Annotated in this window: 48 protein-coding genes (2 of these 48 cut by a window edge); 14 read left to right on the forward strand and 34 right to left on the reverse strand. The window is 35.3% G+C overall.

Annotation, left to right across the window (positions count from 1 at the left end):
• The 5 genes from YWA_RS0111440 to YWA_RS15410 all read left to right on the forward strand — a co-directional run.
• Window positions 1-370, forward strand: the 3' portion of a protein-coding gene (locus YWA_RS0111440; RefSeq protein ID WP_022828647.1) for a protein-tyrosine phosphatase family protein. The gene continues 95 nt to the left of window position 1, outside the view; only the last 370 of its 465 coding nucleotides appear in the window; the start codon falls outside the window, past its left edge; the stop codon is at window positions 368-370.
• A 92-nt stretch (window positions 371-462) separates the two neighbouring features.
• Window positions 463-1,260, forward strand: coding sequence for a hypothetical protein (locus tag YWA_RS0111445; protein ID WP_022828648.1), 798 nt, complete (start codon window positions 463-465; stop codon window positions 1,258-1,260).
• 46 nt (window positions 1,261-1,306) lie between these two features.
• Window positions 1,307-2,218: a helix-turn-helix transcriptional regulator gene (locus tag YWA_RS0111450; RefSeq protein ID WP_022828649.1), complete on the forward strand. Its 912-nt coding sequence runs from the start codon at window positions 1,307-1,309 to the stop codon at window positions 2,216-2,218.
• A gap of 635 nt (window positions 2,219-2,853) precedes the next feature.
• Window positions 2,854-3,510, forward strand: a complete 657-nt coding sequence (locus tag YWA_RS15025) for a VWA domain-containing protein (protein WP_022828650.1) — start codon at window positions 2,854-2,856, stop codon at window positions 3,508-3,510.
• Window positions 3,511-3,533: 23 nt separating this feature from the next.
• Window positions 3,534-4,673, forward strand: a complete 1,140-nt coding sequence (locus YWA_RS15410) for a hypothetical protein (protein ID WP_022828651.1) — start codon at window positions 3,534-3,536, stop codon at window positions 4,671-4,673.
• 120 nt (window positions 4,674-4,793) lie between these two features.
• Here the strand turns inward: YWA_RS15410 and YWA_RS0111465 are convergent, their stop codons facing one another.
• From YWA_RS0111465 to YWA_RS0111480, 4 genes are all read right to left on the reverse strand, one after another.
• Window positions 4,794-5,117 carry a hypothetical protein gene (locus YWA_RS0111465; protein WP_022828652.1) on the reverse strand — a complete coding sequence of 108 codons (324 nt, stop codon included), beginning with the start codon at window positions 5,115-5,117 and terminating at the stop codon, window positions 4,794-4,796.
• Between the two features lie 157 nt (window positions 5,118-5,274).
• Complete coding sequence (locus YWA_RS15035) at window positions 5,275-5,562, reverse strand: helix-turn-helix domain-containing protein (protein ID WP_022828653.1); 288 nt, start codon at window positions 5,560-5,562, stop codon at window positions 5,275-5,277.
• Between the two features lie 366 nt (window positions 5,563-5,928).
• Window positions 5,929-7,191, reverse strand: a complete 1,263-nt coding sequence (locus tag YWA_RS0111475) for a tyrosine-type recombinase/integrase (RefSeq protein ID WP_022828654.1) — start codon at window positions 7,189-7,191, stop codon at window positions 5,929-5,931.
• A gap of 302 nt (window positions 7,192-7,493) precedes the next feature.
• A complete protein-coding gene (locus YWA_RS0111480) occupies window positions 7,494-7,952 on the reverse strand; it encodes an RNA methyltransferase (RefSeq protein WP_022828655.1) in 459 nt (152 codons plus the stop codon).
• 320 nt (window positions 7,953-8,272) lie between these two features.
• On the opposite strand from YWA_RS0111480, the gene YWA_RS0111485 reads away from it, so the two are divergent.
• The gene (locus YWA_RS0111485) at window positions 8,273-8,497 is read left to right on the forward strand and encodes a hypothetical protein (protein WP_022828656.1); all 225 of its coding nucleotides are present in this window, start codon (window positions 8,273-8,275) and stop codon (window positions 8,495-8,497) included.
• A gap of 100 nt (window positions 8,498-8,597) precedes the next feature.
• Here the strand turns inward: YWA_RS0111485 and YWA_RS0111490 are convergent, their stop codons facing one another.
• From YWA_RS0111490 to YWA_RS0111540, 11 genes are all read right to left on the reverse strand, one after another.
• Complete coding sequence (locus tag YWA_RS0111490; protein ID WP_022828657.1) at window positions 8,598-9,050, reverse strand: ferritin-like domain-containing protein; 453 nt, start codon at window positions 9,048-9,050, stop codon at window positions 8,598-8,600.
• A 378-nt stretch (window positions 9,051-9,428) separates the two neighbouring features.
• Entirely contained in the window at window positions 9,429-11,021 is a 1,593-nt protein-coding gene (locus YWA_RS0111495) for an amidohydrolase (protein ID WP_051126944.1), read from the reverse strand.
• A gap of 232 nt (window positions 11,022-11,253) precedes the next feature.
• Window positions 11,254-11,670, reverse strand: a complete 417-nt coding sequence (locus YWA_RS0111500) for a DUF2141 domain-containing protein (RefSeq protein WP_022828659.1) — start codon at window positions 11,668-11,670, stop codon at window positions 11,254-11,256.
• A 12-nt stretch (window positions 11,671-11,682) separates the two neighbouring features.
• The gene (locus YWA_RS0111505) at window positions 11,683-12,690 is read right to left on the reverse strand and encodes an NAD-dependent epimerase/dehydratase family protein (protein ID WP_022828660.1); all 1,008 of its coding nucleotides are present in this window, start codon (window positions 12,688-12,690) and stop codon (window positions 11,683-11,685) included.
• Window positions 12,691-12,818: 128 nt separating this feature from the next.
• Window positions 12,819-13,250 carry an META domain-containing protein gene (locus tag YWA_RS15040; RefSeq protein ID WP_022828661.1) on the reverse strand — a complete coding sequence of 144 codons (432 nt, stop codon included), beginning with the start codon at window positions 13,248-13,250 and terminating at the stop codon, window positions 12,819-12,821.
• A gap of 300 nt (window positions 13,251-13,550) precedes the next feature.
• On the reverse strand, window positions 13,551-15,092 hold the full coding sequence (locus tag YWA_RS0111515; protein ID WP_022828662.1) for an acyl-CoA carboxylase subunit beta: 1,542 nt from the start codon (window positions 15,090-15,092) through the stop codon (window positions 13,551-13,553).
• Window positions 15,093-15,206: 114 nt separating this feature from the next.
• Window positions 15,207-16,646, reverse strand: a complete 1,440-nt coding sequence (accC, locus tag YWA_RS0111520) for an acetyl-CoA carboxylase biotin carboxylase subunit (RefSeq protein WP_026718770.1) — start codon at window positions 16,644-16,646, stop codon at window positions 15,207-15,209.
• An 88-nt stretch (window positions 16,647-16,734) separates the two neighbouring features.
• Window positions 16,735-17,220 (reverse strand): acetyl-CoA carboxylase biotin carboxyl carrier protein subunit, encoded by a 486-nt coding sequence (locus YWA_RS0111525; RefSeq protein WP_022828664.1) that lies wholly within the window; start codon window positions 17,218-17,220, stop codon window positions 16,735-16,737.
• A 251-nt stretch (window positions 17,221-17,471) separates the two neighbouring features.
• Window positions 17,472-18,113: a YciE/YciF ferroxidase family protein gene (locus tag YWA_RS15045; RefSeq protein ID WP_022828665.1), complete on the reverse strand. Its 642-nt coding sequence runs from the start codon at window positions 18,111-18,113 to the stop codon at window positions 17,472-17,474.
• Window positions 18,114-18,213: 100 nt separating this feature from the next.
• Entirely contained in the window at window positions 18,214-18,429 is a 216-nt protein-coding gene (locus YWA_RS0111535; protein WP_022828666.1) for a heavy-metal-associated domain-containing protein, read from the reverse strand.
• Between the two features lie 63 nt (window positions 18,430-18,492).
• On the reverse strand, window positions 18,493-20,910 hold the full coding sequence (locus YWA_RS0111540; RefSeq protein ID WP_022828667.1) for a heavy metal translocating P-type ATPase: 2,418 nt from the start codon (window positions 20,908-20,910) through the stop codon (window positions 18,493-18,495).
• Between the two features lie 329 nt (window positions 20,911-21,239).
• On the opposite strand from YWA_RS0111540, the gene YWA_RS0111545 reads away from it, so the two are divergent.
• Window positions 21,240-22,538, forward strand: coding sequence for a DEAD/DEAH box helicase (locus YWA_RS0111545; protein ID WP_022828668.1), 1,299 nt, complete (start codon window positions 21,240-21,242; stop codon window positions 22,536-22,538).
• Window positions 22,539-22,598: 60 nt separating this feature from the next.
• Here YWA_RS0111545 and YWA_RS0111550 read toward each other — a convergent pair whose 3' ends face one another.
• A complete protein-coding gene (locus tag YWA_RS0111550) occupies window positions 22,599-25,082 on the reverse strand; it encodes a DUF7619 domain-containing protein (RefSeq protein WP_157505341.1) in 2,484 nt (827 codons plus the stop codon).
• Window positions 25,083-25,378: 296 nt separating this feature from the next.
• Here YWA_RS0111550 and YWA_RS0111555 point away from each other — a divergent pair, with 296 nt between their 5' ends.
• A complete protein-coding gene (locus tag YWA_RS0111555) occupies window positions 25,379-25,819 on the forward strand; it encodes a hypothetical protein (RefSeq protein WP_022828670.1) in 441 nt (146 codons plus the stop codon).
• Between the two features lie 213 nt (window positions 25,820-26,032).
• Here the strand turns inward: YWA_RS0111555 and YWA_RS0111560 are convergent, their stop codons facing one another.
• The 3 genes from YWA_RS0111560 to YWA_RS0111570 all read right to left on the reverse strand — a co-directional run bounded on the left by YWA_RS0111560 (window position 26,033) and on the right by YWA_RS0111570 (window position 34,708).
• A complete protein-coding gene (locus YWA_RS0111560) occupies window positions 26,033-26,542 on the reverse strand; it encodes a GreA/GreB family elongation factor (protein ID WP_022828671.1) in 510 nt (169 codons plus the stop codon).
• A gap of 197 nt (window positions 26,543-26,739) precedes the next feature.
• Entirely contained in the window at window positions 26,740-29,769 is a 3,030-nt protein-coding gene (locus tag YWA_RS0111565; RefSeq protein WP_022828672.1) for a T9SS type A sorting domain-containing protein, read from the reverse strand.
• Window positions 29,770-29,995: 226 nt separating this feature from the next.
• Complete coding sequence (locus YWA_RS0111570) at window positions 29,996-34,708, reverse strand: GEVED domain-containing protein (RefSeq protein WP_022828673.1); 4,713 nt, start codon at window positions 34,706-34,708, stop codon at window positions 29,996-29,998.
• A gap of 592 nt (window positions 34,709-35,300) precedes the next feature.
• On the opposite strand from YWA_RS0111570, the gene YWA_RS0111580 reads away from it, so the two are divergent.
• The gene (locus YWA_RS0111580; RefSeq protein WP_022828675.1) at window positions 35,301-36,782 is read left to right on the forward strand and encodes a glycosyltransferase; all 1,482 of its coding nucleotides are present in this window, start codon (window positions 35,301-35,303) and stop codon (window positions 36,780-36,782) included.
• 249 nt (window positions 36,783-37,031) lie between these two features.
• On the opposite strand, the gene YWA_RS0111585 is transcribed toward YWA_RS0111580, so the two are convergent.
• Window positions 37,032-37,589, reverse strand: a complete 558-nt coding sequence (locus YWA_RS0111585) for a DUF6642 family protein (protein WP_022828676.1) — start codon at window positions 37,587-37,589, stop codon at window positions 37,032-37,034.
• A gap of 91 nt (window positions 37,590-37,680) precedes the next feature.
• Here YWA_RS0111585 and YWA_RS0111590 point away from each other — a divergent pair, with 91 nt between their 5' ends.
• Window positions 37,681-39,417 carry a DUF885 domain-containing protein gene (locus YWA_RS0111590; protein ID WP_022828677.1) on the forward strand — a complete coding sequence of 579 codons (1,737 nt, stop codon included), beginning with the start codon at window positions 37,681-37,683 and terminating at the stop codon, window positions 39,415-39,417.
• Between the two features lie 237 nt (window positions 39,418-39,654).
• Here the strand turns inward: YWA_RS0111590 and YWA_RS15695 are convergent, their stop codons facing one another.
• The 11 genes from YWA_RS15695 to YWA_RS0111650 form a co-directional block, all read right to left on the reverse strand.
• Window positions 39,655-39,828, reverse strand: coding sequence for a hypothetical protein (locus YWA_RS15695; RefSeq protein WP_022828678.1), 174 nt, complete (start codon window positions 39,826-39,828; stop codon window positions 39,655-39,657).
• A gap of 106 nt (window positions 39,829-39,934) precedes the next feature.
• A complete protein-coding gene (gene ypfJ / locus YWA_RS0111600; RefSeq protein WP_022828679.1) occupies window positions 39,935-40,792 on the reverse strand; it encodes a KPN_02809 family neutral zinc metallopeptidase in 858 nt (285 codons plus the stop codon).
• Window positions 40,793-40,850: 58 nt separating this feature from the next.
• Window positions 40,851-43,973: a PAS domain S-box protein gene (locus YWA_RS15415; protein ID WP_084683062.1), complete on the reverse strand. Its 3,123-nt coding sequence runs from the start codon at window positions 43,971-43,973 to the stop codon at window positions 40,851-40,853.
• Between the two features lie 156 nt (window positions 43,974-44,129).
• Window positions 44,130-44,948, reverse strand: a complete 819-nt coding sequence (locus YWA_RS0111615) for a hypothetical protein (protein WP_022828682.1) — start codon at window positions 44,946-44,948, stop codon at window positions 44,130-44,132.
• A gap of 76 nt (window positions 44,949-45,024) precedes the next feature.
• Complete coding sequence (locus tag YWA_RS0111620) at window positions 45,025-46,353, reverse strand: aldehyde dehydrogenase (RefSeq protein ID WP_022828683.1); 1,329 nt, start codon at window positions 46,351-46,353, stop codon at window positions 45,025-45,027.
• A gap of 60 nt (window positions 46,354-46,413) precedes the next feature.
• Window positions 46,414-47,760: a hypothetical protein gene (locus tag YWA_RS0111625; protein WP_022828684.1), complete on the reverse strand. Its 1,347-nt coding sequence runs from the start codon at window positions 47,758-47,760 to the stop codon at window positions 46,414-46,416.
• Between the two features lie 83 nt (window positions 47,761-47,843).
• Window positions 47,844-48,539: an RluA family pseudouridine synthase gene (locus YWA_RS0111630; RefSeq protein ID WP_022828685.1), complete on the reverse strand. Its 696-nt coding sequence runs from the start codon at window positions 48,537-48,539 to the stop codon at window positions 47,844-47,846.
• Between the two features lie 29 nt (window positions 48,540-48,568).
• Window positions 48,569-49,387 (reverse strand): 3-methyl-2-oxobutanoate hydroxymethyltransferase, encoded by an 819-nt coding sequence (gene panB, locus YWA_RS0111635; RefSeq protein WP_022828686.1) that lies wholly within the window; start codon window positions 49,385-49,387, stop codon window positions 48,569-48,571.
• 163 nt (window positions 49,388-49,550) lie between these two features.
• Window positions 49,551-50,183, reverse strand: coding sequence for a hypothetical protein (locus YWA_RS0111640; protein ID WP_022828687.1), 633 nt, complete (start codon window positions 50,181-50,183; stop codon window positions 49,551-49,553).
• A 140-nt stretch (window positions 50,184-50,323) separates the two neighbouring features.
• Complete coding sequence (locus YWA_RS0111645) at window positions 50,324-50,851, reverse strand: hypothetical protein (RefSeq protein WP_022828688.1); 528 nt, start codon at window positions 50,849-50,851, stop codon at window positions 50,324-50,326.
• 360 nt (window positions 50,852-51,211) lie between these two features.
• Window positions 51,212-52,636, reverse strand: coding sequence for an L-serine ammonia-lyase (locus YWA_RS0111650; protein ID WP_022828689.1), 1,425 nt, complete (start codon window positions 52,634-52,636; stop codon window positions 51,212-51,214).
• A 336-nt stretch (window positions 52,637-52,972) separates the two neighbouring features.
• On the opposite strand from YWA_RS0111650, the gene YWA_RS0111655 reads away from it, so the two are divergent.
• From YWA_RS0111655 to YWA_RS0111665, 3 genes are all read left to right on the forward strand, one after another.
• On the forward strand, window positions 52,973-53,536 hold the full coding sequence (locus YWA_RS0111655; protein WP_022828690.1) for a GNAT family N-acetyltransferase: 564 nt from the start codon (window positions 52,973-52,975) through the stop codon (window positions 53,534-53,536).
• 191 nt (window positions 53,537-53,727) lie between these two features.
• Window positions 53,728-53,967, forward strand: a complete 240-nt coding sequence (locus YWA_RS0111660) for a hexameric tyrosine-coordinated heme protein (RefSeq protein ID WP_022828691.1) — start codon at window positions 53,728-53,730, stop codon at window positions 53,965-53,967.
• 118 nt (window positions 53,968-54,085) lie between these two features.
• Window positions 54,086-54,814 carry a YoaK family protein gene (locus YWA_RS0111665; protein WP_022828692.1) on the forward strand — a complete coding sequence of 243 codons (729 nt, stop codon included), beginning with the start codon at window positions 54,086-54,088 and terminating at the stop codon, window positions 54,812-54,814.
• Between the two features lie 119 nt (window positions 54,815-54,933).
• Here YWA_RS0111665 and YWA_RS0111670 read toward each other — a convergent pair whose 3' ends face one another.
• Genes YWA_RS0111670 through YWA_RS0111680 form a run of 3 tightly spaced genes read right to left on the reverse strand, consistent with a single transcriptional unit; the run spans window position 54,934 to window position 56,892 of the window.
• Entirely contained in the window at window positions 54,934-55,656 is a 723-nt protein-coding gene (locus YWA_RS0111670; protein WP_022828693.1) for a tRNA threonylcarbamoyladenosine dehydratase, read from the reverse strand.
• On the reverse strand, window positions 55,640-56,299 hold the full coding sequence (locus tag YWA_RS0111675; RefSeq protein ID WP_022828694.1) for a TatD family hydrolase: 660 nt from the start codon (window positions 56,297-56,299) through the stop codon (window positions 55,640-55,642). The genes YWA_RS0111670 and YWA_RS0111675 overlap by 17 nt, the downstream gene beginning before the upstream one ends.
• Entirely contained in the window at window positions 56,299-56,892 is a 594-nt protein-coding gene (locus YWA_RS0111680) for a DUF1684 domain-containing protein (protein ID WP_022828695.1), read from the reverse strand. The genes YWA_RS0111675 and YWA_RS0111680 overlap by 1 nt, the downstream gene beginning before the upstream one ends.
• Window positions 56,893-57,099: 207 nt before the next feature.
• Here YWA_RS0111680 and YWA_RS0111685 point away from each other — a divergent pair, with 207 nt between their 5' ends.
• Window positions 57,100-57,671: the 5' portion of an MDR family MFS transporter gene (locus YWA_RS0111685; protein ID WP_022828696.1), read on the forward strand. It continues 658 nt past the right edge of the window; only the first 572 of its 1,230 coding nucleotides appear in the window; its start codon is at window positions 57,100-57,102; its stop codon lies beyond the right edge, outside the window.

The raw sequence follows: 57,671 nt of genomic DNA on the forward strand, positions 1-57,671 counted from the left end.
TTTAGACTGCGATAGTACGGAAACAAAATATAACACAGCAATTGAGAATTTCTTGCAAGTGAAAATGTGGGATATCGAGGAAGATATAGTTGAGAAAGGAAAGCTACAATATCTAAAACCGTCTGACTCGGAACTTAAACGAATTGTATATTTCATAAATCAGCATAAAGATAAATCAGCATTTATAATTCATTGTTCAGCCGGAATTTCGCGCAGCGGTGCTGTTGCAACTTTTTTGTATGATAAATTTTTAATGGAAGTAGACAAAGAAGTGTTTAGAAGAGAGAATAAATTTATAAGTCCGAATTTGTACATATTACACAGATTGAAGGTATTAGATAGTAAAGAATGTATAAACAATCCCGCTTAATCAAAAACACACCAATAAATCTACACATTATCTGAAAACGTCATCACACGACGTCATCCAAAATACCTTTGAAGTATTAAAAAGGTATAATTATGAATTCAACGATTAAAGACAAAAAACAATTTATTTGTCATTCAGGTGGCGCGACTGGTGCCGATACATATTTTGAGAAAATTGGAGAAAAATATGGCGTTTTGACCAAAGCTTATTCTTACAAAACAGCTTCTCATAAAAGCAAAAATAAAGTAGAAATTAGCGAATCTGATTTTCAAGAAGGAATTAATAGAATAGAAATTGCTGCAAAAACCTTAAAACGAAAAACGTATAATAAGTTTATGCCTTTACTTTCAAGGAATTGGCAACAAATAAAAAACTCAAATCAGGTCTTTGCCATTAGCGAAATTTGTAAAAGACCCGGTCTAGAATACGTCGCGGGCGGAACGGGTTGGGCGGTTCAAATGGCGATTGACAATAGAAAAGACGTGTATGTCTTTGACCAAGAACAAGATGCTTGGTATAAATGGTCTTATGGAAAATCAAAATTTAATGTTTTGAAAAAGGTTCCTACCATTACTGAAACTAATTTTGCCGGAATTGGTGCTCGAAAAATAAAAGAAAATGGAATTCAAGCCATTAAAGATTTATATGAAGCAAGTATAACAGATTATAAGATGAAGCAACTAATTATAGAGCTTACCGAAAAGCAGCACGGTAAAATGATTACACATCTGAAAAGAGGTACAGCTTTAAGTATAAATTCCGAAAGTTTTTCGGGTTTTGAAATTCGATTGTGTTCTGTAGATGGAAATCTTTCCTCATGGGTAGAAGTTGAAATGCTTGGAATGATTGATTTAGGCGAAGTCAATTGGGATATAAAAGAAAAAAATTAAAGAAATTCAAAATGGTTACTTTTATAGCCAAACAAAAATCAATTGTATGTCTAAACAAAGATTTATAAAACGATATTCACTAATTATTAATCTCGTTCGTCGAAAGCCGTCTTCTTTTGATATAATTAAAAAATACTTGCAAGAACAATCCATAATTGAAGAGGAAAATTTTGAAGTGGAACTGCGAACATTTCAACGCGACTTAAAAGAAATCGAATCCTTATTTGGCATCAAAATTCGTAAAAATCGTGCAAAAGACGTTTACGAAATCGTTGAAAACTCAGATGAAGATTCAGAAAAACATGACAGATTAATGGAAAGCTTTGAAGTGTTTAACGTTCTAAATCTCTCCAATCAATTTGAAAATGAAATCATTGTGGAAAAACGAAAGCCGCTAGGTTTAGAACACATTTATACTCTTTTGTCTGCGATTAAGAAAAAACACGAAGTCCAATTTACACATGAAAAATATTGGACAGAAGAGGAGGAAAAACATCTAAAACAGGTTCAGCCAATTGCGTTAAAGGAAGCGCGCTTCCGCTGGTATTTGATAGCGAAAGACAAGAAAGATAATATAATTAAGACTTTCGGACTTGACCGAATTTCAGATTTAAAAGTTTTAGAGAATACTTTTGTACGTACATCAAATTACGATGCCAAATCCGCCTTTCAACATAGTTTTGGAATCGTAACAAAAGAAAATGAAATTCCCGAAAAAGTAATTTTATCATTTTCGCAAAAGCAAGGAAAGTTTATAAAATCTTTCCCTCTACATCATTCTCAAAAAACAATAATTGATAATGAAACTGAATTGCGAGTTGAATTGCTAATTCACCTAACCTATGATTTCATAATGGAATTATTGTCAATTGGGGCACACGTAAAAATTTTGCAACCTAAGATTCTACAAGAAGAGATTAAAAGGAGGTTAAATGAAACTTTAAGTTTATATAGTTAAAAATAAATTTTAAAATTCGAGAAAAATTCGATCGGAAAAATTTTAAGAATATCTATTTAAAGTTATAGACTATTTCGATTTAGTCGATTATTTAAAGCCTGATCTTAATTTCAATTGCCCCAAACCCTAAAATTCTATAAATATTTTATCTAAACTTCTCATTCCCTATTACGGTAAAACTCATTTTCTAGATTTTTATTAGACTAGCTACATCTGAATTATTATTATTATTATTATTATTAAGTAATCAATGCTGTACCGTTTAATACTAATAATCTTATTGCTGTTCATAAATGCATAAATCCTTCAACTTGTAACACTGCTTTTCAAATTTTCTTCTTTTGGAAATATTTTATTTGTCACAACCTAGGAGGAAATAGAAATGGTTCTATAAGATTCGTCAGCTTTACGTTAGTTTTACGATTAAATTCAATTTTTAAGCGGTTTTACCTCTTGTATCAAAATGATTTCATATCGTTCACGCAATTTTTCACAACTTAATTAAACAAAAATCAAGTTACCTTCAATTCGACCAGTATATAAATTACCTAGAATCATCTTCTGCAAGCTTGCAAGAAATTCTCTTTCGCAAACCGTCGTGATACATTTGTACTATAATTCTAAACAAATATATCATGAAAAACAAAAAAACACTTTACCATTTCGTTTTAGACAAAAGTGGTTCGATGAACGACTGCAGAGAAACAACTTTACATGGATTCAATGCACAGTTAGAAACAATTAAAAGGCTGCAAAATGAATTTTCAGAGCAAAAAATCGAAGTGTCACTTACGATATTTGATCATGAAATAGATCATATTTTAACCCATGTCGGAGTTAGTAACTTTAAACCGCTGTCGTATAATCAATACTTACCATCTGGAACAACGGCATTACTAGATGCTATTGGAACTTCTATAAATCAAATCAGAATCAGTAATGAAAGTGCGATTTTAAACGATGAAATGAGCGTGGTGATGGTAATTCTTACTGACGGAATGGAAAATGCAAGTAGAGAATTTACGTTCCACCAAATTGCTGCAACAATTGCACAATTAGAAGCTACAGAAAAATGGACTTTCACCTTTTTAGGAGCAGATATTGATGCGATGCACACCTCCAAAATGCTCAATATTAAAGCAGAAAATGTAGTGTCTTTCAACAAAAGCGACATGAATAAGATGATGAATGATGTTAGTGAAGGCATGCATTTATATTCAAAAAGCAAGGAATCTGGCACAACGAAAAGGAATTTTTTGGATTTTATAAAAAATAAAGACCGCAGAAATTAAATAATAAATAGTAGTTTAGTCTAATGAAAATCCATCTTTTGCGTTCGCCCGAATTCAGCCAAGAAACCTACAGTAATGTTTTGCAATTATTACAACAATACCGCGGACCTTTACAATTCGTTTCGAGCGGGAATGAAGATGGATTTTCTGAAGATTTTATTGAGGAGAAATTATGGCTTAATAAGGACTCTTTTGAACATAAAAAGTCAGTTTCTTTTTCTCATATTAACATGGTTAAAGAGTCTAAAATTTCATTTCCATTTAAAGAGAAAACAAAAACATGGAAACAACTTTTTACCGAATGCGACAATTATCGAAGGTTAAAAAATATTCCAGATGGAGAAATAGTCGTTCTTCTCACCGACATCGCTAATGATAAAAATTGGTTTGGCTCCGTTTCACCATCTATGAAAAACTATTTTATTCAAACTTCTAATTGGGAGCACTTCTTTGGAAACGGAATAGATATACGATTTCCTATTGCCTATGAAGTTATTATTTGGGTAATGCGCTATTTTATGTTTGCAGATAATGATGCAATTTTAAAGAACATTCATAACACCCCAATTGGTTGTATTATGGATTTTTGCAAAGATAAATCTCAAATTATTTTAAAAATGCGCACAGCAGATGTGTGTCCTACGTGCATGACTCATTTTGTAGCACGAGATGTTTCAATTTTACTTTCGCAACAATTTTTTGATATTTTAGATGGAATAAGAAAGAGTATGACCTTTCGAGGTCGGTCCGTACTTTTGCATAAACCTAGTATATTAGAAATAAAAGGCCGTACTAAAAAAATATTCTTTGCCGATTTAGGAGGTCTTGAATTAAGATTAAATCCGAAAGAAAAAGCATTATTTCTATTGTTTCTAAAATATCCTGAAGGTTTGATTTTAAATGAATTACAAGACTTCCGAAATGAGTTGACAGCATCTTATTCTACGTTCTGCAATCATACCGAAAACGACGCTATTAACCAATCAATTTCAAATTTAATAAATCCATTTGAGCAAGATAGAGATATCGTACTATCACGAATAAACAAGAAAATTAAAGATACTGTTGGAGAGCTATTAATGGATTTTTATACTATTAAAGGCGAAAGAGGTGAACGCAAAAAAATTAAATTAGATCGCGAACTAGTGACATATTTGCCATGACATATAAGAACAACTATTTATTTCTGTAATGGTTCGACAGTGTTATAGTAACTTTTTTTTGTTCATCCGTTCCTATTTATTTTAGTGCTGACGATTTTTTATTTTTTAGAAGTCACGTGATTAACGTCGATTAGAAAGGTAAACGACTTGTTGCGTATCCAAATCGTAAAAGGGTTTTGCACCATTTAAATGTTGCGAAAGATTCAATATTGGATAATAGCGAGTAAGTAGCAGATCTTTAACCTCCTGTAAATCTTTTTTTGTAGCAGGTTTGTTTTCTTCTCTTATAAATAAATTTGTAGCCAAATTGGCCGCTAAAACTCCAGCGGCCGCATTCCCTACTCCCGCCAAACTCATCGTGTCAATTTTCGTTGGTTTGGTTATAGTCGATTCGTTTGTAGTAATGGATGGCAAAGCTACAGTTGCAGCATTCTTTCTTTTCATGAAAGCATTTGTCCTACAACTGTTGCTACAGTACTTTTGAAAATTTCTTCTTTTGGGTGTATATTCTTTGCCACAATAGTGACAGAAATAGAAATAGGTGTCCATTATGCGTCAGTTTTACGTTTGTTTTACGATTAAAGTTAATTTATAGTCGATTTTATCTCTTATATCGAGCTGATTTCACCTCATTCATGGACTTCTCTAAACTCTCATTGGTAATTAGAATTCTATTACCAATCTTAAATGCTTGCAAGATTCCTTTGTCAATATAATTTCTAACAGTTAAAGTACTTACCTTTAATTCTAAGGCTGTTTCCTTGATCGTGTAATGTTTTTTTCTGGTTTTCGCCAATTCCTTTTTAGAGTAATATTCTTGAATAGCGATGTCAACAGAAGATTTAATAATATCTTCCAACATTTCTGGAGTTGTAATAACTAGTTTCATAATTTTAAAATTTAATTATGCAAACTACCTATGTGCACGTAGGCGGTTTTGCTTGATTGATAATAATTTATTTAATCAGTAAATGCGATGACAAGAACGGAATGTTAGTGTCTGCATAACTTTTACAAATATTATATAATCAATATTTCCATCTACAACCTTGTGCGACTTTGTGCGACCTTTTACGACCTTGTGCGACCTTGTGCGACCTTGTGTGACCTTTGCGTGGAATTAACCTAAATAAACTGTTACAGATTACTGTTAAGTGTTTCAAAAAAGGAAGATATTTGGATTAACTTAAACGCCTATAAATATTTTGTTAATTTAAAAAGCAAGTTGTTGACCGCAAACAATTAAAAATTTTAATTACGCTCCAATTATTTTTTTCAATGGAATCTCAATGTCAAAAACCTCATCCATTGCTTCCTTTTTTTCAGGTTCACTCACTTGATAATACTGATTCAATGTTTTCATATCGCTATGACCCGTAATTGAAGCAATAAGTTTGTCACTTTTCCCTTGACGCTTCATCATTGTTATAAACGTCCGTCTTGCAGTGTGTGTACTTATTCGATTATAGAAAAATAGTTCTTCTTTTATGTTTTCTTTCCCCTTGGTAGTGACTTTTTGAACTTTATGGTTATATTCTAATTCTTGAAACACTTCTTTTATATACTCATTATGCTTTTGATTTTTAATCAGCGGAAGTTCATAATCGTATTTTTTGAGGATAAATCTAGCAATACTGGTCAACGGAATTTCTCGAGCTTCCTTAGTTTCGTCCTTATCTTCTTTGAGTATTATATAATCATTAATTACGTTAGATTTTGAAATTAGAGATAGCTCTCCAAAACGCATTCCAGTAACACATGCAAAAACAAAGACGTCGCGGACTTTTTCTAACCTTTCACTTTTAAATTCATGCTTCATCAACTTTCCTAAATCTTCAATTGTGAGTGCGATTTGATTTGTTATTACTCGTTCAACTTTCTTAAATTCAATGAAAGCATCGTTGTACGTAAATTTATTTTTTTTAGCCCAAAACATAAAACTCTTAAATAGGCCAAGATTTCTCGAATACGTATTATTGATGTGTTCCAAATCATCCATACAATAGGTTGTGAATTCTCTGTGAAATGCAGGATTAATATTACTAAAAGTTAGCTTGTAATTTCTTGTAGCTTCAAATTTTTTAAGAATATTTTTAATGTTTGTATATCGTTTTACGGTAGCTTCTGACCACTCTTTACCTTGTTTCTTTTCAGCCATAAATTGATCATAAGCATCGAAGAAAATATTTTTCCCTTTAACGGTCTTTTTAAAATGTTCATCGAAACTCTTTTTTAGAATTTGAGAAGTAAATGGCTCGTTGATCCTTTTATATAAACCTTCCGTTTCTAAAAATAAATCGGAATAACGATTTAATTGTTTTTTTATGCTTTCTGAAAATTTTGATTTATTTTTACTAGCAGTAAATACAAATCGGTTTTCGAAGTCCCAGTTTTTAGGAATGATTTTTTCTCCTGTAGAATAAACGAATTTTTTGTTCTCTTCCTTAAAATAACAGGAAAACAATATTAGTGATTCTGATTCAGATTTGGGCTCTTTCACATTAAATGTATATTTCATCCAGTTGACAATTTAGTTGACAGTTTTGCTTTATTTACCTATAAAAACGCAATAACATCAAATGTAACGAATCCAGCCAAAACAAGTGCTAACAGTTGATTATTAGTTATTAACATACTAAATCAGTATACTTCAAGACATACTCCCCGACTCCACTAAAACTTTATTTAAGTTCAAAAGCCTGTAAATTATAATTTACAGGCTTTTTTAGATTTAGAACTCACGACTTTAAATTTATAATTACTTTGAATAAAATTTAGCAACCTCGAGTTTAAATTTAAAGTTATATTAGTTTGCATTTTTTAAGATCGCGCCTTAGCAATTCCCCGATCATACATTACAATACTTCCGGCAACCGATACATTTAAACTTTTTATGGATTTGAACTTTACTAAAAAGTGACACTTCTCAATCGCCTGGTTCGTTAGTCCATTGTCTTCAGCACCTAACAAATAAACACAACGTCTGGGATGCTCAAAAGTTTCCAAATCTTCTGCCCTTTCGTCTAATTCTACGCCAACAAGTCGAGCACCTTTTGGTAAATTTTTAAAGAAATCATCAAAATTTTCGTAGTGAAAATAAGGCATGGATTTTACCGCATTGTGCGTGTCACAAGCTTGTTTTGCGTAACGGTTTCCAATAGTAAAAATATAACTTGCACCAAGGTTCTGGGCAGAACGCCATAACACGCCCAGATTTTCTGGTGTCTTTCCGTTCAGTATGCCAATGCCAAAAAATTCTGTAGTAAAATTATCATTCATAGCACAAAAGTACGAAGTGTAACTAGCATTCAAAAGTTTAATTTTAAGTAAACAACATAAGAAACTGTACTCAACCGCTCACTTCATAAAATAACTATTTTAATGTCCTATGTACCCAAATCTATTTGAATCCGAATATCTTCAAAATTATAAGAATTTAATGATTTTAAGGAGATCCGTTTGAAGGGTTTGATCTGTTTAATAAGTATGGATCCTAGAATGCTAACGCTACAAGTAATATAGAAAAATGAACAACTTTACAGTTAAATTTGATGTCTACAAATCGGAAGTTGTCGTATATTGCAGCTTAAACTCCACTTATGAAAGTCAATTTATTATCCTGTGACGCACAAAGACCTGATAAAAGATCTATTGCAAAATGTATTGCTTCGGTTGCAGTAGATCTAAGTGATTCACTTTGCATGGAAATTACCGAAATCCTATTAGACGGCGATCCTGTAGAAATTGAATTAGACGATAAAAACGCAGCTTCGTCTTTACGAGATTTGCGAAAATTAAACATTGAATACGAAATTGTTGAATGATTTTTAAAATTCTACAGTTGGTTAAACACTACTAACAAATAAAAAAATCCTGAAAATTTTAACATCTTCAGGATTTTCAGTTATTGACAGAGTAAAATCATTACTCCATTGCTTCATCACGAAGTGCTTTTACTTTATCATGGTCCGCACGAATGGCAGCTTGTTGCGCTAAAATTAACCCGATGTGATCAGGAGCTAATGCTTCCTTATCATCAAGAGCAGTTTCATAGGCCTCTAATGCTTTATCTTCGCCAAATTCACACGAATCTAAAATTGTACCTCTGTTATTTCCGGTAAGTGTTGCTTTGAAGTCCATCCAAAATCGGAAAAATTTGCCTGTAGCACGAGTTCCTTCTTCAACTTCACCACCCAAATGGCGAACTGCACCACTTAATGCAACAATGTTTTTTTCACTCGTTTCCTGAAAGCCTTCTAATAAAATTTTTAGATCTGTTTCTTCTGCCTCAATGTAAGCCGTTTTGTATCCTTCTACACGGTCGTTATTGATAATGATAAGTTCGTTAAGTATCGAAATGCTTTTGTGATTGTCCATTTTAAATTTTTTATTAATTCTATAAAATCAAAGTTAGAAATTTATACTTGAAAACATTTACACCATTTCAAATCAATTTTATACAGTTTAAAAGTACCCCATAAAATAATGAATTCAAAAATAGAGATTTTCCATCTTCTATTTAGCAAATATACACGCGCTCACTGTCTTTCTATCTTTCTATCTTTTAATCTTTTAATCTTTCAATCTTTTCCCATCTTCAATATTGAAATCTCCAATAGCAATATTCGCTCCGTGTTGCGCTAAAATAATCGCATTAGCATTTCCAATTCCGTTTGCACCACTAGTTATAATTGCAGTTTTTCCTTTTAAACTAAATAGTTCTTATGCATTCATAGTGCTTGTATTTTGTACTTATTATTTTCTATAAATGCTTTTTCCTTCTTTGATGGTTTCCACCACTTTAATGCTTCGAATATCCATCGGATCCACTTTCAAAGGATTTTTATCTAAAACCACGAAGTCTGCTAATTTTCCCACCGTCAAAGTTCCTTTTAAATGCTCGTCGAAAAGTTCATAAGCCGCAAAGGAAGTAATCGCTTGCAGAGCTAAATAAGGTGTTGTTCGTTCCTTTTCACCAATTACAATTCCCGAACGAGAAAACCGGTTTACTGCAGTCCAAATCGTAAAAATTGGATCAATAGGTGTAACTGTAGCATCCGAATGATTGGTTGGTTTTAAACCTAATTTTCGCGCTGAAACCATTGGACTCAAAAAGTCAGCACGGGCTTTTCCTAAATTTAAAACGTGTTCATCACCCCAAAAATAAGCGTGATTTGTAAAAAAGGAAGGTTGCATGTTGTATTTCACAAATGATTTCAATTGATCCGGACGAGCAAATTGAGCGTGAATAACAATCGTTCTTCGGTCTTTATCTAAAGGTTGTTCTAATTTTTCGCAAGCCAACTTATGTGCTTTTAAAATCATGTCAACCGTTGCATCGCCATTGCAATGAATGAACAACTGATTGTCATTGGCATAAGCCGTTTCAAACAACTTATTAATCGCTTCTTGACTCAAACTAGGCAAACCTCTACAATCGTGTTGACAACCCGGAACCGAAGTTAAAAAGGGTTTCGTGAAAAAAGCCGTTTTCCCCTGAGGTGAACCATCGGCAACGATCTTGGTTCCTTGTACTTTAAATCCGTTTTTATATTTTTTAAATACAAGCGAAGTATCCGCTAAATTAGAGTCTAATTCCGAGTAACCAGCAAGTGCTATTAAATCAATTTCAAGCGTTCCTGCATCCGCTTGTGATTGAAAAAAAGCAATCGTCTTCCGGTCCGTCATTCCATCTTGAGCCGTGGTAATTCCGTTTGACGCATAGTAATTTTGTGTCGTTTCAAAAAATTCAGCTTGTTTTGATGCTAAAATTTCCAACATATTTCTAACGAAAGGATACATTGCCGTTTCCTGCACTAAACCAGATGGTTCTTGAGAATTTGGTAAACGTTCGATATTTCCTCCTTCAGGATTTACAGTTGTTGCATCAAATTTCAATTTTTGCAAACCTAACGAATTTGCAACACCCATGTGTCCACTCGTATGTTGCAAATAAACCGGATTATTAGGCAGGACTTTATCGATATCTGCTTTTGTAGGGTGTCTTTTTTCTTCTAATTGTCCGTCGTCGTAACCCCAACCGAAAATCCATTCGCCGTCCGGAATTTCATTTTTCTCTTTATACTCTTTTAAACTAGCAAGAATATCAGCTATGTTTTTAATTTTTCCTACCGGTTCCGGATTCAGATCGACTTGTCCCATCGTATTAGAAACCATTCCAAAATGACTGTGAGGATCAATGAAACCGGGCAATAGGGTCGCTCCTTTCAAATCCATTGGACGTGCATTTTTATATTTCGTTTCGGCTTCCGCTTTAGTTCCTACGAATACAATTTTTCCGTTCTGCTCCACAACAGCTTCTACATATTGGACGGAATCGTTTTCCATAGTAATAATTTCACCATTAAAAAACAATTGTGAGGATTCCTCTGAGGGCTCAATCCCCTTTTTACAACTGAACAAGGAAAAAAACAGGATGAAGTAGAAGCTGAATTTCATAAGGTATATTATTTTTTAAAGTAAAATTTTGATTTTAGAAGGAGTGTAGAATGCTAAAATTTCGCAACCCTGAAGCTGCGAAATTTCTAAATTTGCAAAACATAAATTTAATCAATTATAGTTAATTAATCAACGTAATGTTTAATGTTTTGTTTTCTGATAAATCAAATTTGCAATCCTTGTATTTTGGCGCCGACATTTTCGGTTTGATATTATTTGAAAATGCATAAGGTTCTTTGGGAATTCCAATAAAATTTTTGTTGCATTCGTTATCTGAATTTTGATCGTGGTACATGGTAACAGCATATTCGCCTTTTGGCAAATCCGTAATCGTCAGAATTGCTGTGTTATTTTCTACTTTAACAGAATAATTTTTAAGGGCGTATCCTTCCTTTAAAAAATGAGTGTCGGTGTTGAAAATTCCTACTTTAATTTCACCCTTTATTTTTTCAATATTAGAAATTTTTATCGTCAATTTCGGATTATTCGAAGGAGTTAAACCAGCAAGCATTCCAAATAATAAAAGTATCGTTTTCATAATTATAATTTTTTAATTAAAGTAGTGTTGCATCTGCTGCTGATCCTTCTTCTTAAAAGCCGTATAAGGCTCCGATTTTTGCAACAGAAACCACTTGATTGGTTTGTTAAATAGTGTAGTTGCAAATTTTCTGCCAAAAGACACTTTATCCGCCTCCATTTTAAAATAATCTTCTAAACTGTGTTGTTGAAAATGCACAATATGTTCTAAATCTGCTCCATCTTGGTAGTAGCCACAGTGAAAATTTTTATCTGCAAAACTATGATCCGGAAAGTCAAATTGGCCCAAGCCAAAAATTTGAAATGAACGTTTTAGAAAACCTTCGTAACTTATTCGACACGTTTCTCCGCCTCCTAAATTAAAAATCTTTTTTGAAAGTGCAGCTTGTTTTTCAATACCATTAACAAAAGCCCTCGCTGTATCTCGCGGAGTAGCAATTTCTAATGCTGTATTTAATGGCTGATGAAACATCAACTTTGAAATTTTATGATTGCCCATAATCGCGGCCAACCTGAAAATCGTGTAATCTAAAGTACTGTTTTGAATGGAGGCTTCCGCCAAAATTTTAGTTTCTGCATAATAATCACCTTCGCTTGGTTTTAAAGCATCACCCACATTTATCCATGGATTTTCTATTCGGTCGCCATAAACAGATATACTCGAACTGTACATGAAAAATGCGTTTGGAGAATGTAGTTCCAATTGTTTAATTAAATTTTGGGTGCCAATTAAATTTACTTTTTTAGCCAATTCAGGAAAATCATCCGCAACAGGTGGAATTAACGCCGCCAGATGAATTACGAAATCCATGTCTTTTATGGCATTTAAATCACTTTCAACAGAAATATCTCCAAATAAGACATTGACTTGACCTTTAAACGGAAGTAATTTCTTTCGAGAAAGAGCACTTTCCTTATCAAATACAGTTAAGTCGTAAATGCCTTTAGCAAGTAATTGTTTCAAGGCTTCAAAGCCAACAGTTCCTGAAGCACCGGTAAGTAATACGTTTTTATTTTTCATAAGTAGCATTTCATTATTTGCTTTCCAAAACAAATGCCGAATACTAAATTAATTCATGTTTCGTCAGAATTAACTATAATATTCGGCATTTTAAAATTAAACCTCAATACGATAAGGTTCTAATTGCATTATTCTTTTACATCAACAGCTTCAAAAACAGCTAAAGGAGCTCTTCTTCCTACGTTGATTGATAATTCGTTACCAGTAATGGTGTAATTGTCTGCCAATTCAAACACTTCTAAAAAGTCTCTTTCATTGAACGTTGCATCTGGACAAGCCATCATTGTAGATCCCATTTGCGAAAATTTGATACGGTTTCCTTCTTCTAAAGTATACGTTCCCATCATGTTGTTGCAACCTGAAAAACCATTCACACGACTTTCTTCTTTATTCAACATAAAAAACACGTCTTTCTCTAATTTTAGATTGGTCATGTCTTTTCCTTCAAGCGTTTTCAATTTCCAAGTTCTTCCTTCAATTCCGTCAACTGCTGTTTTTGTTGAATTACAACTTACGAACAAAACAGTTACAAGTGCGATTAATGCTAATTTGATTTTCATGGTTTTTTAATTTTTAAAATTTGTAAAAATGGGGTTTGTATTTGGACTTGTCGTAAATCAACAACAGTGCCAAAAATGTTAAATGCAAATGTAGGCAAGGTTTAACGCGGTTTTTGTTAACATATGTTAAATGAAGTTATAACATCTTGTTTGAAATTTACACGACTCCAATACTAAAAAAAGAAGCTGCAAAACAACATTTTTCAACTTGTTGATTTGCAGCTTTTATGAATACTATAGAATTTCAGCTCTATGAATCTATAATCTATTTTCTTTGTTCTTTACTCTATTCTCTCTTTCCTACAACGGAATATTCCCGTGCTTTCTCTTCGGTTGGTCACTTACTTTATTTTCCAACATGCTAAACGCTTTAATCAATTTACGTCTTGTATCTTGTGGCAAAATCACCTCATCAATAAACCCACGTTGAGCCGCTCCATAAGGAGTTGCAAATTGTTCGGCATATTCCGCTTCTTTTTCTAGAAGTTTCTCGGCAGGATTTTCAGCAGCAGCGATTTCTTTTTTGAAGATAATTTCACTCGCTCCTTTGGCACCCATAACGGCGATTTCTGCAGAAGGCCAAGCGAAATTCATATCCGCTCCAATGTGTTTTGAATTCATCACATCATAAGCGCCACCGTATGCTTTTCGAGTAATTACTGTAATTCTTGGCACCGTAGCTTCGCTTAAAGCATAAAGCAATTTCGCACCGTGAACTATAATACCGTTCCATTCTTGGTCGGTTCCAGGTAAGAACCCAGGAACGTCCACAAGCACTAAAAGTGGAATATTAAAACAGTCGCAGAACCTAGTAAAACGTGCCGCTTTAATCGAACTGTTTACATCTAAAACTCCTGCTAGAAAGTTAGGTTGATTGGCAACAATACCAATACTCCTTCCTCCTAAACGAGCAAATCCTACGATGATATTTTCTGCGTAATTTTTATGTACTTCGTAAAATGAATCTGCATCAATAATTCCTTTAATAACCGAATGCATGTCATACGGTTTATTGGCATTTTCAGGAATGATATGCGCTAATTCTTCCCGAATTTCAGTACCCAATTCAATTTGTACTTTTGGAGTAGTTTCGGTATTATTCTGTGGCAAATAGCTCAACAATCGCTTGATGTCTTCCAAACATTCCACATCATTTGCAGAAGTAATATGTGCCACTCCCGACTTGGTGGAATGCGTACTTGCACCACCTAATTCTTCTGAAGTCACAGTTTCGTTAGTAACTGTTTTCACCACGTTTGGCCCTGTAACAAACATGTAACTGCTATTTTCTACCATCATGGTGAAATCCGTCATGGCAGGCGAATAAACCGCTCCACCAGCACACGGTCCCATAATTGCAGAAATCTGCGGAATCACGCCCGAAGAACGTACATTTCTATAAAAAATATCTGCATAACCTCCTAAAGAACGCACACCTTCTTGGATTCGAGCACCACCAGAGTCATTTAAACCAATCATTGGTGTTCCCGTTTTCACGGCTAAATCCATCACTTTGCAAATTTTCTCTGCATGTGTTTCAGACAAAGCGCCACCAAAAACAGTAAAATCTTGGGCAAAAACATACACCATTCTGCCGTTAATGGTTCCGTAACCTGTGATTACACCATCGCCGTAATAGACTTCTTTTTGCATGCCAAACTCCGTCGTACGGTGTGTAACCAGCATTCCGATTTCTTCAAATGAACCTTCGTCCATTAAATATTCCACTCGTTCCCGAGCCGTTAATTTTTTCTTTGAATGCTGTGTTGCAATCCTTTTTTCGCCTCCGCCCAAACGAGCCAAAGCCATTTTATCTTGTAAATTTTGAATTTTATTTTGCATTTATTATTATTTTTTGTTTCAGGTTTCAGTTTTTTTTTAAAAGTTCAATGTAAAAACTGTAAATCAAAACTGTGACTGAAAACTGTGACTGAATACTGCGACTGAATACTGAATTTAATTAGGCAAACGAAGCGTGATTTGGTCTTTTAAATACTGTTGAAGTGCAATCATTGCCGCAACTTCCGCTTCTTGTTCCTGATGAACTTTCAAATGTTCTGCATCGTAATATTTCTTCACAAAATGCGTATCGAAATGTCCTGAACGGAATGCTTCATGCTCCATTACAAATTTCCCAAAAGGCAAAGTCGTACTCACGCCTTCCACATGATAACCATCAATCGCTTGAATCATCAACTGAATTGATTCTTCGCGAGTTTCCCCGTAAGTAATTAATTTTGCCAACATCGGATCGTAATAAATCGGCACATCCATTCCTTGCTCAAATCCGTTATCCACACGAATTCCGTCGCCTTTAGGCAAAGTATAAACGTCTAAATGCCCCACACTTGGCAAGAAATCATTCAACGGGTCTTCGGCATACACACGCAATTCCATCGCATGGCCTTTCATTTTTAAATCGGCTTGTTTCATTGAAAGTGCTTCGCCTCGAGCCACACGAATTTGCAATTCTACTAAATCCACTCCCGAAATTAATTCGGTAACCGGATGTTCCACTTGCAAACGCGTATTCATTTCCAAGAAATAGAAATTCAAGTTTTCATCCAATAAAAACTCCACCGTTCCTGCACCTAAATAATCACAAGCTTGTGCCACTTTCACCGCTGCTTCACCCATTTGCTTACGCAAGTCGGGAGTTAATACAGACGAAGGTGCTTCTTCCACTACTTTCTGATGACGGCGTTGAATGCTGCATTCTCTTTCAAACAAATACAACGTATTCCCGTGAGAATCTGCCATGATTTGAATTTCAATATGTCGCGGAGAAGCCACATATTTCTCAATAAAAACCGAGCCATCTCCAAAAGCTGAAGTCGCCTCACTGATGGCACGTGTCATTTGAGATTCTAAATCTTCGGCTTTTTCAACCACACGCATTCCTTTTCCTCCACCACCGGCAGAAGCTTTAATTAAGATGGGGAAACCAATTTCAATCGCAATTTTCGTTGCTTTATCGGTATCGGTTATCGCTTCATCAATTCCAGGAACCATTGGAATATCATACGCTTTCACTGCTTCTTTTGCGGCAAGTTTGCTTCCCATCATGTGAATCGCTTTCGACTCTGGACCGATGAAAATCATTCCATTAGCACGAACTTCATCTGCAAATGCGGCATTTTCACTTAAAAATCCATAACCGGGGTGAATCGCATCTACGTTTAAAGATTTAGCCACTTCCACAATTTTGCTTCCCAATAAATACGATTGATTGGAGGGACTTTCGCCAATCCAAACCGCTTCATCGGCAAACTTTACGTGAGGTGCATTTCTGTCCACCGTCGAATAAACGGCAACTGTTTTGATACCCATTTTCTGGGCAGTTTTCATTACCCGAATGGCTATTTCGCCACGATTGGCAACTAATATTTTTGTTATTTTCATATTATTTGTTTCAGGTTTTCTTTGTTTAAAGTTTCAGGTTCTCCATAAAACTTGAAGCCTTAAGCTTTAAACCATTTTTAATCTATTCAAACTCAATCAACAATTGTCCTTTCTCAACAGCATCTCCTTTTTTCGCAGAAATAGATTTGATTATTCCCGCTCTTGGCGAAAGGAAACTATTTTCCATCTTCATTGCTTCAAGAATCAGTAAACAATCGTTTTCTTGCACTTCTTCACCTACGGAAACGCTCATTTCAAGAATTAAGCCCGGCATTGGCGCTTTAATTTCGTTGATTTGTTTTGAACCGCCCACTAAAAATCCCATCTCTTTAATCTGCAAGTCAAGAGAATTAGCGATGGAAACGGTATAAGAATTTCCATTTACTTTTACAGTATAGGTCTTATTAATAAAATCAGCTTCAACGATTTCGGCAGTGTAGGCTTGGTTATTTTTAAGAATATGAAATTTCGAAGGCGAAACTTCTACAGCATCAAGGTTTGAATTTTCAGATGCTTTTCGGTCGTAAATTTGAGTATTATTTACGGTAAGTTGGTAACTATTATCCATATATAAAATTTGATAACGGTAAAAATAAGGAAAAAGATGTCGTTAGAAAAAAGATTTGATAATATAGAAGGAATTTAAGTTGAAATGTCCCTATTTATTTTATACAGATTACACTAATTTTCACAAATAAAATTCGAAAAACAGGAGTTCAACAAAATTAAAGTAGTAAAAGTAAATCATTTATAGAATTAGAAATCCCTATTCCAATACATCAGAATAGGGATTAATAAAATACCTAAATAAAAAAGTACTTATTTTTTTGTCTTTTTATTGTCCATCATTTCATCCGCATCTACTGCGTTGAAATTGATGTCGTGGTATGCAGCTTCCGTCAAACTTCTATCCGCATCTTTTTCTTCGTTCAAAGAAGTCCAAAGTAATTCGGCTGCTTCATTTTCGCCCAAAGTTTTAGCCCAAGCAGTCAAAGTTCCGTAAGTAGCAATTTCATAGTGCTCGATTTTTTGAGAAGCAGCAATAATTCCTGCATCTCTAACCGGACCCGCTTCTGTTTCTTCCATGATGCTTTTTCCTTCCTCAATTAATCCGTCCATAGCGTCGCATTTTTTAGCAACTGCTTTTTCACCAATTATTTTGAAGACTTTTTCTAAACGACTAATCTGACCTTCCGTTTCTACTAAGTGTGAAGTCAAACCTGCAGTTAATTTAGCGGAAGTCGCATTTTTGGCCATTTTCGGAATTGCTTTAGTCAACGCTTTTTCAGCCCAATAAATATCTTTCAAACCGTCAACAAACAATTCTCTCAATTTCTCAGCCGCCGTTGATTTAGCTTCAACCATGTGCTTTCTTTCAATCTCTTTCTTTAAAGCAGTCGTTGGTTTTACAGCAGGTTTCGTTGTAGCTGCGTCTTTTTTTGTGGTTGTTGAATCTTTCATAGCATTTAATTTTTTTGATTTACTCAAAATTAAAGCACGATAAGAAAAAAACCTTTATACAATTTAATTGCTGTTTTATAAAATTCGAAATAGGACAGTATTACAAACTTATTTTTTCAATTTTAAATCCGGCTTCTTCCACTTTTTTTACAATCACCTCTTCATTTGTTCCATCAAAATCTACAGTAAGAATTTTGTCTTTACTCGTAGTGTCCACTTCCCATTTTTTGATTTCAGATACGCTGTTTAAAAAAGGCGTTACCGTATCCTTACATCCACTGCATTTCATATTCGTTTTAAACTGTAATGTTTTCATATTTTATATTTTTTGAAAATTATTTATAATTATTTTTATTAAAATTGATATTGATTTTTGAAATTATTTTTTCCACTTTAATCGCAAACTATTACTGACGACACTCACGCTGCTTAGCGCCATCGCAGCTCCTGCTAACATTGGATTTAATAAAAATCCGTTAACGGGATACAGTAATCCTGCGGCAATTGGGATTCCAATTAGATTGTACACAAATGCCCAAAATAAATTTTGCCGAATCGTTTGGACAGTTAATTTCGACAAGCGAATGGCTTCCGCTATTTTCTGTAAATCCGAAGATATGAGCGTGATTTTTGCCACATCCATGGCAATTGCACTGCCTTTTCCCATCGCAATACTGACGTCGGCTTGAGCCAATGCTGCACTGTCATTTATACCGTCACCAACCATTGCGACTGTTTTTCCATTCGATTGCAATTGTTTGACAAAATTTGATTTCTGTTCCGGCAAAAATTCTGCTTCAAAGTGCGTGATTCCAACGGATTCCGCAACCGCTTTTGCAGTAGCATTAGTATCACCGGTCAACATGTACACTTCAATCCCTTTTTCTTGTAAAGCAAGTATTGCACTTTTCGAGGAACTTTTAATCGGATCGGAAATGGCCAAAAGGGCAAGTGCTTTTTTACTATTGGCAAACCAAATCACGGTTTGAGCTTGACTGCTCCAAAGTTCGGCTTTTTGTATTAAGCGTTCGTCAAAAGTAATTCCTTTTTGCAAAAGCAACTTTTTAGTTCCCGCATAATACGCTTCCCCCTCAAATTGAGCTTGAACGCCATGACCCGTAATACTTTCAAATTCAGAAAGTGCCACATTTTCATACACCTCTAAATAACGCACTACCGCATCCGCTAAGGGATGTTCCGACTGCCGTTCCATACTGCTTAAAATCTGGCGTAAAATTGCATCTTCTGTAAGCCAAAACGAATGATTTACCGAAGGTTTTCCTTCCGTAATCGTACCCGTTTTATCTAAAATAACGACGTTGATCTTTTGTGCCAATTCCAAACTTTCAGCGTCCTTAATCAGAATTCCGTTTTCGGCTCCTTTTCCAACACCCACCATAATCGCAGTTGGCGTCGCCAATCCCAAAGCACAAGGACAAGCGATGACCAAAACGGTTACAAGCGCCATCAAACCTTGCGTAAACCCATTTTCGCCTCCAAAAATCGTCCACACTAGGAAAGAAAATACCGCAATACCCAAAACCACGGGTACAAAAATACGTGCAATTTTGTCGACCAACTTTTGAACGGGTGCCTTACTTCCTTGAGCTTCTTGCACCATTTTGATAATTTGAGAAAGCAACGTAGCGCTTCCTATTTGTTCTGCTCTAAATTGAAAACTCCCTTTCTGATTGATCGTTCCGGCATACACTTTTTCGTTTTCAGTTTTTAAAATAGCAATTGGTTCACCGGTCAGCATACTTTCATCTACATACGATTGACCCGATGTAACGATTCCATCTACCGCAATTTTCTCACCTGGCTTTACTAGAATTATAGCGTCAATTTCCACCGCATCTATTGAAATTTGTTGGTGACTTCCATCCAAGGCGACCACCGTTACAAATTTAGGTTGCAAACCCATCAACTTTTTAATAGCCGTTGACGTATTCCCTTTTGCTTTTTCTTCGAGAAGTCTTCCCAATAAAATAAAAGCAATAACTACTCCCGCCGCTTCAAAATAAACGTGGGGTTGCAACCCTCGTACCAACCAAAATTGCGGATAAACAGTATTAAAAACACTAAACAAATAAGCGACTCCTGTGCTCAATGCTACTAAAGTATCCATATTTGCACTGCGATGTTTCGCTTGTTTCCACGCATTTTTAAAGAAATCCAAGCCAAGCCCAAATACGATTGGGGTACTCAAAATCCACATGATAATATTGGCGTAGGCCATTTCCATAAAAAACATTCCTATGGTAACTAGTGGAACCGCCAGTCCCAAAGCCCAAAACGTCTTTTTCTTTAGCAAAGCAAATTTTTGCTCATGCAATACTTCTAGAGCATCACCGCTCTCTTTTTCTTCTTCAATCCACAATCCAAAACCACCTTCTTCTACGGCACTTTTCATTGTTTGTGGAGAAGCTAAACCTACAATATATTCAACAGCAACGGTTGCGGAAGCAAAATTTACAACGGCTTTTAAAATACCAACTTCTGCATTCAAAATAGTTTCAACACTTGAAGCACACGAGGCACAACTCATTTCTAAAACCGGAATGATCTTTTTTACAGTCGGTACATGATAACCCAAGTCCTTAATAGTTTGAACAAACTCAGATAGCTTTTCAGGATGAGCCGTTTCAATCACGACGCGTTTGTTATTGACCTCAACCTTTTGACTTTGAATCCCCAGAACGTCTTGCAAACCTTTAGCAACGATAAGGCCACAATGTTCGCTCTCCACGCCTTCAAGTGGAATATTTATGGTGAATAGTTGTGTTTTTTTGTCCATTAGAAGTCCTTATTTAATACCGCAAAGGTCGGCATTCTATTTTCGATAGCATCACAAAATTATCCAAGTGATTTGTGAAATTTTCGCAAGTTGCATTCGGTAAGTGCGTATACATCTTAATTTTTAATTATGAAGAAGCCTGAACTTGTATAATTTCAATTCAAGAGCAGCTCCGATTTTAAACTATTCAGTATTGATGCGATATGAAACTGCGAAAAAGTGGTTAAAGTTAGTTGGAATAGCGCTTTTTTTGAAATAGTAGCGCAATTAAAAGTTGAAATACAAGGCATCACAACAAACTGTGTTTATCTTTGCTAAAAAAAAGGACCATGTCAAGACTTCTATCCGATTTAGGAATTAACAAAAAACTTCAGGACGCACTTAACGATCTAAAAATTACTGTTGCTACTGATATTCAGGAACAAGTTATTCCTATTATTTTAAATCAGAAGGAGGATGTTGTGGCACTTGCCAAAACGGGAACAGGTAAAACTGCTGCTTTTGGATTGCCATTGTTGCAAGTAGTTGATCTTGAAAACCAACAAGTACAATCGCTGATTTTGTCGCCTACACGCGAGTTGGCACAACAAATTTATACGAATTTAAAAAGTTTTGCAACCCATTTACCAGAGGTTTCAATCGTTTTAATTAGCGGAGGAAGTCCGATTAAAACACAAATAGAAGCATTAAAAACAACAACGCATATTATCGTTGCAACACCAGGACGTTTTCTAGACCTACTTGAGAAAAAAGCAATTGATGTTTCCGCACTAAAACACTTGGTTTTAGATGAAGCAGATGAGATGTTTCAAGCGTTAAAAGATGATTTAATGCCCATTCTTGCAGCAGTACCTAAAAACCGTCGTACTTTTTTATTTAGTGCAACGATGCCTGGTGAACTGAAAGAAATCGTGCACAATTATATGTCGAAAAAGACGGTATCGGTTCAATCCAATATGGCAACGATGGGTCACGAAGGTATCGTTCATCAATATCTTGTGGTAGAACCTATTGAAAAACTGGATGTGCTTTTGCACTTTTTGAACGCACAAGAAGGCGGAAGAGGAATTATTTTTTGTAAAACAAAAGCGGCAGTAAACAAATTAGCGAAAAATCTCGCGATGCGAAAAATTGCTTCGGGCGCTTTACACGGAAGTTTAACCCAAGGAATTCGCGACCGAATCATGGAGCAATTTCGCGAAGGATATATTGACATTCTTGTGGCAACCGATTTGGTAGCCCGTGGAATTGACGTCAAAGAATTAGCCTATGTAGTCAACTATCATTTGCCAGATACACACGAAGCATACGTTCACAGAAGTGGAAGAACAGGAAGAGCGGGTTCAAAAGGTCTTTCAATGACGATCATTCAACAAGAAGAAGTGGCTGAAATTGCTGATTTTGAAAAAGCATTAGGAATCAAATTCACACCAGTTTCAAAAGCAAATGCAGCAGATCTCGAGTGGAACAACACCTTAGTTTGGGCAAAAAAAGTGTTTAAAACCAAACCAAATAGAGCACTTCCTGAAGCCGTAAAACAGCAAGTAAAAACTATTTTTCACCATTTGACAAAAGAAGAATTGATTGAAAAAGTACTGGCGAATTACTTAATCGAACATAAATCGTAAGCGCTTTTCATCGCAACTACTATTTCGGCTTTTTTTAAATACTTTGTAATTTCAATATAATTACTGCTTAATTATTTTAGCAGTAGTGGTTTCTTGTTCCGCAAATAATTTAAGAATATAGGATCCCGATTTCAAATCAAATAAATTTATTTGATTGTTGTGAACCGAATTTGATCTCCTAATTTTTCCGGAGATATCGTAGATTTCAACTTTCAAAATCGGGTTAATACTGTCGAAGTTTAAAATTGAAGTAACGGGATTTGGATAAACGACAACCTCTTTTACTCCTGCATTTGTTGGCAAACTTAAATAGTTTTGAACTGTCGTGGTGTAATTGTTAGTTTCAATTGGAAAATTATAGTCAAAATAAATGCCAGCGGAATTACTAAAACCAGCTCCAAGAACTAAGTTTGGTTTTGTTTTTATTTTAAAAACTACATATCCGTCGTTCTGTGCATCGTCAAAAGGCAAATTAACGCCTTCAAATATAAATTCGACACGATTGTCTTTAATTCTCGTCACAAAATCATGACTTGAACCGACAGGAATTAAGCTGGAAATATCAAATTTTGTCGAGTCAATGTCATCTCTTACGACAATGTTTTCGGCAAAGTACGTTCCTGTATTTTCAAAACGAATCATGTAATGGACGTATGTTCCAACCATAGCTGGTGTAATACTCATTCCTTCTAAACAGGTTTTGTCGTTTGGATCATAAGAACCTACTACTATTTGGTTCAAAGTAAATAGATTATCCGTTGGTGTTAAATCCGTGTTTGAAGTTGAAATTACCGCAACGGAACTTAATAAGTCTCCTCCATGAACTGGTGGGATTTCCATCGGACCGTTTACATTCAAAGTGAACGTAATATTGCGAGTTTCGAAAGGCTGTAAATTCGTAAAATTCCAAGTAAAAGAATTCGCCGTTTGATTGTCAAAAACAGGATTAGACATCACATACTCTAACAACTGTTGATCATAAGAAAACGAAACGCTTCCATTCTCTACCTGATTTCCCTTATTTCGATACTGCAAACTGTACATCGCATCGAATCCAGGTCGAGCAGGTGTGATTGGAACAAGTATAACTGCTACGTCCGGTTTTATTCCATTTGCAGTGACGCAGAAATTTTGAGTAAAAGGTGAAACAACAGTTGGAAATGTTACATCAAAACTAGAAGGTGCGATTGTAAAGTAGCTTGGGTTTTCTAAATGTGGTGTAACTGTTGTTGTGCCTTCACTACCGACAGGAATATAATAAGAACCCGTTTGATTTGCGATTGTTGTAAGCGTATTTGTGCCGTCTGTAACGGTGAAATTTAAGTTTTTATATGAGGGGTCTTGACTGTCGCAACCGTCGTTGTTAAAATCTAACACTACATTTCCAGCTATTTCAAAGTAATTTCCTCCTGGAGAAAACGTGCAATAACTATTAATATGGCAATTGGGTAGCACGATAGTATAATTTTCGACGAGCTGCTTGTTTTCGTCATCTACACAGACGTATTGCAAATTTGGATTGTAATCAAAATAGAAATTAAGCCAATTTGTAACACCATTCTTAACGTTCAGATACATCAGGTTATTAATAGAAAAATCGAAAAAGTTTAAGGAAACGCATTGTGAAACATCTAAACTTGTTAACTGATTGGTATTGCACACAAACTTGGTCATATTGGCAAGAGTGGACACATCTAAAGTTTCTAATTGGTTATTATAACACCATAGTTGTTCTAAATTTACGCATTGCGAAACATTCAAACTTGTTAGTTGATTGGTCTCACAACGTAACAACTTCAATAGAGTGTTTTGGGAAAGATCTAAAGTGGTCAATTGATTAATTGAACAAGCAAGAGATTCTAATGCTGAAGCTCCAGACACATTTAAAGAGGTGAGTAAATTAATGCCACAATCTACTTTTTTAAGTGAAATGCTCTGCGATAAGTCAAGACTAGTTAAAGCATTGTCGGTACATTGTAGAATTTCTAAATTTGGCAGTTGCGAAACATTTAAAGTAGTCAGGTTATTGTTATTGCAGTATACTCTTTGCAATAAAGTGCTCTGCGAAATGCTAAACGAAGTAAGTTGATTGAATTCACAATTAAAATCTAACAAACCGGTTAACTGATCAATATTTAAAGTAGTCAGTAGATTGTTTTCACATCTTAAATTAATCAACGCTGTGTTTTGGTTTAAGTTTAAAGACGTTAGATTATTTCCATTCACTCTTAATGATTGTAAATTGGTGAAAAACTCGATACCGCTCAAGTTTGTCAAATTTGAATCTTTCAAGTTTAAACATTTGATTGCTAATGCTTCTGAAACTTGAATTTCACCGTCGCCATTTGTATCGATCGTATTCGAAGTCGGCCCACTCCAATTGTTATAAAAAACACTGTAAACGGGTGCTTCAGTTGAAGCGAAAAAATTTGTCGAATTTGCAGCCAGTAATTTTGACTTAAAAGCGGCATTCGGAATGTTTATAATTTGTGAATATCCCAATGCTGATAACAATAAGGTAATAAAGAGTACTAGTGTTTTCAAATAGTAAGATTTAAAATAGATAATAAATGTCTTTTTATACTGTTTCGATTACTAACGACTTAATTAAGTTGCGAAATCATATAATTTGAGCTAAAGATATGATTAATTGACAAATAGCACTAAAAATTACACTTAATAATTAAAGAGAAGCAACTAGGCGTGATTTGTTTTAGAAAAACAATTACTATAAGGATTGCTATTCTATTGTTATAACATTAGCACTTTTGAATTTTTGGCACAGATATTGGCTATGCTACATCAACCAGATAAATTTAATTTATCATAATTAAAACACCATGAAAACATTAAAATTATTTGTATTTGGACTATTGTTCGTTACAAGCACACAAGCACAAGTTTCCGTAAATCTAAATATCGGAAAACCTCCAGTTTGGGCACCGGTAAATGCTACTCCAGCTAAATTTTATTATTTACCCGAAATTGATTCTTATTACGATGTTCCTGCTGGACAATTTATTTACGTTAAAAATGGAAAGTGGATCAAAGCGAAGCGTCTTCCTTCAAATTACAACGGCTACAATTTACGCAATGGTAGAGTAATTTACATTACAGATTACAGAGGAAATGCTCCTTATGCTTATCATAAAAAGCATAAAATGAAATACAAAGGAAAACGCTATAATAATGGAAAAGTTGTGTATGTTAAACACAAGAACTACAAAAAGAAACATAAAAAACACAATCATCATGATGATGACGATCACGACAATGACTAATATTTATATATATTAAATTCTTTATTTAAGTACTGCTGCAACCCCATAGCTAGCAGAATCATAAATAGGAGATTATTGGGAAAAACACTTTGGAGTCGATTGAAGATATCGTCTACAAGGTGTTTTCTTATTTTGTACACTTGCTGAAGTTCCAATAAATAATCAGTTGTATGATTCGCACTTTATAAAAAGGTATTGGAAACGATTGGATACTTACTCCTGATTGTAGGAAATCGCGAGTACTTTAAAAGTACGGTTTTTTGTGCCCAGTTTCAAAACAGTCTTTTCTCCGATTTTCTTATTAATCAAGAGTTTTGCAATAGGAGCTGTAAAACCGATCTTATGAAGTGAAATATTCGCTTCGTCCACACCAACGATTTGGTAACGTTCTGGCTTCTGCTGATCGTTAATGCATAAAGTGATATGGGCTCCAAAACGAATTTCATCAAGAGGTTGCTTATTTAAATCCACCACTTTTGCACTTGCGATACGTTCTGAAAGCAACTGTAGTTTGGCCTGTAGAAAATTGACCGCAATCCTTCGCTCCTGCTCGTTTGTAAAAGATAAATTATCTTTCTCGATTTGGAGTTGTTCTCGTTCATCTAAAAGTGCTTGGAGTCCAAATGCTGTGACATAATTAGTAATACCATTTGGCAAATCAGCTCGAGGCGGCACCATTGGCGTCGATTCTTGATCTTCTTCTTTTACAAATCCCCTACTCATCTTTTAAAAGTTTAACGGCCACTAAAAATCAGTATACCCATTTTTATACCATTAAAGTACCAATAGTTGTAATGAATTCAAAGCTTTTAAGATGGATTTAAACTAAATTTATGAACCAGCCTCTAGTTTAGATCCTCAATAAAAAAAGGCTGCCCTTTTTGAGGACAGCCTTTTAAAATGAATGTGATGTAAGTATATTATTCTTTAATCACTTTGATAGTTTGCACTTTATCAGCACTACTTATTTTTACTAAGTACGTTCCAGAAGATACCCCAGACATATCGATCTGACCTTCCTTCGCGTTAATGCTTTTCGTAAACAATTGTTGCCCTAATAAATTGAATACCGCTACGTCTTTAATGTTTTCGTTGTAACGGATGTTCAAGTTGTTTTTTACTGGGTTTGGATAAGCGGTGAACTTGTTGGCATCAAAATTCGTAGTTGCTAAAACTTCCTGAATCACGATATCATCCAAAAATAAACTAAATTGATCTTCTACTGAATACGCATTAAATCCAATTACATAGGTTCCTGAAAATACAGGAGAAAAATAAGCCGTATTGTTTTGAGCAGTTCCTTGTGATATTGAAGGATGATCTTCAATAAATTCCGTCATTGAGGTGCTTATTGGAAAGTTTCCAAAGGCAACTTTCATTCGTTCCGTATAACCGGCATCATTGTTTCCGTATTTATAACTAACACTATACTGTGTTCCAGCTTCTAAATAAAAGGAGTTCGTGTAGAACCATGCATTTGCATCAGAAAAAGAATTGTAGTCGTACTGAAGTACGGTACCCGTAAAACCATTATCAAATGCAGTTGCAACAAACCAATTGTTTCCTGTTCCGGCATTTTCTCTACTGGTACAAGATGGTAAACTAACACCAGTGCCTCCTTCAAAATTGATTGTGTAAGGCAATGTAGTTGGGTTGCATTGGGTAGTGAAGGTACGAACAGTAGACCAACTTCCATATAAATCACCTTCGCAAGTAGAACGAACCCATACTTTATAAGTGGTATTTGACTGTAAATCAAGTAGGTTAACCGTTGGAACAGCAACGGTTACAGCTGCTAAGGTATTTGGATCCGTCGTACTAGTTGATGTAAAGGCATATTGCCATGAAGTTTCTAAACCCATTGGAGCCCAAGTTACTGCTGCTGAATCCGTAGTAACATTCGTAACCGTAACTTCATTAATATCCGCACAAGCTGGTATCAAACGCCACATGACGTCGTCAATATAAATGTCTGTAATCTCTGGATTACCAGCACCTTTTAATTTAAAAACCAGTGATTCAATTTGTGAAGGTAGCATACCCACTTCGTATGTAAAAATACTTGACGCATCTTGCGATGACTCGGGTAAAGGGAATGTTTCTAAAAGAACAAAGCTTGACACCTCTCCTGCCAATTCAAAATAACCCAATTCAAGAAATTTATTGCCTCCCGGTGCATGTGCTTTAAATTTTAACTGATGCGTTCCTGCTAATAAATTAGACAAAGGCGGCATAACGGCATAAGCATTAGTTGGCGTTACAGGATTAGCAGACAAATACAGCAATCCAGAATTCATATACGAAGTACCAGTAGTTCCAAATCGAGTCCAACAAGAAGCTAGAGTCGTGTTTGGCATTCCGGTGTAAGAAGCAAAAGTCTCTGAAAAAGAGGTAACTGGCTCACATGTCGTTTTAAAAATATAGGGAGTTTGAGGCCAGTTTCCAAAAGCTCCATTACCACAATTTGAGCGAACCCATATTTTATAGGTAGTATTTGGTTGTAAGGATTGCAATAAAATGAGTGGTTCGTCAAAAACAGCTACTGCCGTAAGTAAGGATGGGTCTGTAACAGTGTCCGATGAACCGTAAACATACTGCCAATTATTTTCAGATTCTGCAGGTTCCCAAGCAAGCGTTGCAGACGTACTATTGAAATCCGTTGCTTTAACGGTAACAATATCGCCACAGGAAGGAATCGCTTCCCACGATACATCATCAATATAAATTATAGCTGGACCTGTTACTGCATTATTGCGAAACGCCAATTTTGAAACACCTGCCGGAAGTACTCCTGGAACAATAGTGAATTCTTGCATCGCAGCGACATTGAATCCAGGTAAAAGAATTTCTTGAATAGTGACAAATGTATTAATGTCGCTTAGATCAGTAAAATAACCAATCTGCATTTTCTTATTGGAACTTGTCGCATGCACTTTAAAGCGCAAGCGATGTGTTCCCGCTTGTAAATTTGAAAGCGCTGGTGTTAGGGCAGAAATCTGAGTCGGATTTGGAAAATTACCATTCGCCGACATATACAATCGATTCGGTGGAGAAAATGGAGCGATACTACTAGTCATTACGTAAGTCAAGCCGTTACCCAACTTTGTCCAGCAATTTGGCATCTCACTAGCAGCTCCCGTAGCGGCAGAATCAAAATTCTCAAACAAGGAATCATAGGTTCCACAAGTCGTAAAACTATATTCAGTGCATCCAGTCGCGTCTCCATTAGAATTTGAAGGAACAATTTTTACAAAGTAAGTCGTATTTGCTGATAAAACTCCGGCATTATAGGTAAGGACGTTTCCAACATTCACCCCATTTAAAACATCAGTTCCTCCTGAAGTTGTCCCCATGTAGATTTTATAAGTTGAAGGCGTTCCAGTTGCGGCACTCCATTTCAACATTCCGTTTTGAGCAGCTGTTGTTGTCCCATTACTAGGAGTCAAAAGTGTAGTACAATTTGGAATACCATTTACAGGTGTTGCGGAAAAAGACACTACGTCAAAATCCAAACTCTTCGGTGGTCCCCATTGTCCGGTAGCAATATAAACCGTAGCTCCAGCAGCAACCGTAGCTCCAATAGTTTTTGTAGCATTAGTACTGGAAGAAGAAGCTGATGCTAATGGCCCAGAAAAGACGGTGCCGTCGCAGTTTGCGAAAATACCAATCCCATTATATACATTCCGCGATAAGGTAGTAATGCTTATGATTTCATCAGATGAACCTGCGGTATAGGAAAACATATATACGTCGTCGTTCCAGTACATTCCGTCAATTGTAGTTCCTGTCGGATTTTGATTCCAATCTTCTACACCTCCGTTTCCAACTGTAGTGATGTTATTCTGCACAAAGCCATTTGACAAAGCAATGGCGGAACCGCAACCGAATTGAGCAAAACTTCGAACGAAAAATAAGATCAGTAGGAAACTAAAGAAAGTAATTTTTTTCATTATATGTTATTTTGGTTAATATCGAGCGAAAATACTAAAATGTGCAGCATAAAAAAATCAAATCAAATACTATCACATTTATATAACAACTAGTGATATAATTTAAAACACGGTAAATACTTTTGTAAATTAGATTAAAGTATTTAGTTGAGAGAATTATTTTTTTATAAAAAAAAGGCTGCCCTTTTTGAGGACAGCCTTTTAGAATGAATGCGATGTAAGAATATTATTCTTTAATCACTTTGATGGTTTGCACTTTATCAGCACTACTTATTTTTACTAAGTACGTTCCAGAAGGTACCCCAGACATATCGATCTGACCTTCGTTCGCGTTAATGCTTTTTGTAAACAATTGTTGACCTAGTAAATTGAATACCGCTACGTCTTTAATATTTTCGTTATAACGGATGTTCAAGTTGTTTTTTACTGGGTTCGGATAAGCAGTGAACTTGTTGGTGTTAAAATCACCAGTTGCTAAATCCGCTTCTTCGATCATAATATCATCTAACAGTAAATAAAACTGATTAGAAGGTGAATACGCTTGAAATCCAATAACATAAGTTCCAGAAACTGCTGGAGTAAAGGTAACCGCATTGTTTTGTGGCAATGTTGTATTTATACCTGGATGATCTGCAAGTACGTTAGTCATAGCGGTACTATTTGCAGCACTTCCGTAGGCAACTTTTAAGTTTTCAGTATAAGTGGTAGAACTTCCACCGTATTTATACGAAACCGTATATTGTGTACCTGCAACTAAATTAACTAAATTAGTATAAAACCAAACATTTGCAGCATTACTAGTATTCCATTGGTATCTAAGAGCTTTACTCGTAAAGCCATAGCCTGGATTAGCAACCGTTAACCAGTTGTTTCCTGTACCTACATTTTCGTTTAAGGTACATGGTGGAAGATTAGGTACAGTTACAGTTTCGAAATTAACACTGTAAGGCAAACTAGTCACGTCACACAATGTAGCAAATGTTACAGGTTGCGACCATGCACTAAAATCAGTCGTACTACAAGCAGATCGTACATAAACATACTGCAAAGAGGAAGTGGATAAACCAGTCAAGTTCGCAACCGTAATTCCCGCCGCTACAGATCCTGAAGGAGTTGTTGAAGCAGTTGGAGCGACACTTGAAGTTGAATAGTAATATTCGTATCCTTGAGAAGGAAGCGAAGTAGAAGCAATCCAACTTACAGTAGCTGAATTTGTGGTCACAGAAGCTGCATCAACACTTAGTCCCATTGGAGCTAAACAACTTGGTGCAGGTGTAACATTAATTTTAAAGTCCAATGTAACTCCGTAAGAACCACTGTAACATGGATTTGGAGGCGTCTGTAAAACATCCGCTGTTCCAATTCTCATTTGGTGCATTCCTAAAGGTGCATTTGCAGGCATTAAGAAACTTGCATCGTAAGTCGTAGGATTTGCATTAGTTGATTCTCCTTGGAAAACCAATTCACTTGCTTCAAAGGTAAAATTATCATTGAAGTCAACCCAAACATTAGTACCGTAAGTATAACCAGTTGCAAAAGTAACTTTTAAATTACTAGTAACACCTTGAGCCAAATCTACTGCAGTAGCGGTATGGTCAAAATAGGACACATCGGCAGTAGGGAAATTTTGAGTTCCAACCTGCACATTAGTAATTCCTGAATTATCATTACCAGTAGGTGCTGAAGTACAATATCCACCAGCAGGAAGCGTTGTAAACGTTTGTTCTACACAACCTACTGCAGATCCAGCAGTATTGAAAGGAATTAATGTATAATAGTATGTGGTAGCGATTGAACCAATAAAACTGTAAGTGGTTACTAATCCAATATTTGCATTGTTAACTACGTCAACTCCACCAGGAGTCGTACCAATATTTAAGAAATAAGTATCTGCTGCTGCATTTGCATCCCACGTAATTACCGTTGGGAAATTACCATAAGTAGCATTAGGAACCGCTAAGACATTAGTTGAACAAGAAGGAACCACTGTTGGTTTTGCTTCCCATTTTACATCATCAATATATAGTGCTGTAGATTCGGTTGGTGTACCCGGATTTCTAAAAACCAATGTATTTATTCCAGTAGGAATATTTACCGGACTAAAAGTAAAAGTTTGAGCAGAAGCCAAAGTCGTTCCCGGTACATTTATAGTTTGTAATAAACTAAACGTAGTAACATCCGTTGGATCTGTTAAAACCCCTATTTCTATGTACTTGTTAGCAGTACTTGCATAAACATTAAACTTTAATCGGTGCGTTTCTGCTTGCAAATTACTAACAGAAGGCATAATTGCATAAGCTACTGTTGGCGTTGATCCATTGGCAAACATATACAAACGATTCGGTTGACCTGTTGGTCCTCCTGTAGTAATATAAACACTACCGTTTCCAGCGCGTTCCCAACAAAGTGCTAAAGGATTTACAGAACCTGTAGGCAATCCTTCAAAAGTTTCAGAGAAGGTTTCTACCAATCCACAGGCTGTTGTAAAAGTTTGAACTAATGACCAATTTCCTTTTAAAGAAGGTGAACAAACAGAGCGAATCCAGAAATTGTACTTTTTAGCAGGAAGCAAGTTTTCTAATGTATCGTAAGGAGTACCTTCCACTAATACCGGTGTCAATCCGACTGGTGAAGTAGCTACCGAGGCAAGTTCATAAACATACTCCCACGCACCTTCTGTCCCTCCATTTTCCCATGCCACAACAGCTTGGGAAGTAGTGATTTCACTGAATGTAATATCTGTAATATCAAAACAACTAGGAAGTACTTCCCAATATACGTTGTCAATATATACTGTGGTTGAAGTTGTAGACGCACCACCATTTACTCTGAAAACAAGAGATTGAACTCCAGCAGGTACGGATTGTGGTGCAAATGTAAATTCTTGTGCACTTGCGATGGCTGTAGAAGGCATTTCAATTGCGGTTAGAAAATTAAAACTTGAAGCATCCTCTAGATCTGAATAATAACCAATTTCAAGTGATTTTCCTGCTGTAGTAGCGTACGCCATAAAACGCAAACGATGCGTTTCTGCTTGCAAATTAGATACGGCAGGCATAACTGCGACACCATTAGTAGCTCCAGTAGTTGCACCAGTTAACAATAGTCGATTAGGACCTGAAAACTCGCCACTACTTCCCGTAGTAATATAACTAGAACCTGTATTTCCAAAACGCGTCCAGCAATTAGGCAACGGATTAGCAGAGCCAGTAGCCGTATACGAATCAAAATTTTCCGTAAATGCAGCAACTACTCCACAAGCGGTAGTAAAGGTATAAGGTCCAGACCAAATACTAACACCGTCTGTTGCACCACAGTCCTGACGAACGTAGTAGCTGTATTTTGTATTTGGCGTCGGGAGTGTTAAAGTATAAGGTTTAGCAACTCCAGGTACGATTGTTCCACTTCCAATTGCAAAACCTTGTGGTCCCCATTGAATATCAAACAAAGTGCCAGCACTTGTCCAAGATAAATCTGCGGAATTTGAAGTAATGTTCGTAGCGGTAAGCGCTGAAGGAGGCAAACAAGCTGGAGGAGGTAAGATGTTAACCATAACATCTACCGTAACTCCGAAACCTCCACTGTAACATGGGTTTGGTGTAGCTTGACCTGAATCAGCAGTACCAATTCTCATTTTATGCAAGCCAACAAGCGTCGAGGCATCTAAATAAAAGGAGGCATCAAAAATAGTCGGATTTGCATTAGTTGATTCTCCTTGGAACACCAATTCATTAGATTCGAAAGTTCCATTGTCATTTAAATCAATCCAAATATTCGTATGATACGTATAACCCGTACCAAATGTAACCGCTACTTGATTCGTAATTCCAGCCATTAAATCAACTGTAGTTGGATGGTCGTAATACATTACATCTGCAACAGGAAAACCTGCCGTACCCAAAGTAATATAGGTTATTCCAGAATTGTCATTACTAGTTGGAACTGAAGTACAGTAAACCAACTGAATTGTAAAAGGAACAACAGTAGAGTAAGCTACTTCGGTTGAACTGGTGCATGTTACCGCCAATCTATAATTGGTTACGATTCCAATAGCGCCAGATTCCGCAGTGATTACGCTCGTTTTTGAGGTAGCACCAACAATATCTTGCCAAGTACCACTGATCTCCTTTTGCCATTGGTAAGTAAGTCCAGAAGCACCAGTTACTCCAGTAGCACTTGCTGTAAAGTTAGATCCCGCATTTCCTGTATTAGTTGATAAAGAAGCAGTTCCTCCACTAGGAGTTCCCGTGCAACCTTCTTGAAGCGTTCCGTCAAATTGAATTTGAGCAACGTTATTTGATATACCTTTCGCAGTTGGCGGCGTTGCAGGATCAACTGTAGCACCATCTGCATAATAGTAAATACCTTTAGATCCTGAAGCAGGTGCAAGTGTGTAACTTGTCCAACTTGGCGAATTACCCCAGTCTTCTGTATTTTCAGCAATCGCAATGACTACGTTACTTCCATCCCAAACAAATGGCGTATCCAACGTGATTTCCATCCATTCGTTGGCAACCAAATTTGCTTGTATTGATCCATTAAAAACTTGCGTTAAATCTGCTAATGGAACCCAGTCTGTAGTACTACTAAATCCAACTTTAGCGGTATTGTCCATATAGATGACCCAATCTTTCCAATCTACAGTTGATACTGAAGTATTGGATTTAAACCTAATTTTCGTAATTATCCCACCCGTTGCAGTAGCACCAGCATCAACTAATTCCGAAGCGTTGTAAATGGTTTGGGTGTAATTTTTATCATAAAGATAATAAAGTGGAAGATAAGAATTGGTCGACGTTCCACTTCCAACCTGGATTGTCTGTGCAAATGAGGGAATCCCCATAAACAACATACCGAATAATAAAGCCAGGGAATACCGCCAGCTTTTTAGTTTTTTAATATGATTTTTTTCAAAATCAATCAATGTAGTTTTTTTCATTATGCTAAATATTAGTTAATAGTACTGCAAATTAGTGAAAATCTTAATTGTATGCAGGAGTAATCAAATATTTAACATTTAACAAATGCATTTTCTTTTGTTATATTGCTTATGAAAATAGTTATGCATTTTGATTCGTGCAAAATTTAACCTAATTATCTTGATATTGATATAAAGATGTTTTATTTAGAATTTTGAATATTTAACAAGTTTGAAAATAGGTAAACCACTTTCAAAAAATCACCACTGAAACCGTATTTAAAAGTACTTTCTTCATCCAAATCAAATACTGGTTTTACATTTGAAGTAATAAAAGTAGTTTTTCGAAAATCCATATTAACATCCTTATTTCTAAAAATTAGCAACGGCAACACTAAATGACAACCACTTTAGAAATCATTTAATCTAGAAAATGGATGATCCACAATCACGACAATGGTGCTATAACTTTTAAGAGTGCTTATTAAAAATGAGGCACACAACACTTTAGTGGGTACTTTTTACACATTACAGAAAAGAATCAATTCATAAACCACTGATTTTCATAGAGAAAAAAATTTGGTATACGTATTGCAAATGCTCTTCTGAAAAAATGAACAAAATCACGGACTACACTATGAAAAGAGAAACACTTTCCCCAAACGCAACATACACCGCACAGAGTAATATAAATTTCTCAGCGAATAATTCTTTATTTGAAAGAAAACAAAATAGCACTGATAAAACAGCACCAAAAGCATCCACAGAATCAAGTACAAAAAGTAAAATTATAATTGCAACAACAATGCTGCTTTTATTAGGTGGTGCCGCTCTTGTTTACCTCCTGCAAGCCGACTTCTATAATTTTAATGAAAGTAGAATCAACTCACCCATAGGGCTAACATTTCTGATTGCTACTATTGGTTTGCTCTTATTTAAAGTATGCTTTCTTATTTACAACGGATACCTTTATTTCAAATACAAGCCAATCGAATCAGTTTCAGATGAATTATTGCCAACATGTACTGTAATTGTTCCCGCTTACAACGAAGGGAAATTAGTTTGGCAAACATTATTAAGTATTGCAAACAGTGACTTTCCCACGCACAAATTGCAAATATTAGCAATAGATGATGGAAGTAAAGACGATACGTGGTATTGGATGACCAAAGCAAAAAAGGAATTAGGCGATCGGTTATTTATTTACCAACAACCTCAAAATAAAGGAAAAAGGCATGCACTGTACCGTGGATTTAATCTAGGTACAGGAGAGATTTTCGTAACAATCGACAGTGATTCTATTATTGAAAAAAATACCCTACGAAATTTAGTAAGTCCTTTTGTAGTAGACGAAAATTGTGGAGCCGTGGCAGGAAACGTAAGAGTGCTCAATACCAAAAAAGGAATTCTACCAAAAATGCTAAATGTTAGTTTTGTAATGAGTTTTGAATTTGTACGTTCTGCAGAAAGTCAATTAGGAACAGTGCTTTGTACTCCAGGCGCTTTAGCAGCCTACAAAAGTTCAGCAGTCTTTGAATGCTTGCCAAAGTGGATCAATCAAACCTTTATGGGAACGCCATCAGACATTGGAGAAGATCGCGCAATGACCAACATGATTTTAAAGCAAGGAAAAAAAGTGCTTTTCCAGCAAAATGCAATGGTACTAACGGATGTTCCAGAACGATACGAAGGTCTTTATAAAATGTTTATTCGTTGGGGCCGAAGTAACGTACGTGAAAACATCGTAATGGCAAAATACATTTTTACAAATTTTAGAAAAGAATCAAAAGCCGGTGCACGATTGCTGTTTATAAATCAATTTATCACGATAGCAATGACCTACCCTTTTCTTTTGTTCATGTTGTTTTTTATTGCAGTACATCCCCTGCTTTTCTTAAGCTCAACGCTTTTAGGAATACTTGTAGTTTCTAGTTTTCCAGTGCTTTTTTATGCAAAAAAATACAATGCGTCAGAATCATTGTGGGCGTACTCTTACAGTTTGCTCTATACATTTGGGCTATTTTGGATCGCTCCCTATGCAATTGCAACAGCAGCGAAAAGTGGATGGTTGACACGAGAATTAGCTCAAAAGTAAAACATACAATCATACTACACAATGCAAAGCCACTTATTTAAGTGGCTTTTTTTCGTACATAAATAATTTATAAGTCGTGGTTTTCATCTAAAGAATAAGAACATTTAAATAATTAATTGTGTTCAAGTGTATAGCAAAGGTATGCCACAAGTATGGATAGTGTATGAGTAGTGTATGAACGTATTATGTCAAATAGAAATAAGTTCGGGCCTTATTTGATAAAAAACGATGTGAACCGCAGCGATGACTTCAATAATACAATCTAAAATCTAAAGCTTTACAAGCTACATAATTTTTTTGATGCATCAATTCAACGACTTCAATCACATCATATTCTTCCTGACACAATGTAAAAAAGAGTTGGTCCAAAGGCAAACTACTTATAGTAACCGAGTCCATTCCATATCCCGAAACCGCTCGTGCACCAGTCACATCTAGAAAATATTGTGCGTCGTCTGCATTTAAATCAAGTGCTTTCGTATTGGAAAAGTGAATGATTTTACCTTTCATTTTTCCCTCAAATAACTCTGCAATTTCTTGCAATGTATAATAGTTATTACCCAGCTGAATAGTATCCTCTTCCCCATTCATGACCAAATAAATAATTTCATATTCTTTAAAATGAGTATCATCGTACACTAAAGTACCAAGTCGCTCTTCCAATTCCTCAATGCTGTCGCAATAATTATAAATACTTGAAATACCCTGAAAAGCAAGTTGCTCAAGCCCTTTTATAGTAACCGTTTCTGTTGGTTGTTCGGAATCGGGAATTGCTTCTAAACAAAAAATGAATTTTTCTGCGTCCATAATGGGAAATCTAATTTTGGCTTCTGGTTTTCAAAAATAATTAATTCCACGACACTTTTACTACCTTTAGCCTTCCAAAATCAGTAAAATAATGAAAAAATCAATTCTTTCGCTCTCTCTAGTATTACTCTTCTTTTCGTGCAACAAAAAAGAAAATGCGACCACAACTGCTGAATTAGACACAAAATTTGATCAGTACAAAACCTTTTTCATCGACGAATTGTGGAAAATTAGTCCGGAATGGTCTTCTAGCCAAGGCTTTCACAACTACGACAGCATCTTATTAATTCCTACGGATGAAAACGACCGCATCCAGATGAAATTTGCGCAAAGCCAATTGGATTCGCTTAAAAATTATCCTCTAAATCAGCTTTCGGACAACAATAAAACAGATGTTCACATGATGGAAAATCTGATGAACAGCTTTCTCTTTTCAATTAACGAAATGAAATCAGGCACTTGGAATCCATCTCAATATAATGTTTGTGGGGCTTTCGCTGAAATTTTAAATGGCAATTACGATACACTCGAAAACAGGTTGCGTGATTTTGATTTGAAAATGACGAACATTCCTGCTTATTATGAAGCAGCGGCACGAAATCTTAAAAATCCAACCATTGAACATACCCAATTAGCGATTGCACAAAATCTAGGTGGATTGTCAGTTTTTAACGATGATTTAAAAGCTGCTTTGGCCAAAAGCAATTGGTCGGATGAAAAGAAGAACGCTACATTAGAAAAAGCAGCTAAGGCAATCCAAGCGATTGAAAATTATGCTGATTTTCTTAAAAAAATGGACCATGCAACACCGCGTTCTTTTCGCTTAGGTAAAGAATTATATGCACAAAAATTTGATTTAGACATTCAATCGGGTTATTCTGCCGAAGAAATTTACCAGAAAGCTTTGAACGAAAAAGAAATTTTACATGGCAAAATGTTCACGCTTGCTAATAAATTATGGCCGAAATATTTTCCAAAAACCACAAAACCAACAAACAAATTAGAGGTAATTCGTCAAGTGATTGATAAAATTTCTTTGCAACACACCACTCCAGAAAATTTTCAAAGTGAAATTGAAAAGCAAATTCCTGAATTAGTAGACTACGTTAAAGAGAAAGATTTACTGTATATTGATCCCTCAAAACCTTTAGTAGTTCGGAAAGAACCGGATTACATGGCAGGAGTTGCTGGAGCTTCAATTTCAGCACCTGGACCGTATGATAAAAACGCAAATACCTATTATAATGTGGGAAGTTTGTCCGGTTGGTCAAAGGAAGATTCAGAAAGCTACCTGAGAGAATACAACGATTTTATTTTGCAAATTCTAAACATTCACGAAGCAATTCCAGGACATTATACCCAATTGGTTTATGCAAATCAGTCGCCAAGTATCATCAAATCTATTTTGGGTAATGGAGCAATGATTGAAGGCTGGGCCGTTTATACGGAAAGAATGATGCTTGAAAGTGGCTATAAAAACTCAGATGAAATGTGGTTGATGTATTATAAATGGAACTTGAGAACAGTTTGCAATACCATTTTAGACAACAGTGTTCACACTAGAAACATGACGAAAGAAGAAGCCTTGCATTTACTAACAAAAGAAGCTTTTCAGCAAAATGCAGAAGCAGAAGGAAAATGGAAACGCGCGACCTTATCGCAAGTGCAATTGTGTTCTTACTTCACAGGATATACAGAAATCTATGCCTTTAGAGAAGAGTTAAAAAAGAAAGACGGAGCTAAGTTCAACTTAAAGCAATTTCACGAGAAATTCTTAAGTTACGGAAGCGCTCCAGTAAAATACATCAGAGAGTTGATGTTGAAATAACCTTCTTCTAACAAAAATAAAATGCCTCTAAATAATTAATTTAGAGGCATTTTTTTATGGCAATTTTTTTTTTAGAGCGTATCTTTTTTATAAATATCCCAGTAGGTAAAAAATAATTATAAATACGACAATTGTTCCGAGACAACCGCCACCTAGTTTTTTAGCTCCCCAGCCTGCGATTAATGTTTTGAATAATCCGTTCATAGTAATTTAGTTTATTGGTTATACGTTTTGGTTTTAATCTTCATTTAATAAAGCGTAATACATCTCATTTGGATCATAATCAAAATCGAAATCCATCAGTTCTTCATCTACAACTTCAGATTCGTCTGCTTGGCTAATCGTAATAATAGTGATCAAGTGGTTATCACTATTTTCAAATTTTTCTAGTTTAGTAAGTTCGTGTTTCATGATATAGCTTTTTTTGTTGAAACAAATTTCACCAAATTAAAAAGAAAAAGCTTTACACCATTTTATTCAAATGTTCTAGTATTCCGATTTTCAAACAAAAATTAAACTATCTCGCGTTATTAAATGTATCTCCTTGACGAATGTCACCCGTTTTATACCCTTTCATAAACCAATATTTACGTTGTTCTGAAGTTCCGTGCGTGAACGAATCCGGAACCACTTCACCTTGTACTCTGTTCTGAATGGCATCATCACCCACAGCGTTTGCAGCACTTAAAGCTTCATCAATATCACCTTCCTCTAAAATCTGATTCATCTTCTGGTTGTAATGAGTCCACACACCAGCATAAAAATCAGCTTGCAATTCCAAAGCTACAGAAAGTTTATTGGCTTGCGATTGACTCATTCCTTCTTGCATTTGCCGTACTTTCCCTGAAGTTCCCATCAGTGTTTGCACATGATGACCTATTTCGTGTGCTAAAACATAAGCAACTGCAAAATCACCTCCTTGTGCTCCAAACTTACTTTTCAACTCGTCAAAGAATCGCAAGTCCATATATACTTTTTGATCCGCAGGACAATAAAAGGGACCTGACGACGCACTCGCCGTTCCGCATCCTGTTTGTACGCGATCGCTGAACAATACCATTTGTGGTTCCACATACGACAGGTTATTTTCCTGAAATATTTTGGTCCACACATCTTCATTATCTACCAATAAAGCGTTCATGAATTTTCCTTGCTCTTTTTCTTCCGCCGTTAATTCACGTTCGGTTGTTTGTTCTGAACCGTTATTGAATTGTTCTAAAACGGGTGCTAAATTTTGCAAATCAGATCCGCCAAATAAATTAATTAGCAGAATAATTACACCAATTACACCACCTCCAGCAATTACCTTTCCGGACGAACCCATACCGCGACGGTCGTCCATATTTCCGCTTTCTCTTCTACCGCTCCATTTCATATCTTTACAATTTTATAGTTTATTAGTAATTCTTTTTTGTATTAATAATACGAAGTTTCTAATTTTTATGGCTGTTTCTCCATTTTAAAATGACCTCTTTTATAGTATCTTTTACAACAGGCTTTGAAACAAAATCGTTCATTCCTGAGGCAAAACAAAGGTCGCGTTCCTCCCTCATCGTTCCTGCAGTTAAAGCAATAATCGGCACGTTAATATCGTGGCCAAGTGCTCGAATCTGCTTCGTCGCTTCAATTCCATTCAACAACGGCATTTGAATGTCCATTAAAATTAAATCAGGTTGGCATTCCTTAAATTTAGCAACCGCTTCAAGTCCATTATGGCTTTCGAATAATTCCGCCTTTGGAAATAAATTTTTAAGGATGGTTTTAATCAACAACATATTAATTGAATTGTCCTCTGCAATTAAAATTTTAATTTTTAAATCCGAAGTATCGTACTCCATCAGCGTTTTATCAACGGTAGATACTTCATAATCTAAATCCATTTTTTCAGTAACGATGAGATCAAAATAAAAAGTACTGCCTTTTTCTGGTTTACTTTTCACTTTCAATTTGCTTTCCATCAATTGGAGCAACTGACTCGTAATGGTCAATCCTAAACCTGTCCCTCCATATTTTCGAGTAATTGAATTGTCTTCTTGCAAAAACGGTTCAAATATCTTTTTCTGATTAACGGGTAAAATACCAATTCCAGTATCAATTACCGAAAACCGAATTTTCTGCGTATGTGAATTGATTTGCTCCTTACATTCAATTACAATTGAAATTTTTCCTTTCTCTGTAAATTTAATTGCGTTGCTTACTAAATTAAGCAAAATTTGCTTTGCACGAACCACATCTAAAAGTACCGTTTTAGGAATTTCATCTTGAATGGAAATTTCTAAAGTCAAATTTTTACGTTCTAAATCAAAACGAATCACGTGTTTAATGGATTCTAATAAATCTTCTAAAACAACGGGCTGTAATTCCAACTCTAATTTTCCAGCTTCAATTTTACTAAAATCAAGGATATCATTAATGATTCCTAGTAAAGTAGTGGCGGAATGGTGCACCGTTTTCATGTAACTTTGTTGTTGGCCGTCAAGTTGCGTTTGCATCAGCAAATCTGTAAAACCAATAATTCCATTGAGCGGCGTTTTGATTTCGTGACTCATATTAGCCAGAAATTCCGACTTTGCCTTGTTTGCAGATTGTGCTAAATCTTTCTCGATAATCGCTGATTCTGCCTCTTTTTTGTCGGTAATATCAATGAACAAACCTTCAATATATTCGATTTTATCTTCGTTCCAAATTACATCTGCAAATTCTTCAACCCATGCAATACTGTTGTCTTTTCTAATGATGCGATAGGTGTTGTGCAAAGGTTCTCCTGCAGCTATTTTTTCTCTAGCAAATTTCATGACCTCAGGTCTATCTTCTTCATGGATAAGGTCTGAAAAACTTTTATCGCCATCAATAAAGACATTTTTAGTATAGCCCGTCAATTTCTCTATTTCATCGTTCAAATAAATTTTAGTCCACTTTTCATCAAATTTTGCCAGATAAACCGTTCCCGGAATATTATTTGCCAAAAGTCGAAAGCGCTCCTCGCTTTGTTTTGCAAGGTTTTCATTCGTAATTCGTTCAATTACTGAAGATATATTATTTGCCAAGACTTGAAATATATTAATTTCGTCTTCGGTCCATGTTCGTTCTTCGGTACACGAATCAAATCCTATAAAACCTGAAAATTGATTGTATAGAAATAAAGGCCAAATTACAATTGATTTAATTTCATTTTCTACTAATAAATTCTTGAAAACGCCCGCCTCGAGATTCCGTGTAAACGAGAAAAAAGGTTTCTTCTCTTTTGCCGAACTTTCAATCTCTTTAAAATCATCGAATGAAAATGTGCGTAAAGGTGAAATTTGAAGTTCTATTTTATTGCGACCCCATTTGTATTTTTGACGAATGAGCTCTTTTTCCATATCATTTTCATAATAATAAATATGGTCTACATTCGTGGCCTTGCCTATTGCAGGGAAAATTTCAGTAAAAATTTCAAAAGGACTTTTAGAAAGCAGAAATTGTTCCGTCGCTTTTGAAACAATCGACCACACTTGACTCCTGTATTTAAGGGTTCGTTCCGTATCTAACCGCAACTGCAATTCTAGACCTAACGAAATAAAATCAATAATGGTCCGAATGAAATTAAAGTCTTCCGGATCCCACTTGTGATCTACGTCCTTATTTGCAAGACACAAAACGCCCATAATGACACCATTGTGAAAAACCGCCATCACTAACATAGCGTTAATCTCTACACTCACTTGTGTGGAATCTCTTAAAAAACCGGTGGTATCATTTTTAACATCAGGAATGATAATTAGCTTTTCCTGTTTTAAAAGTTCAAAATTAATCTTTAAAAACTGGCTGTGATCAATCACTTTAACGTGGACCTCATCAGTCCCTAAATAATAACTTGTTTGGCTAGAAAGCGCTTCGTTTTGATAATTCCAATAACTCACAACACTGGTTTGCGTAGCTAAAGCCGTTTGTTTCAAGATCAATTGCAACACCCCGTTAAAGTTTTCAAAGTGTGAAAAGTTAGAAGTAGAAAGGTAATTGATTGTTGTATTAAATTTTTCAATCTTTTTTAACCGTTCTTTTTCTTTAGATTCTAAATTTTTCACGACCGTAATATCTCGCACAATTCCAGAGTAACCTGTAACTACTTCATTACTATCTCTGTGAATAATTACTTTTTGAGAAGCCCAAATTTGAGAGCCGTCCTTTTTAATGATTGGAAAGTCAATTGAGGGAAAATCATTTGTTCGCTGTACCAAATCTTGGTAAAAAAGCAACATCCTGCTTCGATGACTGTCGTCAATAAAATCTAGAAAAGATTTACCTAAAACTTCCTCCATCGAATAACCCAAATGTTGAATGGTAAAATCATTCACAAACACAAACTTGCCATCCGCATCGGTTTCAAAAATAATGTCGACCGCATTGTAAATAATATCTTTATATTTTTTACTGGAAGGATCTAATTTCTGCAGTTTCGCTTGTAAAGTCTGCTTGAAGTTTTTTCGTAAAAGTAATATAATGACAAGAACAGCAAATACCATCACTACCAATAGGGCAACATTAGTAAGTGATAAAGAGGTAAAAACGATCATCTGTAATACTGTTTTAGTAATGGAAATTAGTCGTAAAAATACAGCATTTAATTGGTACGCATTTTTAATCTATAACCAAATTACAAAATATATTGTGAACAAAAAAAAGACCTTTATAAATAATATAAAGGTCTTTTTTAAATTAGTCAAAATGCATTAATAAAATTTCTGTCCAATCTCGTCTAACTCATTGACTTCTTCAATTGGCATAGCCGTTTTATAAATTACATATTGCATTGAATAGTAAATAGGTATGGTAAAAATAATACCAATACAAATCGCTACTAAACCAAGCATCGCAAATATGGAGAACACAATTGACAACAAAAGAATGGTCCAAAAGTTTTTAGAAACTATGGTCAAACTTCCTTTAATCGCTTCAATAGCGGATAATTTTCCGAAAATAATTAAAGGTACAGAGGCCAACATAAATATGGGTACGAGTACAGAAATCAACCAACCAATACCAGTTCCAATTATTAAAAATCCATCGGGATTGCTAATAGTCAAAATTTGAATAAATGTACTAAAACCGGAACCTACTAATGCAATAAAAGCAGCTGCAAGAAACAAGTCTTTAAAATGTGCTGATTTATAATGCATAAAAGCAGTTCCAAAGTCAAAATCGTCGTTATGTGCTGCATTGTGTGCCATTTGAATAAATCCCGCTGAAATAGGTGATAACAAACCAGCTGCAACTACACTTCCTACCAAGTTCAATATCAAAAAAGTAGAAGACATCGCCACGCCTTGACTTAAATCGGTAAAAGTTTGTGTCAATGCCGCAACGCCCACAAACATAGCAGCGAATCCACCAAAAATTACGATTGCCGCAACCCCTACTAGTAAAATTACGGCTCCACACAACAGTGCTATTTTTTTATAATTTTCAAAAATTTCATTTATGGCATTTCCTAAATCCAGTAGGTAACCGTTCCTTTTTATTTCTTCTAATCGTTGTAACGTAGTTTTCATCTCTATCTTTTGTTTTTAATGGTTTACCTATAAGTGTCTCAAATCAGTGAATTGTTACACGAAAAAAGAAATATTTTTACAACCACTTTAATATTTGTTTAAGTCTTTTCAACTTTGTACCGTAAGGTGCATATCGAAATGGAATGTCCAACCAATTTTTCCTTTTAACAACGGTTTTTTGGTGGGAAAAAGTGTCAAAACTACGTTTACCGCGGTACGCTCCGATACCGGAATTTCCAACGCCTCCAAAAGGCAAACGGTGATTGCCAAAGTGAATGATACTGTCATTGATGCAACCGCCACCGTAAGAAAATTGCTGAATGCAGCGTTCTCTAAAATGGCTGTTTTCTGTAAAAACATACAGTGAAAGCGGTTTTTCCATTGGTAAAATTATTCGTTTTAAATCATCAAAAGTAGCATAGGTCAAAATAGGCAACAGAGGTCCAAAGATCTCTTCTTTCATCAATTCACTTTTTAAACTCGGTTGATCAACGACTGTTGGAGCAAGATAGCAATCATCTTCATCGCTAGTTCCACCGTAGAGTACATTTTGATCTTGTAATAAACGAGTCAGTCGCTGCCAATTATTTTTATTAATAATTCTGCAGTAATCGGGCGACAAGTGTGGATCATCACCGTATGCTTTTTTAATTTCGGCAATGACGTGCTTTAAAAATTCGTCTTTTACCTCTGATTTAACAAGAATAAAATCAGGTGCGATACACGTTTGTCCCGCATTTATAAATTTTCCCCACACTATTCTTTTCGCTTTCAAAGCAATCGAACCTGTTTCGTCTACGATACACGGATTTTTTCCACCCAACTCTAAGGTAACAGGAGTTAAATGTTTTGCCGCTGCTTCGTACACTTTTTTACCTACGTTCACACTTCCTGTAAAAAAAATGTAATCCCATTTCTTTGCTAATAAACTTTTTGCTAATTCTGCATCGCCCAAAACAGCGACTACTTCTTGAATATCAAATGTTTCCCGAATGATTTTTGACAACAACGAAGACGTATTCGGAGTTAATTCAGACGGCTTCAATGTAACTTGATTTCCCGCAGCAAATGCCGCAATAACAGGCGACAAAGCCAACTGAAAAGGATAATTCCAAGGAGAAATGATCAGTACTTTTCCGTATGGTTCACGGTAAATATAATCGCTTGAAGGAAAATTTAATAAAGAAGGCAAAACCCATTCAGGTTTTGCCCAACTTTTCATGTTTTTTATGATGTATTTTAAATCGTCACGAACAATATTAATCTCAGTGACAAATGCTTCAAAAGGAGGTTTTTTGAAATCTTTGTACAAGGCATCTATAATTTCACTTTCGTAAAAATCAATCCGATTTAATAATTTTATGAGTGTTTTCTTTCTGTTTTCGACCAAATGTGAATAATCCATTTTTAAAAATTTAGCATTTTACTGCAATTTAATTTTTAAAAATGGATTAACCAACGTTTTTTATTTGAATCCATAACGGAATCCTAAATAGGCATCCGCTTGTTTGCTGTCACTCGTTACCGCACTCAGAATAGAATTTGAACCTAAGAAAAAACCACCTACTCTAAATCCAAAGCCTACTGTTCCACCCGAAATTTCATTATTCCCTATAGGTAAAAAAGCTTCAAATACACCAAAGGTCACACGAGGCGTCACTGTGAACATGTTTTGTGTACTTACCTGATTATCTGCTTTTTCATCACCCATTTTTTGTTGCCAAAACGCAGTTACTGATAGTCGTTCTACAATTTGGTAATCTGCATACAAATTGAAAACGGCAGGAAGTTTTACTTTAAATTTATCTTTTGAACTGGTACTTGAAAAATATTCCGGGTGATTGTTAAATACGTCTTTAACGCCTTCCAATCCTTCTGCATTTTCAAATTCATTTAAATTCAGACCGGGATCTCCGTTTGGAATATTTAAAGCATAACGTTCTGACACATTATCACTTCCTGAAAAAGTCATGGAACCAATATTTCTAAATGCAGCACCGGCTTTTAATCGGTACGTTTTATCCTCTTTCAACCATTGGTAATCAACTCCTAAATCTGTTGCAAATCCGTTTAAGCCTCCAAAGATCGATTTGAAATAATCACTTGTTTCGCTGAAACTAGCACCAAAATTACCAGAGTAGGCAATATTCAAAGTTGATGCTGCATTCGTCAAACTCAGTCCATTGCTATCTTGTCTAATGTCTCCGTTAAATTTATTCAAACCAATATTTGCGTAAGAACCTGGAAATAAAAATTTTAAAGTAACTCCAGCATTAATTCTGTGGCTTTCGGTTTCAAAAACATTTCGAGCAGCAGAAATGCCTACTTCTCCCCAAGTTGTTGCATTGACTCTTTGGTTTTCATCACTTAAAATATTCGTAATGGCACTGACAGAATTCAAGTTGTCATTAATTAACGCGTTTCCTAGGTCGGAATCCAGATCAATAATACTTGCTTTTATAAATGCTTTTGAGCTGATTCCAAATCCCCATTTTTTATACCTCATCCCAAACGCAGGTCCAAAAATAGCAGCGTTCATATCAAAGTTGACATTTTCCTTTCCATCAAAAAGCAAACTTTCAATGTCTTCGCCTTTTACAAGATCTTTATATCCAACCTTATTATTAGATACATTGACACTAAGTGCAAATAGTTGTATTTCGTACGTGCTGCTTAAGTTGGCAAATTCGGAAGGATTCACGTGACCGTTTAAAATACCGACTCGTTTTGAAGTAGTTATTCCAGAAAAATGTTCTTGAGAATAGGCGTTTAATGATAAAAGCACTAACGCTAATAAAGTAATTTTTTTCATAATATATCGTTTTAGTACTCAAAGATATAAAAATGAATTAATTTATTATAAATTTAACATAATAATTCTATGTATTCTTATAATTAAAGCTTGATATTGTTCCAAGTCGCTTCATCAGGTAATGGAGCGATTATAGAAATTGACTCTTTTGAAACCGGGTGAATAAATGCTAATTTTCGCGCATGCAAGTGAATTCCACCATCCGGATTACTCCGATTGAAACCGTATTTTAAGTCGCCTTTTATGGGTGAACCAATAGCCGTTAACTGTGCCCGAATCTGATGGTGCCTTCCTGTATATAAATTTATTTCTAACACCGTATAATTGGTCAATTGGTAAATAACTTTATAATCCAATCGCGCCGATTTACTTTCAGGAACTTCTTTAGTATGTGCTTTTGAAGTATTGTTTTTAGAATTTCTTTTGAGGTAATGTTCTAAAGTGGCTTGAGGTACTTCAGGTGCATTTTTCACAACAGCCCAATACGTTTTTGCAGTATCGCGGTTTTTGAACATCTCATTCAATCGCGTCAATGCCTTTGAAGTTTTGGCAAAGAGCACAATTCCTGTCGTAGGTCGATCCAAACGGTGTACCACACCAAGATAAACTTCACCTGGTTTACTGTATTTTTCTTTGATGTATTCTTTGACGACTTCACTCAAAGGTTGATCGCCGGTTTTATCACCTTGCACAATATCGCCTACCCGTTTATTAACCACAATAATGTGGTTGTCCTCGTATAAAACTTGTAGGTTTTTTTTATCAGAAAGTACTTTCATGAGTAATTTAATCGATGAGTACGAACTACTTAGTATTGCTCTTTTTCGTTCGGAAAGTCGCTCGATTTTACGTCAGCTACATAATTGCCTATCGCTTTCGTCATTTGGTCAAACATATCCAAATAGCGTCTCAAGAACCTTGGATTAAATTCGTTATTCATCCCTAACATGTCGTGAATCACTAAAACTTGACCGTCTACTCCTCCACCCGCTCCAATACCAATAACGGGAATCGATATACTTTGAGCAACTCTTGTAGCAAGTGCCGCAGGAATTTTTTCTAAAACTAAGGAGAAACAACCGATGCGTTCCAGCATTTTAGCATCTTCTATTAATTTATCTGCTTCTTCCTCTTCTTTCGCACGAACCGTATACGTACCAAATTTATAAATGGATTGTGGCGTTAAACCCAAATGTCCCATTACGGGAATTCCGGCATTTAATATTTTCTTAATTGAATCTTTAATTTCACTTCCACCTTCCATTTTGACTGCATGTCCACCACTTTCCTTCATGATTCGGATGGAAGAACGCAATGCTTCTTTAGGATCTGATTGGTAACTACCAAAAGGTAAATCAACCACTACTAAAGCACGAGAAGTGCCTCGAACTACACCAGAAGCGTGGTAAATCATTTGGTCCAAAGTAATAGGCAATGTAGTTTCATGACCCGCCATCACGTTAGAAGCTGAATCACCCACTAAAATTACATCCACTCCAGCATGATCTACAATTTGGGCCATTGTAAAATCATAGGCCGTCAACATTGAAATTTTCTCACCATTGGCTTTCATTTCAATCAATGATTTGGTCGTAATTCTCTTGTAATCTTTTTTGGCTACAGACATAGTTCTAGTTTAAGGGTGTAAAAATACTAAATTACTTCTTGGAATTAAGGTATTGCCGGAATAAAGAAGCCGCTAACTTATTTTGTAATAAAACGAATTCATAAAATTGGAACTATTTGCAATGTGGAATGAATAATAAGAAAATTAAAAAAGTGCAAAAGCATTATTTCTGCAGCACATAATAACTCCGAATCTCTTCAGCTAAAGCCTTTTGTCGTTCAACTGGGTCTCGAAGATAAAGTCTATGATCCATCACAACATCATATATATTAGTTGGAAAAAGTCGGATTTCATCTGATTTTATTTCTACAGTAAAGCGCCACTTCTCATTGTTTGCAAAAGTCAGAACGTTGATCGGTAAAAAGAATTCTACTCCTCTACCACTAAATTGAGTATGATTTATTTTTTCGATCCTTGTTGCAGTTTTGTCATTTTTCTTAAGATATAAAAACAGTTGTGTTCGTGAAAATTTTATCTTTTCGTAGCGAAAATCTTCTGACTTAAAATTCTTCAAGTACCATGTGCCTATCCATTTTTCTGCTTCTTGCTTTTGATAAATGGGAAGTAATGAGTCTATTTTATTTTTAGATTTTAACTCTAATTCATTGGTGATCTCGAAGCGGCGTACGGCCTCATAATACATTAGGGCTTCCCTACCAAGATTATTTTTTAATGCAAGTTCTGCTTTTTCAAAGTTCTCCCGTTGAAAATCAGTGCTGCTTGATTCTTGACAAAAACCTAGATATGAAATTAGAAGAAATACAATCGTAATGGAAATATTTTGTAGTAATTTCAAATTTGAACTAAATTAGGAATGAGTATAAATCTACTCTTATAGCGAATATAAAGTTTAATGTTGCAAAAGCCTATTTCCAATAGTTTTAAAATCAAAAGGCGCTTTTATATTTTAAATATTAGTGCGTCTGTACTTATATTTTAGGCTTTAAAACTGTAAAATATTTTTCTAAATTCTTCCTTGTAGACATCTTTTTTATTAGCAGTAGTCCACAATAAAATTTTGTAGAACGCTTTTTTACTTTCTACTAATCCTACCCAATAATATATTTCAGTTCCATCTTCAGCACTAGTGTAACTAGCATCAAATTCAGAAAAGTTTAAGTCGCCAATTGTTTTTAAAGTAAATGTTGAAAATTTCTTTGTAGGTTCATCTGTAAGAAAATCACTTCTAAAGGATTCTGTAAACTCTTTTAATGAAGAATAATAATATTCCGATAGCTCTAATTCTTCTTTATTGTCTTCAATGATTATTCCGTAAACATCTTTCACAGCATTTTTAAAATGTATTGCAGCGTCTCCATTTAAACCCGTAGTTCGATTCATATAGGAAGGAACAGTAATCGAAAATGGAATTCCAAATTGAAGTTCTTTTGTATTTTCTTGCGTAAAGCCGTTCGATGAAAAAACAACAGTAAAGAAAATTGAAAAAAGTAGTGTTTTAATCATAGTTAAATTAGTTAGCGATAAATCAGTTTTAATTTGTTATTTGAAGCGTATAGAGGTACCCTTTTTTAAAAATTATAATTTATCAATGTTAAATTATTTGCAAACAAATCTATAAAAAAATATGAAACAACACTATTTACCTCTTTTAAAACAAAGCAGAGATTCCATTTTTTATGAAAAAAAGTGAGATTCATTTGCTAAACAAGATGAAATATATTGGATTCAAAACTATAGTGTTTAGAAATTAATCGATACTATTTCAAAAATCAATTATTATTTACTATGAATTAGTTTTAATTTCAAAAAAACTCCTATTCCAAAAGGAATAGGAATTCTAGATATTTACCAAAAGTTTTTAATTTAACAATCGGCCATGTTGACGCTAATTGCTAAACCACCTTCAGAAGTTTCTTTATATTTTGTATTCATGTCTTGAGCCGTTCTCCACATCGTTGCAATCACTTTATCAAGTGGTACTTTTGCATTTTTGGGATCGGTTTCTAAGGCTAATTCTGCTGCATTAATAGCTTTAATCGCACCCATTGTGTTCCGTTCGATACACGGAATTTGCACTAAACCACCAATTGGATCGCAAGTAAGTCCCAAATGATGTTCCATTGCTATTTCGGCCGCCATCAAGACTTGTTCTGGAGCGCCACCCATCAATTCACATAAAGCTGCCGCAGCCATTGCAGAAGAAACGCCAATTTCGGCTTGACAACCACCCATTGCTGCTGAAATAGTAGCTCCTTTTTTAAACAAACTTCCTATTTCTCCTGCAACTAGCAAGAATTGCTTGATTTCTTTTTCGCCTGCTTGATGATTTTCAATACATAAATAATACATTAAAACAGCAGGAATTACACCAGCACTTCCATTTGTAGGTGCTGTAACCACACGACCTAAAGCAGCATTTACTTCATTAACCGAAAGTGCAAAACAACTTACCCACTTTAAAATCTGACGAAATTTTACTTCCGTATGTCGGATTGATTCTAACCATTCTTGCGGATTGTTATAATTGGCAAGACCAATCAAATTTTGATGCATGTCAAAAGCGCGTCGACGAACATTTAATCCGCCTGGCAAGATACCTTCAGAATGACAACCAATGTACATGCACTCTAACATCGTATCCCAAACACGCATTAATTCCGAATGAATTTCGGGTTCCGTACGCATTGATTTTTCGTTTTCATAAACAATTTCAGAAACGCTCTTGTTTTCTTCCTGCATGTAAACCAATAATTGGTCGGCATTGTCTATTGGAAAAGGAAAAGCACACTTCACTTCCAACTTTTTCTTAGCCGTAGCACGTTCTTCTTTCACTACGAAGCCGCCACCAATGGAGTAAAAAGTGGATTTATATTCCTTTGTATCTGTAAAAGCTGTAAAACTCATTCCATTAGAGTGAAATGGTAAAAACTTTTTATTGAAAATAATATCAGTCGTGGGATTGAATGAAATATTCTTTTTTTCGGCCAAATGCAACTGGTGCGTTTTCTGAATGGACTGAATAATCGTATCAATGTTTTCAATTGGAATGTATTCTGGATCTTGACCTGTCAAACCCAACATTACAGCTAAATCCGTTGCGTGACCGGTTCCCGTCAAGGAAAGTGAACCGTATAAATCGACCACAATTCGATTGGTTTGCTCTAATATATTTTTGGCTTCAAGCTCTGCTAAAAATCGTTCGGCAGCACGCCAAGGTCCAAGTGTGTGTGAACTCGAAGGACCAACACCAATTTTCAACATGTCAAAAACAGAAATGCATTCTTCCATGATTAAGTTTTTTTTTTTACAAATATAGCAGTAAATAATGGGATTCTAAACCTAAGCTCGTCCTATTTCCACAAACCAGAACGCTCTAGAATTCATAAATGAATTGCGAAATTGAGTAAATAAACAAACCGTTTTGATTTTGTTAGAATACAAACACACTACCTATTTTGACATTTTAAATAGCTTTAAAATTTTAGTGAGTTCTAGTTCAAAAATGACTTGAAATAATTGCGTTTTTGAAAATTTTTGTGTCTCCTTTTTAGTGATTATTCGCTACTTTTACAATTAAATAAAACGATTCAAAATTACAAGTTTTAGCAAATAAATCAACGACCTATGATCACTACAAGAATTGCAACAGTAGCCGATATTACACAAATTTTATCTCTTCAAGAATTGTACTTATTTCGCAATTTGAACGAGCAAGAACGACTGGAAGGTTTTGTAACCACTCCATTTACAACCGAACAAATTGAAGAAGCAATTGAACAACGCGGACTTTTTATCGCGCAAAACGAAGATTTAAAAGTGGTCGCTTATGCTTTTGCCGCGAGTTGGACCTATTTTGCACAGTGGGAAATTTTCAATTATATGGTCTCTCGTTTTCCTTCTTTATCTTTTCAAGGAGATGAAATTACTACAGAAAATAGTTTCCAGTACGGTCCAGTTTGTATTGATAAAAAATACCGAGGAACAGGTTTGCTTCCTCTAATTTTTGAAGAAATGAGACTTGAACTTTTAAAGAAATTTCCTATTTCAATTACTTTTATCAATAAGATCAATCCTATTTCTGAAAAAGCACATAAAAAATTGGGATGGGAAATCGTAGATGAATTTGAATTTAACAGTAATTCCTACATCGGATTGGCGTTAGACATGAATAAGTCAGTTTTAAAATAAAGAAAACACAGTTTAAAGTCGAGAAACTTACGCTATTCATTGTGGCTTTTCCTTCGGCTCTTTTTAATTTTTAGTATATTTACGAAGTCAAAGTTTTAAACTTCAAATGTTACTGCGGTTACAATAATAAATGGATTACGGGCATTTGAATTTCTTGTCTAAAAACGAAATACAACTTAAAAAATCACGATATGTCAGAACAAACACAATTAGTACCCAACAATTCTTTGATTACTAAAACGCCCGAAGAAGGACGTCAACTGGCCGTTAAAATGGCGCGACTCATTATAAAAGTGACGCAACCAGATCCTGAAATGAGAGAGAAAATGCGACCAATTTATGCAGAAGATGCAGCCATGTTAATCGCAATTGGACAAACGGTAGCTACCGAATTTGCAACAATTGCTGCTGCAAACAATTATTGGAAGTAAAACGATTTAAATACAATTTAGAGGATTTTGTAATTGCGTAAACCGTAAAAATAAAATCCTCTTTTTATTTTAATAAGTTAGTTTTACCGAAATTTTATACTGATACTATGGCAAAATAATGTTTAGACACCAAGGAAAAACCAGAACTTTAAGCCACAACAAGAAAATTGCATCTTTACTATCATTTGTAGCAGGAATGGTAAATGTAGCAGGTTTCTTGGCAGTTCAACGCCTTACTACGAATGTAACGGGGCATTTCGCATTTTTTGTAGATGAAGTATTCAAGATGAACTTTGGCGAAAGCTTAATTTACTTTTTATACTTTCTGTTTTTCTTCTTGGGTTCGTTTATTTCAAGTTTCTTAATTGAATTCATTCGCCGGAAAAACGAACAGTACATTTATATTATTCCCGCATTAATTGAAATACTAATTTTGTTGACCGTGGGTTTAGGTGGAACTTATTTAATTCTTCACTTTCCCAACATTATTGCTTTTAGTCTTTTGTTTGCCATGGGATTACAAAACGCATTAGTCACAAGAATTTCAGATGCATTGGTCAGAACGACACATTTAACGGGACTTTTCACCGATTTAGGAATTGAATTGTCACAACTTATTTTCTACAAAGAAGAAAAACAGCAAAAGAAACTAAAATCTAGTATTAATGTTCATTTGCGAATTATACTTTTCTTTTTTCTAGGAGGTGTTTTTGCTGGAATTTTATATGCGTATTTCCATCTTTACGTACTCGTTATTCCCGCGACAATGCTTCTCATCGGACTATTTTACGACAGTGCAAAATTTAAAATCTTAAAGTGGAAACGCAAAATGACGTGGACGAAATAGTAAAGGCTGTTTACAACGTAATTTTAAAGAAATAGCTACTAATTAAAGTGATTTCCAATGATTAAATCCTTTTAAATCGTATAAATCAGTAGCAAAAAAATGTTTGCGATAACTAAAAACTAAATTTCTCTCTTCAATAAATACCGAATCGCAGTTTCTGCAGCATATAATCCAAAAAGTCCCGGCATGTAACTGTTCGTGCCGTAAAATGACTTTTTGTAATTCTTTCCGTCCGTGGTTTTTAAACTATTCTCGTCTTGAATTTCAGTCGAAAAAACAACTTTAACACCTTTATCAATTTTTACTTCTTTCAAGCGTTTGCGAATTACGCGTGCAAGAAAACAACTGTTACTCGTACTGATGTCGGCTACTTTTACTTTGGAAGCATCCATTTTTCCACCAGCACCCATGCAACTCACGATTTTCACATGTTTGCGTTTCGCTCCAATAATCAAATTCAACTTTGGTGTAACGCTATCAATGCAATCTAAAACGTAATCAAACTCGTCCGTCACAATTTCAAACGCGCGTTCAGGCGACAAAAATTCTTGAATGCGTGTAAGTTGAAGTTCCGGATTGATGTCCATTAAACGGTCGCCAACTATTGTGATTTTTGGTTGTCCAACTGTCGAATGTAACGCAGGTAATTGGCGGTTGATGTTCGTAATATCCACAACATCGCCGTCCACAATCGTCATTTTTCCAACACCGGCTCTTGCAAGAAATTCGGCAGACCATGAACCAACTCCTCCCATTCCGACAATTAGTACATTCGATTTCTGCAATTTATTCAATCCTTCCTTTTTATATAAAAGTTCGGCGCGTTCAGTCCATTCTGCCATTTTTAAAAACGGTATTAAAATTTTTTGTTACAATTTGCTGCAAAGTTACAACATCTATGTTCTTATATTTCGCTGCCAAATCATATACTTGTTCGATTCCTTCTTCAATAGTATCGGTTTCTAAGAAAAAACGTTCGTTTGCAATACTTGCAAAAACCAATTCTAATTCAGGGTTTTTAATCAAGTATTTTCCAAATGAAATATAAAATCCGTTTTTCAATAGCTGTTCCGCAAGCTCAATACTTTTTGAAAAACCATGAATTACCATTGGAACCGAAATATTTAATTTATATTTTAAGGCAATTAATTCCTGAAAAGCTGCAACACAATGAATGATAACGGGCATTTTATATTTTTCCGCTAATAAAAGTTGGGCTTCAAATACTTCAAGTTGAAATTCAATTGGTGTTTCCCTTCGTTTGTCTAAACCACATTCGCCTAAAGCCAAACAATTTCCAAACTGCAATTTCTCTTCGATAATGGCTAATTCGGCTTTCCAAAAATCGGCGTTGATGTACCAAGGATGAATCCCTATTGAAAAGTAAGGAACATTCTTGTCAAATGAGTTCGGATATTGATTGACAATTTCCAAAACTGATGAATTTTCAGAGCTTTCGTGCGTGTGAATATTAATGAATTTCATTAGTCGTGAAACTTTTTTACACCCGCATTAATTTTCGTGGCTAAATCATTTTCCAAAGGAACAATCGGGCACGAATATCTGTAATTGTAAGCACAATACGGATTATACGCTTGATTAAAATCGATGATTATCGTTTTTGCTTTTGGAATTTCTAAATCAATGTATCGTCCACCAATGTAGGTTTCATTCCCCGACGTCAAATCCGAAAAGGGCAAAAACAAGTGGTTCTTAAAACCCGGTCGTTTCATCAATTCTAAATTTTGATAGACGTTCAATTTGAAATTTTCACCGTTTAAAGTGAATGAAATAACACCATATTTGACATACATTGGAGTGCGTTCTGTAGAAGTTTTCATCGCAAATGCCTTTTCATTCTTCGCTTTTTCAAATTTAGCTTCAACAATGAAATTCGCATCAATTGGAAAAAAATCAAGTGCTTTGAACTCCAATCGGTCTTCATCTGTCAAAGGAGATTTGGTAGCATCTGCAAACTCTTCATTCAATTTTTTTTGAAAGGCTTCTGCCGTCACTTTTTGCTGACCAAAAGAAAGCAGCGAAGTGAAAATAAACAGTGAAACGAGTATTTTTTGCATTGAAATTATTTTTTGTAAAAATAACAAATTTATTTCGGCTTAAAATAGTTTCGCCACGAATTGCACGAATTAACACGAATAAAAATTTGTGCAAATTTGCGTAATTTGTGGTAAAACCAATTCCGCACTTTTCTTTAAAATTTATTTCCAAAAAACAAAATTCCCAAAACTATTTTTTAGAACTTTGCGCCACACAAATTCGTACGAATGTTTCAAAATGCGTTGCGCAACTACATCAATAATTTCAAAGGTTTCTCAAGAGAAATTTGGATTCTAACCCTCATCACGTTCATCAATCGGGCGGGTACGATGGTTTTGCCGTTTTTATCGAAATACCTACGGGAAGATTTACATTTCACCTACAGTCAAGTCGGTTGGATTATGGTTTGCTTTGGACTGGGTTCTATGGCTGGTTCGTGGTTAGGTGGGAAATTATCAGACAAAATTGGTTTCTATAAAATCATGGTTTTCAGTCTTTTTACGAGTGGATTGTTGTTTTTTGCCATTCAATATGTGACGACTTTTTATTCGTTATGCTTCGCTATTTTCGGAATTATGATGATTGCCGATATGTTTCGTCCCGCAATGTATGTCTCATTAGGAACTTATGCCAAACCCGAAAATCGAGCACGCGCTTTTACTTTAGTGCGACTGGCAATCAACTTGGGTTTTGCAGCTGGACCTGCAATGGGAGGACTGATTATCATGAATATGGGTTATCACGGTCTTTTCTGGGTCGACGGAACAGCTTGTATTGTTGCTATTTCTATCTTCGCCAT

This window comes from Flavobacterium antarcticum DSM 19726, assembly GCF_000419685.1.
GTDB classification, from domain to species: domain Bacteria; phylum Bacteroidota; class Bacteroidia; order Flavobacteriales; family Flavobacteriaceae; genus Flavobacterium; species Flavobacterium antarcticum.

Excerpts from the sequence above, each read along its gene's own strand:
- YWA_RS15045 (WP_022828665.1), bottom strand. The coding sequence starts at position 18,113 with ATGAAAGATTCAACAACCACAAAAAAAGACGCAGCTACAACGAAACCT.
- YWA_RS0111615 (WP_022828682.1), bottom strand. The coding sequence starts at position 44,948 with ATGAAAACTACGTTACAACGATTAGAAGAAATAAAAAGGAACGGTTAC.
- YWA_RS0111655 (WP_022828690.1), top strand. The coding sequence starts at position 52,973 with ATGATCACTACAAGAATTGCAACAGTAGCCGATATTACACAAATTTTA.
- YWA_RS0111660 (WP_022828691.1), top strand. The coding sequence starts at position 53,728 with ATGTCAGAACAAACACAATTAGTACCCAACAATTCTTTGATTACTAAA.
- YWA_RS0111480 (WP_022828655.1), bottom strand. The coding sequence starts at position 7,952 with ATGAATGATAATTTTACTACAGAATTTTTTGGCATTGGCATACTGAAC.
- YWA_RS0111445 (WP_022828648.1), top strand. The coding sequence starts at position 463 with ATGAATTCAACGATTAAAGACAAAAAACAATTTATTTGTCATTCAGGT.
- YWA_RS0111675 (WP_022828694.1), bottom strand. The coding sequence starts at position 56,299 with ATGAAATTCATTAATATTCACACGCACGAAAGCTCTGAAAATTCATCA.
- YWA_RS15040 (WP_022828661.1), bottom strand. The coding sequence starts at position 13,250 with ATGAAAATCAAATTAGCATTAATCGCACTTGTAACTGTTTTGTTCGTA.
- YWA_RS0111540 (WP_022828667.1), bottom strand. The coding sequence starts at position 20,910 with ATGGACAAAAAAACACAACTATTCACCATAAATATTCCACTTGAAGGC.
- YWA_RS0111630 (WP_022828685.1), bottom strand. The coding sequence starts at position 48,539 with ATGAAAGTACTTTCTGATAAAAAAAACCTACAAGTTTTATACGAGGAC.
- YWA_RS0111680 (WP_022828695.1), bottom strand. The coding sequence starts at position 56,892 with ATGCAAAAAATACTCGTTTCACTGTTTATTTTCACTTCGCTGCTTTCT.
- YWA_RS0111545 (WP_022828668.1), top strand. The coding sequence starts at position 21,240 with ATGTCAAGACTTCTATCCGATTTAGGAATTAACAAAAAACTTCAGGAC.
- YWA_RS0111560 (WP_022828671.1), bottom strand. The coding sequence starts at position 26,542 with ATGAGTAGGGGATTTGTAAAAGAAGAAGATCAAGAATCGACGCCAATG.
- YWA_RS0111505 (WP_022828660.1), bottom strand. The coding sequence starts at position 12,690 with ATGAAAAATAAAAACGTATTACTTACCGGTGCTTCAGGAACTGTTGGC.
- YWA_RS0111625 (WP_022828684.1), bottom strand. The coding sequence starts at position 47,760 with ATGAAAAAAATTACTTTATTAGCGTTAGTGCTTTTATCATTAAACGCC.
- YWA_RS0111515 (WP_022828662.1), bottom strand. The coding sequence starts at position 15,092 with ATGCAAAATAAAATTCAAAATTTACAAGATAAAATGGCTTTGGCTCGT.
- YWA_RS0111490 (WP_022828657.1), bottom strand. The coding sequence starts at position 9,050 with ATGGACAATCACAAAAGCATTTCGATACTTAACGAACTTATCATTATC.
- YWA_RS0111585 (WP_022828676.1), bottom strand. The coding sequence starts at position 37,589 with ATGGACGCAGAAAAATTCATTTTTTGTTTAGAAGCAATTCCCGATTCC.
- YWA_RS0111670 (WP_022828693.1), bottom strand. The coding sequence starts at position 55,656 with ATGGCAGAATGGACTGAACGCGCCGAACTTTTATATAAAAAGGAAGGA.
- YWA_RS0111465 (WP_022828652.1), bottom strand. The coding sequence starts at position 5,117 with ATGAAAAGAAAGAATGCTGCAACTGTAGCTTTGCCATCCATTACTACA.
- YWA_RS0111620 (WP_022828683.1), bottom strand. The coding sequence starts at position 46,353 with ATGGATTATTCACATTTGGTCGAAAACAGAAAGAAAACACTCATAAAA.
- YWA_RS0111665 (WP_022828692.1), top strand. The coding sequence starts at position 54,086 with ATGTTTAGACACCAAGGAAAAACCAGAACTTTAAGCCACAACAAGAAA.
- YWA_RS0111650 (WP_022828689.1), bottom strand. The coding sequence starts at position 52,636 with ATGGAAGAATGCATTTCTGTTTTTGACATGTTGAAAATTGGTGTTGGT.
- YWA_RS0111450 (WP_022828649.1), top strand. The coding sequence starts at position 1,307 with ATGTCTAAACAAAGATTTATAAAACGATATTCACTAATTATTAATCTC.
- YWA_RS0111555 (WP_022828670.1), top strand. The coding sequence starts at position 25,379 with ATGAAAACATTAAAATTATTTGTATTTGGACTATTGTTCGTTACAAGC.
- YWA_RS0111500 (WP_022828659.1), bottom strand. The coding sequence starts at position 11,670 with ATGAAAACGATACTTTTATTATTTGGAATGCTTGCTGGTTTAACTCCT.
- YWA_RS0111570 (WP_022828673.1), bottom strand. The coding sequence starts at position 34,708 with ATGAAAAAAACTACATTGATTGATTTTGAAAAAAATCATATTAAAAAA.
- YWA_RS0111525 (WP_022828664.1), bottom strand. The coding sequence starts at position 17,220 with ATGGATAATAGTTACCAACTTACCGTAAATAATACTCAAATTTACGAC.
- YWA_RS0111495 (WP_051126944.1), bottom strand. The coding sequence starts at position 11,021 with ATGGAAAACGATTCCGTCCAATATGTAGAAGCTGTTGTGGAGCAGAAC.
- YWA_RS15035 (WP_022828653.1), bottom strand. The coding sequence starts at position 5,562 with ATGAAACTAGTTATTACAACTCCAGAAATGTTGGAAGATATTATTAAA.
- YWA_RS0111645 (WP_022828688.1), bottom strand. The coding sequence starts at position 50,851 with ATGATTAAAACACTACTTTTTTCAATTTTCTTTACTGTTGTTTTTTCA.
- YWA_RS0111475 (WP_022828654.1), bottom strand. The coding sequence starts at position 7,191 with ATGAAATATACATTTAATGTGAAAGAGCCCAAATCTGAATCAGAATCA.
- YWA_RS0111565 (WP_022828672.1), bottom strand. The coding sequence starts at position 29,769 with ATGAAAAAAATTACTTTCTTTAGTTTCCTACTGATCTTATTTTTCGTT.
- ypfJ (WP_022828679.1), bottom strand. The coding sequence starts at position 40,792 with ATGAAATGGAGCGGTAGAAGAGAAAGCGGAAATATGGACGACCGTCGC.
- YWA_RS15025 (WP_022828650.1), top strand. The coding sequence starts at position 2,854 with ATGAAAAACAAAAAAACACTTTACCATTTCGTTTTAGACAAAAGTGGT.
- YWA_RS15695 (WP_022828678.1), bottom strand. The coding sequence starts at position 39,828 with ATGAAACACGAACTTACTAAACTAGAAAAATTTGAAAATAGTGATAAC.
- panB (WP_022828686.1), bottom strand. The coding sequence starts at position 49,387 with ATGTCTGTAGCCAAAAAAGATTACAAGAGAATTACGACCAAATCATTG.
- YWA_RS0111535 (WP_022828666.1), bottom strand. The coding sequence starts at position 18,429 with ATGAAAACATTACAGTTTAAAACGAATATGAAATGCAGTGGATGTAAG.
- YWA_RS0111580 (WP_022828675.1), top strand. The coding sequence starts at position 35,301 with ATGAACAAAATCACGGACTACACTATGAAAAGAGAAACACTTTCCCCA.
- YWA_RS0111590 (WP_022828677.1), top strand. The coding sequence starts at position 37,681 with ATGAAAAAATCAATTCTTTCGCTCTCTCTAGTATTACTCTTCTTTTCG.
- YWA_RS15410 (WP_022828651.1), top strand. The coding sequence starts at position 3,534 with ATGAAAATCCATCTTTTGCGTTCGCCCGAATTCAGCCAAGAAACCTAC.
- YWA_RS0111485 (WP_022828656.1), top strand. The coding sequence starts at position 8,273 with ATGAAAGTCAATTTATTATCCTGTGACGCACAAAGACCTGATAAAAGA.
- YWA_RS15415 (WP_084683062.1), bottom strand. The coding sequence starts at position 43,973 with ATGATCGTTTTTACCTCTTTATCACTTACTAATGTTGCCCTATTGGTA.